Source organism: Pseudomonas sp. lyk4-TYG-107 (genome assembly GCF_030209055.1).
GTDB lineage: Bacteria > Pseudomonadota > Gammaproteobacteria > Pseudomonadales > Pseudomonadaceae > Aquipseudomonas > Aquipseudomonas putida_A.
Genome location: NZ_JARVST010000024.1, coordinates 1 through 56855, shown reverse-complemented (window position 1 = coordinate 56855; position 56855 = coordinate 1). Strand labels below are relative to the sequence as shown.

The following is a 56855-nucleotide window of genomic DNA, read 5'->3' as shown; positions in this document are numbered from 1 at the left end:
GGAATGTTCAGCGACAGCGTGGCCCAGAAGCCGACCATCGCCGTCAGCCCGGCGGCGAAGTAACTGACCACACTGGCGCCCTCAGGACGCTTGGGTGGAATCGCCAGCAGCTCGGTCATTGACACATTGGGCATCGCCCACATCAGCAGGCCGATGCCGACCGCCACCAGCAACGGCGCGGACAGGGTTTCCAGCCACTTGATCGACTCGGCGCCGCGGATCACCACCCACAGATTCAGCGACCAGAAGATCATGAAGCCGATCACCTCGCCGGTTCCGCCGAGGGATTTCCAGCCGTCGAAGATCGAGCCGAGAAACAGGTGAATCGCCAGCCCGCCGAACATGGTCTGAATGCCGAACCAGCCACACGCCACCAGTGCACGAATCAGGCACGGCACGTTGGAACCGAGCACGCCGAACGACGAGCGCAGCAGCACCGGGAATGGAATGCCGTACTTGGTGCCGGGGAAAGCATTGAGGGTCAACGGGATCAGCACGATGACGTTGGCCAGCAGAATCGCCATCAGCGCTTCGCCGACGGTCAGGCCGAAATACGCGGTGAGCACGCCGCCGAGGGTGTAGGTCGGCACGCACACTGACATGCCGACCCACAGCGCGGTGATGTGCCATTTGTTCCAGGTTCGTTCGCGCACCTTGGTCGGTGCCATGTCGTGGTTGTAACGGGGACTGTCGAGGACGTCACTGCCGGCTTCGAGTTCGAACAAGCCGTCGCGCTCGGTCACTTGCGATCTGTTCTGTTGCATGGCCGCTCCACTGTTCTTCTGATTATTTTTTTGCTCATCAGGCGGCTGCACACGGGGTGCGAGCCGGACGATGGCCGGAGGAACTGACAACTTTCGTGTACCGGCCATGGTGTCAGCGGCGGCATCAATAAACGTGCCGGGTGCCCCGCTTAACGGTAGGGCCGTGGTTCAAACACATTGCAACTTTCTGATATTGCTCGGTTTTAATTATTCAACGAAAGAGTCCGCGAAAACTTGTCTGCACGCTCAGGCCAAACGTTTGCCAAGTTGTTCGAACTGTCAGGACTCAATCTGGTGCACTGCACTTTTTTTCATCACGGGCGCTCAACCGCAGCTCAACTTCAAGCGGCTGATTTCACATAGGAAATCTTGCTCATATTTCCATCCTGTCAAGTGCGTCAAAATGGTGAACAGCCTCACCATTTTGGTGATTTATGTTTTTTATCGTTATTTTTCATACACTTAAAACAGTCATAAGCTTATAAAAAATAATCTTGATCAATTGCAAAACTGCGACTAGCTTCTATTCCTGACAGCGCTGACAGGAATACGCCGATCAGCGTTGTACATCAATAAAACATTTAGAACCGGCACAAGTCGGTCATGCCTGCGAGGAACTCGGAATGTCTCTGTTGATCCGTGGCGCCACCGTTGTTACCCATGATGAAAGTTATCGCGCCGACGTCTATTGCGCCGACGGCGTGATCAAAGCCATTGGTCAGAACCTGGATGTTCCCGCCGGCGCCGAAGTGCTCGACGGCAGCGGCCAATACCTGATGCCCGGCGGCATCGACCCACACACTCACATGCAACTGCCTTTCATGGGCACCGTGGCCAGTGAAGACTTTTACAGCGGCACCGCTGCAGGTCTGGCCGGCGGCACCACGTCGATCATCGACTTCGTGATTCCCAATCCGCAGCAGTCGTTGATGGAAGCGTTTCATCAGTGGCGCGGCTGGGCCGAGAAGTCGGCATCGGACTACGGCTTCCACGTCGCGATCACCTGGTGGAGCGAGCAAGTGCGTGAGGAAATGGCCGAGTTGGTCAGCCATCACGGGATCAACAGCTTCAAGCATTTCATGGCCTACAAGAACGCGATCATGGCCGCCGACGACACGCTGGTGGCGAGTTTCGAACGTTGCCTGGAACTCGGCGCGGTGCCGACCGTGCACGCGGAAAACGGCGAGCTGGTCTATCACCTGCAACGCAAGTTGATGGCCCAGGGCATCACCGGACCGGAAGCGCATCCACTGTCGCGGCCATCGCAGGTGGAAGGCGAAGCGGCGAGCCGGGCGATCCGTATTGCCGAGACCATCGGCACGCCGTTGTATCTGGTGCACGTTTCCACCAAGGAAGCGCTGGACGAAATCACCTACGCCCGCAGCAAGGGTCAACCGGTGTACGGCGAGGTGCTGGCCGGGCATCTGCTGCTCGACGACAGCGTCTACCAGCACCCGGACTGGCAGACCGCCGCCGGTTACGTGATGAGCCCGCCGTTCCGCCCGCGCGGCCATCAGGAAGCGCTGTGGCACGGTCTGCAAAGCGGCAATCTGCACACCACCGCCACTGACCACTGCTGCTTCTGCGCGGAGCAGAAAGCCGCCGGGCGCGACGACTTCAGCAAGATCCCCAACGGCACCGCCGGCATTGAAGACCGCATGGCGGTGCTGTGGGATGAAGGGGTCAACAGCGGACGTTTGTCGATGCAGGACTTCGTCGCCCTCACCTCCACCAACACCGCGAAAATCTTCAACCTCTACCCGCGCAAAGGCGCGATCCGCGTCGGCGCCGATGCCGACCTGGTGCTGTGGGACCCGCAAGGCACCCGCACCATCTCCGCCAAGACCCACCATCAGCAGGTGGACTTCAACATCTTCGAAGGCAAGACCGTGCGCGGCGTGCCGAGCCATACCGTCAGCCAGGGCAAAGTGGTCTGGGCCGACGGCGACCTGCGCGCCGAGCGCGGGGCCGGGCGGTATATCGAACGGCCGGCGTATCCGGCGGTGTTTGATTTGCTGAGCAAGCGGGCTGAGAGGCACAAGCCGACGGCTGTGAAACGCTGAAATCCAGGCCTTCGGCCTTCGCGAGCAGGCTCGCTCCCACATTTGAAATGCATTCCCCTGTGGGAGCGAGCCTGCTCGCGAAGAGGCCCTCCCAAACGACACAAAAACCACTGCCCATCAGAGGCAGAGAACCTCAATAACCGTGAGGCAAAAAACCGTGATCGAGACCCTGAACCATCTCCCGCATCCGCACGAAAGCGCGGCCGCCCTCGCCGGTCATTTCACCGATCTGGCGCCACCGCTCAACGCCCGGCAGGCACATCTGGAAGCCTCGCGCTGCCTGTATTGCTACGACGCGCCATGCGTCAACGCGTGCCCAAGCGAGATCGATATTCCGTCGTTCATCCGCAATATCCATCAGGACAACGTGCCCGGTGCGGCGCAGAAAATTCTTTCGGCGAACATCCTCGGCGGCAGTTGCGCCCGGGTCTGCCCGACGGAAATCCTCTGCCAGCAAGCCTGCGTGCGCAACAACGCCCAGGAATGCGCGCCAGTGCTGATCGGCCTGTTGCAACGCTACGCCGTGGACAATGCGAATTTCACCGAGCACCCGTTCCAGCGCGCCGCCGCCACTGGCAAGCGCATCGCCGTGGTCGGCGCCGGGCCAGCGGGGTTGTCCTGCGCCCACCGCAGCGCGATGCACGGGCATGACGTGGTGATTTTCGAAGCACGGGAGAAGGCTGGTGGCCTCAATGAATACGGGATCGCCAAGTACAAACTGGTCGACGACTACGCGCAGAAGGAGCTGGATTTCCTCCTGCAGATCGGCGGCATCGAAATCCGTCACGGACAGAAACTCGGCGAGAATCTGACCCTCAGCGAGCTGCATCAGCAGTTCGACGCGGTGTTCCTCGGCCTCGGCCTCAACGCCAGCAAACAGCTCGGTCTGGCCCACGAAGACGCGCCCGGCCTGCTCGCCGCCACCGACTACATCCGCGAACTGCGCCAGGCCGATGACCTGACGCAACTGCCACTGGCCGAACGCTGCATCGTCCTCGGCGCCGGCAACACCGCGATCGACATGGCCGTGCAAATGGCCCGCCTCGGAGCGCGTGACGTGAATCTGGTGTATCGCCGGGGTGCGGCGGACATGGGCGCCACCGGCCACGAACAAGACATCGCCAAAGCCAATCAGGTGCGCCTGCTGACTTGGGCGCAACCGGAGGAAGTGCTGCTCGACGCGCAAGGCAAGGTGCGCGGCATGCGTTTCGCCCGCACGCAACTGGTCGACGGTCGCCTGCAAACCACTGGCGAAACTTTCGAGCTGGCCGCCGACGCGATCTTCAAAGCCATCGGCCAGGCCTTCGACAGCAGCGCCCTCGCCGACCCGCTGGCCCGTGAACTCAAGCGTCAGGGCGAACGGATTCAGGTCGATGACAACCTGCGCACGAGCATTCCCGGCGTGTATGCCGGCGGCGACTGCACCAGCCTCGATCAGGACCTCACCGTGCAAGCCGTACAGCACGGCAAACTCGCCGCCGAGGCGATCAACGCGCAACTGATGCTCAACGTGGAGGCTGCGTAAATGGCCGATCTCTCGATAGTCTTCGCCGGTATCAAAGCCCCCAACCCGTTCTGGCTGGCCTCTGCGCCGCCGACCGACAAGGCCTACAACGTCGTGCGCGCCTTCGAGGCCGGTTGGGGTGGCGTGGTCTGGAAAACCCTCGGCGAGGACCCGGCAGCGGTCAACGTCTCGTCGCGCTACTCGGCGCACTACGGCAACAACCGCGAGGTGCTGGGCATCAACAACATCGAACTGATCACCGACCGCTCGCTGGAAATCAACCTGCGCGAGATCACACAGGTCAAGAAGGACTGGCCGGACCGTGCGCTGATCGTCTCGCTGATGGTGCCGTGCGTCGAGGAATCGTGGAAACACATCCTGCCGCTGGTGGAAGCCACCGGTGCCGACGGCATCGAGCTGAATTTCGGTTGCCCGCACGGCATGCCCGAGCGCGGCATGGGCGCGGCGGTCGGTCAGGTGCCGGAGTACGTCGAGCAGGTGACGCGCTGGTGCAAGACCTATTGCTCGCTACCGGTGATCGTCAAACTGACACCGAACATCACCGACATCCGCGTCGCCGCCCGCGCTGCGCATCGCGGGGGCGCCGATGCGGTGTCGCTGATCAACACCATCAACTCGATCACCAGCGTCGACCTGGAACACATGGTCGCCCTGCCCACCGTCGGCAGCAAAAGCACCCACGGCGGTTACTGCGGCTCGGCCGTCAAACCGATCGCGCTGAACATGGTCGCCGAAATCGCCCGTGATCCACAGACCCAGGGCCTGCCGATCTGCGGCATTGGCGGCATCGGCAGTTGGCGTGACGCGGCGGAGTTCATGGCGCTGGGCAGTGGCGCGGTGCAGGTGTGCACGGCGGCGATGCTGCATGGCTTCCGGATTGTCGAGGAGATGAAGGACGGGCTGTCGCGCTGGATGGACAGTCAAGGCTACGCCAACATCGCCGAGTTCTCCGGGCGCGCGGTGGGCAATACCACCGACTGGAAATACCTCGACATCAACTATCAGGTGATCGCCAGGATCGACCAGGACGCGTGCATCGGTTGCGGGCGCTGCCACATTGCCTGCGAAGACACTTCACACCAGGCGATCAGCAGCCTGAAACAGGCTGACGGCACGCATAAATATGAAGTGATCGATGATGAGTGTGTCGGCTGCAATCTGTGCCAGATCACCTGCCCGGTGGCGGACTGCATCGCGATGGTGCCGATGGAAACCGGCAAGCCGTTTCTGGACTGGAATCATGATCCGAGGAATCCTTACCACGTTGCCGTCTAGATCGCCGGCTGATCCAACAGCCCCCTCACCCTAACCCTCTCCCAAAGGGAGAGGGGACTGATTGGGGGATATTTCAGAAATCCACCGACTTGAGCGATTTACTTTGAATCCATAATCGATACATGCACAGGCACGGACGGCTTTGAATCCAAAATCGTTGCATGCACATGCTCGGACGGCTTTTTGAGTCCATATTCGACTGGATTTTTCAGGTCGATGTAACTCGCAAGACACCTCGGTCGGCCCCCTCTCCCTCCGGGAGAGGGTTGGGGTGAGGGTCAGCTCTTGCTTCAGGGCTCCAACCCGATCCCGCGCAAAATCACACTGGTCACCGTCTGCACCGCCCGCTCGAACTGCATGTCCGACAGCGGTTGATGCTCGTTGAGAATATTCACCTGATGGTCGAAGTCGGCGTAATGCTGGGTCGAAGCCCAGATCATGTACAGCAGGCTCGACGGCTCCACCGGCAGAATCCGCTTGTCTTCGACCCACTGGCGGATCTTCGCTTCCTTCATTTTCGCCCAGTCGTACAGGCTCAGATCCAGCGCTTCACCCAAGGTCGGGGCGCCGTGGATGATCTCGTTGGCCCAGACTTTCGAGCCGTGCGGCCGGCTGCGCGAATGGTTCATCTTGGCGCGGATGTAGCTGCTGAGCACCACCCGTGGATCATCGAACATCTCGAAGCACAGCGCATCCTGCTTCCACACTTCCAGCAGGTCGAACAGCACCGCGCTGTACAGTTCGCTCTTGGTGGAAAAGTAGTAATGCAGGTTGGAGCGCGGTAATTGCACCTCGGCGGCGATGTCGGCCATGGCGGTGCCGCCGAAACCTTTTTCGGCGAAGACTTTTTCCGCCGCGAGCAGGATTTTCTCGACGTTACTGCGACGGATCTCGATCTTGTGATTGCCCATGAGGGCTCCCTGACAACGACGTTGTTGAAGACTAGCATCCGCTCTGGCCTCGGGGCGACCGCTGCAAACAAAACTTCGTATGAAGGTCGGTGCATGGCTAAACTGGCGCTTCTTTGTCCTGCCTCAGAGGTATCCGCGATGCTGTTCAAGAACGTCCTGACCACCACTGCCCTGCTCGCTTCGCTGTTCGCCGCATCTTCGGTTTTCGCCCACGCCCACCTGAAAAGTGCCACCCCGGCCGCCGACAGCACCGTCGCCACGCCGGCCGATCTGCGCCTGACCTTTTCTGAAGGCGTCGAAGCCAGTTTCACCAAAGTCAGCCTGACCCACGATGGCGCCCCGGTCGCGATCAAACCGCTGACCACCGAAGGCGACAAGAAAACCCTGATCGTCACCCCCGCCGCACCACTCGCCGCCGGTGAATACAAAGTCGAATGGCACGCGGTGTCGGTCGACACACACAAGAGCGAAGGCGCCTACCAGTTCAAGGTTGGCCAGTAATTCATGAGTGAAGCGCTGGTGCTGTGCCGTTTTGTGCATTTCAGCGCGGTGTTGATGTTGTTCGGCGCCTGGTTGTTCCGGCCGTTGCTGCTCAAGGCACCAGTGCCGACATTGGATCGGCATCTGGCGCGACTGGCGCGTTGGCTGACCGCGATTGCCTTGGTCAGCGGCGTGACCTGGGCGCTGTTGATCACCGCGAGCATGGCCGGTTTGGCGGCGGCAGCGTTCGACCCGGACACGATTGGGGTGGTTCTCGGCAACACGTTTTTCGGCCAGGTCTGGCGCTGGCATCTGCTGATCAACGCGCTGTTGCTGGCATTGCTGTTCACGCCGTGGCGTTCGAATGTGCTGCTGCGCCTGGGCTTGAGTGCGCTGCTCTTGGCGACCCTGGCGCCGGTCGGTCACGGCGCGATGCTCGACGGCCTCAGCGGGCAACTGCTGATCCTCAACCAGATCGTTCATCTGACTTGCGTCGCTGCATGGCTGGGCGGCTTGTTGCTGTTGGTGTTGATCCTGCGTCAGCCGAGCACAGCGATGGGGCGGATCCTGCAACGCTTCAGCGGTGTCGGTTATACGATCGTTGGCGGCCTTCTGATCACCGGGTTGATCAACGTGCGCGTGCTGACCGGGCAATGGTGGCCGACGCCGCTGTTTGCAGGGTTTGCCTTGATTCTGCTGATTAAGGCCTTGCTGGTGCTGGGCATGCTTGCACTGGCGCTGTTCAACCGCTTGCGGATTGATGATTGCGAACAGCGGATGGGCGCGCTCAAGCGCAGTGTGGTGCTGGAGTGGTTGTTGGGGATGGGTGCGGTGGCGGCCGTCTCCCTGCTCGGCACCCTGCCGCCGATGATTGCTGCCTGAAGCCTCCCTGTGGGAGCTGGCTTGCCAGCGATGGCGGTGCGTCAGGAACAGATATTTCGGATGTACCGACGTCATCGCTGGCAAGCCAGCTCCCACAAGGTTTTGTGTAGATCAATGCGGTTGTGTGTCGCCCGCTGCGGTGTCGATGCTGACCACCACCGACATCCCCGGACGCAAGCGTTCCGCTTCCTGCTGCCCCTCATCAATGGTGATCCGCACCGGCACGCGCTGGGCGATTTTCACAAAGTTGCCGGTGGCGTTGTCGGCCTGCAACAGGGCGAATTCCGAGCCGGTACCGGGTGAAATGTGCTGCACATGGCCGGTGAACTTGCGGTGGTTCAGCGCATCGACGGTGAAGCGCACCGGCTGCCCGACGCGCACATTGTTCATCTGGGTTTCCTTCATGTTGGCGATCACCCATTTCTGGTTCGGCACCAACGCCATCAACTGCGCCCCGGAGTTGACGTAAGCGCCGAGGCGCACGCCGATCTGCCCGAGTTGGCCGTCACGCGGGGCGACGATGCGCGTGTTCGACAAGTCGATCCGCGCCAGTTGCACCGCTGCTTCAGCGCTGGCCACCGAGGCTTCCAGCGAACCGCGATTGACGATTACCGTCTGCAGATCCTGCCGGGCGATTTCCAGATTGGCCTTGGCCTGCGCCACCGCCGCAATGCTCTGCGCATTGGCCGCGAGCGTCACGTCCATCTCGCGTTTCGACACCGAGCCGTCACCCACCAGCTCCTTGTTACGGCGCAGATCCGCCTCGCTTTTACGCAACTGCGCCTCGCTGTCGGCCACCACGGCCTGCCGCAGCTTGATCGTCGCTTCGGCGCTGTTGCGTTGCTGCACCACGTTGGCCAGCGCGGCTTTCTGCACCGCTAGTTGCGCCAGCGACTGGTCGAGGCGCTGCTGATAAATCCGGTCGTCCAGGCGCACCAGCAGGTCGCCGGCCTTCACGTACTGGAAATCCTGCACCGGCACCTCGAACACGTAACCGCTGAGCTGCGGGCCGATGATCGTCACCTGGCCACGCACCAGGGCGTTTTCAGTGGTTTCGACCGCACTGCTGAACGGCGGCAACTGCCAGGCGTAGAGCACGATCAGCACACCGACGATGGCAATCGCGGCAAAGCCCAGTGACGAGATGATCCGCACCCGCAACGAGCGCGGCTCGGTGTTCGGTGATGACGGCGGTGCCACGCCTTCCGGGGTGGCGGCGATGGCATTGGTGGTTGTGGTGGTCGGTTCGGTCATGAATTGGAAGCACCGTCAGGAGGTACGGAAGGCGCGGGGTCGACGGCTTTGGTGGTGCTCATCAGCCACAGCGCACGAATGGACAGCCAGATCATGGTCAGCACCGCAATCACGGCGATCAGCATGAATACATCGTTATAGGCCAGCACGTTGGCTTCGCGAGTGGCCGCGTTGGACAGGCTGCGAATCCCGGCCAGATTGCGCAGGCTCGGGTCGGCCAGCAACGAGCCATAGGCCGACCCGCCGCTCTGTACGCGGGCGGCCACCAGCGGATCGGACAGCGTCAGGTGCTCGACCAGGTGACTGGAATGGAATTTCTCGCGCACGATCTGGAACGTGCCCAACAACGCCGCGCCGAGCAGGCCGCCAAGGTTGTTGCAGATCCCGAACAACACCGAAAAACTCACCAGATTGCGCGGATTGGTCAGCACGTTGCGGGTGCCGAAAACCATGGTCGGTCCCAGAAAAAACGTGCTGCCGAAGGCCAGCAGAAACTGGCTGAAATACAGGTTTTGCGGGCGGGTCAGGTTATTGGAAAAACTGTCCATCACCGAACCGGTCGCCATCAGCGCCAGCGAGATGATCAGCGGCATCAGCAGGTGCTTGGGGTCGATGGTCAGTGCGCTGGTCGCCAGCCCGGCGACGCTGCCGATCAGCATCACCACATACAGGCTGTGCAACTGCTCATAACCCATGTTGAGGTTCTGCATGAAACCGACGGCGCCGGTGGACTGTTCCGAGGTGACCATGCGGATCAGGGTCACCGCCAGCGCCAGGCGGATCATCGTGCCGCTGCCGAGCCAGCGGGTCATCAGCATCGGGTTGCTGCGATTGTGTTCAATCGCCAGGCCGGCGAGGATCAGGGCAATCGAGGCCGCCAGCGCATAGCCGATCCAGTTGGCCTCCAGCCACCAGTCGATCCGCCCCAGCGACAGCACCGCGCAAAGCAGCGCCACGCCGCTGGCGAGAATGGCGAAGGTCAGAAAGTCCAGCGGCTCGAAGGTTTTGAAGCGATCACCGGGCGGCAACTTGAGCAGCAGCACGCAGCCCAGCGACAGCAAGGCCATGCCCAATTCGAACAGGTACAAGCCGCGCCATTCGGCAATCTGCAGCAAGTCTTCGGAGAACAGGCGCGCCAGCGGCAGCGCCAGTTGCGAGGCACCGAGACCCAGCACCAGCGCCTTCAACCGCCATTTGGCCGGAAACGCCTGAACCATGTAATACAGACCCAGCGAACTCAGCGCCGCACCGACCATGCCGTGCGCCGCCCGCACCGCGATGGCCGAGCTCAAGTCGTTGACGAACAGATGACCGAACGTCACCAGCGCATACAGCACCAGAAACACTTCGGTGAACGCGCGCAGGCCAAACTGCTGGCGAAACTTCACCAACAGCAGGTTCATCGACACGTTGGTCATCACGTACGCAGCTGGCAGCCAGGCCATCTCCGCCGTGGTCGCGCCCAGCGCGCCTTGCAGGTAAGGCAGGTTGGCGACCACCAGCGAGTTACCCAAACCACCGGTCACTGCCACCAGCAGCCCGACCAGCGCATAGGCCAGGCGCTTGGGGTTGGAGTGCAGCGGCGTCGAGGGGGAACCGGGCAGACTGGGCTTCTCGTGAGGCTGCCAGTCGCGCGGGGCGTATCGATCCATTGAAAGGCCTTGTGCTTGTGTTGCCGGGAGTTTGCCGCAAATCCTGCGGCAAACCCACAATCCTGTGGGAGCTGGCTTGCCGGCGATGACGGCAGTCGGCTCGGCAACAGGCTGACTGGCAGACCGTTATCGCGGGCACGCCCGCCCCCACAGGGTTCGTGGTGGATTCGTAAATTCTGTTTAAAGGTCCTCTCGCCCGCAACGGATTTTTCCCGCGCCGGGCAACTGCCACCCTTGCAGCCCTTCTCAACCTGCAAGGTGCCCGTTATGACCACGCCCCACTGGCAACGCTCCCCACGCCTGCTGAAAAACCTTTTGGCCGCCGCCCTGTTGCTGCCCGCCCTCGCCTTCGCCCAGGAACGCCCGTGGCCGGACGGTTCGCAACTGGTGATTTCAGTGTCGATGCAGTTCGAAACCGGCGGCCAGCCCGAGGGTGCGGAAAGTCCGTTCTCCGGCAGTCCATTGCCCAAGGGTTACCCTGATCTGCCGGCGCAGACCTGGTTTGATTATGGCTACAAGGAAGGCTTGTGGCGGATGCTCGACCTGTGGGATCGCACCGGGATCAAGGTCACCTCGCATGTGGTCGGCGAAGCGGCGCTCAAGCACCCGGAACTGGCGAAAGCGATTGCCGAGCGCGGCCACGAACTGGCAGCCCACGGCATGCGCTGGGCCGATTCCTACAACATGAGTTACGACCAGGAAAAACAGTTCATCGGCGACGGTGTCAACGCGGTCGAGAGACTTACCGGCCAGCGCTCGCTGGGCTACAACGCCAACTGGCTGCGGCGCAGCCCCAACACGCTGAAGGTCCTGCAAGACCTGAACTTCACCTACCACATCGATGATGTCAGCCGCGACGAACCGTTCGTGACCATGGTCCGTGGGCGCAAATTCGCCGTGGTGCCGTATACCTTGCGCAACAACGACATCGTGTTGATCGAGGGTCGGCATTTCTCCGCCGAGCAGTTCTATCAGCAATTGGTGCTGGAATTTGATCGCCTGTACGCCGAAGGCGCGAGCAAGCGGCGGATGATGTCAGTGAGTCTGCACGATCGCATCGGCGGCACCCCGGCGATGGTCGAGGCGATGGAACGTTTTATCCGCTATGCGCAGTCCCATCCGAAAGTGACATTCATGCGCAAGGACCAGATCGCCCGGATCGTCCTGACCGAGAAAAACCCGCTGATCGACAACACAGAGGCGCTCTATAACCGGTAAACCCGCCGGAAACAGCCCTCTTCGCAGCATTTGGAGGGCTGCCAAATCGCGCAAAATAATCGTAACAAGCCCTGTTGACTTTTGCGGAAAACCTCGCAACTATCCGCAACCATGTTGTACGACGACGTATGACAAATAATAAAAACAACAACAGGGAGCGTCACAGTGAGCACACTCGTCTGCAATTCCGTTCGCACGTCCCGTATTTCCTTCCCCCGCCCGTGTTCCACCCTGAGTTTGATCGGCTGCAGCAGCCTCGCCCTGGTTTTGCCGATGAGCGCCGACGCCGAAGGCTTCCTCGAAGACAGCAAAGCCACGCTGAACCTGCGCAACGCCTACTTCAATCGCAACTTCGTCAACCCGAACTACCCGCAGGGCAAGGCTGAAGAGTGGACGCAAAACTTCATCCTTGATGCCAAATCCGGCTTCACCCAAGGCACCGTCGGCTTCGGTCTCGATGTGCTGGGGATGTATTCGCAAAAACTCGATGGTGGCAAGGGCACCGGCGGTACGCAACTGTTGCCGATTCACGATGACGGGCGCCCGGCGGACAACTTCGGTCGCCTCGGCGTGGCGTTGAAGGCCAAGGTGTCGAAGACCGAATTGAAGGTTGGCGAATGGATGCCGGTGCTGCCGATCCTGCGCTCGGACGATGGCCGCTCGTTGCCGCAGACCTTTCGCGGTGGCCAGATCACCTCCACCGAAATCAACGGCCTGACCCTCTTCGGTGGGCAGTTCCGTGGCAACAGCCCGCGCAACGATGCCAGCATGGAAGACATGTCGATGAACGGCCGCGGCGCCTTCACCTCCGACCGTTTCAACTTCGGCGGCGGCGAGTACACCTTCAACGACAAGCGCACTCTGGTCGGCGTGTGGTACGCCGAACTCAGCGACATCTACCAGCAGCAGTATTTCAACCTCAGCCACAGCCAACCGCTGGGCGACTGGACGCTGGGCGCCAACCTCGGGTTCTTCACTGGCAAGGAAGACGGCAGCGCCCAGGCCGGCGACCTCGATAACAAGACTGCATTTGCCATGCTGTCGGCCCGCTATGGCGGTAACACCTTCTATGTCGGCCTGCAAAAACTCAGCGGCGATGACGCGTGGATGCGGGTCAACGGCACCAGCGGCGGCACCCTGGCCAACGACAGCTACAACGCCAGTTATGACAACGCCAAAGAGCGCTCCTGGCAGTTGCGGCATGACTACAACTTCGTCGCCCTCGGCATTCCCGGCCTGACCCTGATGAACCGTTACATCAGCGGCGACAACGTGCACACCGGGACGATTACCGACGGCAAGGAATGGGGCCGCGAGTCGGAACTGGGATACACCGTGCAGAGCGGGCCGCTGAAAAACCTCAACGTGAGATGGCGCAACGCGACGATCCGCCGGGACTTCAGCACCAATGAGTTCGACGAGAACCGGGTCTTTATCAGCTATCCGATTTCGTTGTTGTAAAGCCAGTACTCACACCGGGTTTCCCTGTGGGAGCGGGCTTGCTCACGAAGGCGTCGGGTCAGTCAATTCATCTTTCAATGACACACCGCTTTCGCGAGCAAGCCCGCTTCCACAAGGGGATTGCATTGCAACGAAGGCGTCGCGGTGATTGAAAAGTGAATGAGCCCCTTCCGTCATTTACCCCAAAAGTCGCGTTGACAAGTTCCGGAAAGCCTACCGATACTTCAGTGCAGTCATACGACAACCTACAACAAACCTAATAACAACGTGTAAGGGATTGCCATGACGTCTACCTCTACTCCCCGCGCCCCGTTCAACCGTCTGCTGCTGACCGGCGCTGCCGGTGGCCTGGGCAAAGTCCTGCGCGAACGTATGCGCCCTTATGCCCATGTCCTGCGCCTGTCGGACATCGCCGCCCTCGCCCCGGCCGTTGATGATCGCGAAGAAATCGTCCCCTGCGATCTGGCTGATAAACACGCAGTGCACCAACTGGTCGAAGGCGTCGATGCGATCCTGCATTTCGGCGGTGTCTCCGTCGAGCGGCCCTTTGAAGAAATCCTCGGCGCCAACATCTGCGGCGTGTTTCACATCTACGAAGCTGCACGCCGCCATGGTGTGAAGCGAGTGATCTTCGCCAGTTCCAACCACGTCATCGGCTTCTACAAACAAGACGAGCCGCTCGACGCCAGTTGCGCCCGCCGCCCCGATGGCTACTACGGATTGTCCAAGTCCTACGGCGAAGACATGGCCAGTTTCTACTTCGATCGCTACGGCATCGAGACGGTCAGCATCCGCATCGGCTCCTCATTTCCCGAGCCGCAGAACCGCCGAATGATGCACACCTGGCTGAGTTTCGACGACCTCACGCAATTGCTCGAACGCGCGCTGTACACGCCAAACGTGGGCCATACCGTGGTCTATGGAATGTCCGCCAACAAGGACGTCTGGTGGGACAACCGCTTCGCCAGCCACCTCGGTTTTGAAGCCAAGGACAACTCCGAAGTGTTCCGCGAAAAAGTCGAAGCGCAGCCAATGCCCGCCGCCGATGACCCGGCGCGGGTCTATCAGGGCGGCGCGTTCGTCGCGGCCGGCCCCTTCGGCGACTGAACACTCTGCCAACGACGCAAAGGAATGAGTATGCAAGCCGAATTGATCGTCGATGCTCGCAACGCCGTGGGCGAAAGCCCGGTCTGGGTGCCGCAGGAAAACGCGCTGTATTGGGTCGATATTGCCAACGGCGGGCTGCAACGCTGGAGCGCTGACACCGGCCATGTGCATGCCTGGAAAACCCCGCAGATGCTCGCCTGCATCGCCCGTCACAGCGGTGGCGGCTGGGTTGCCGGCATGGAGAGCGGCTTTTTTCATCTGCACCCGCACAGCGATGGCAGCCTCGACAGCGAATGGCTCGCCACCGTCGAGCACAGCCGAGCAGACATGCGCCTCAACGATGGTCGCTGCGACCGCCAGGGCCGTTTCTGGGCTGGCAGCATGGTGCTGAACATGGGCCTGAGTGCGCCTGAAGGCCGGCTCTACCGCTACGGCGCCGGGCAGTCTGGTGTGATCGAAGCGCGACTCGACGGCTTCATCGTGCCCAACGGCCTCGGCTTCAGCCCTGACGGCAAGACGATGTACCTGTCCGATTCACATCCAGACGTGCAATTGATCTGGGCCTTCGATTACGACACCGAGACCGGCACACCATCGAATCGGCGGATCTTCGTTGACATGAACCACTTCCCCGGCCGGCCGGATGGCGCTGCCGTGGATGCCGAAGGCTGCTACTGGATCTGCGCCAACGACGCCGGACTGATTCACCGTTTTGCCCCGGACGGCCGCCTCGATTTCTCGCTGGAAGTGCCGGTGAAGAAACCGACGATGTGTGCCTTCGGCGGCAGCCGCCTAGACACCCTCTTCGTGACCTCGATTCGCCCCGGCGACGACCGCGATCCGCAATCTCTGGCCGGCGGCGTGTTCGCCCTCAACCCCGGGGTCAAAGGCCTGGAAGAACCGCTGTTCGACGATTCCCTGTAACACCCTCCTCTGCTGCACCGCTGCGCCTTGAACACAACAATAACAAGACTGGAGACTCACCCCCATGAACTTCAAACGCACCTTGCTGGCCGCTGCACTCCCGCTGATGTTCACCTTCACTGGCGCCGCCCAGGCCCTGCAACTCAAATTCGCTGACATCCATCCCGCCGGTTATCCCACCGTGGTGGCCGAAGAAAACATGGGCAAGACCCTGACCAAGGAGACCAACGGCGAGCTGACCTTCCAATACTTTCCCGGCGGCGTGCTGGGCTCAGAAAAGGAAGTCATCGAGCAGATGCAAGTCGGCGCGGTACAGCTGTCTCGCGTCAGCCTGGGTATCGTCGGCCCGGTAGTGCCGGACGTGAACGTGTTCAACATGCCGTTCATCTTCCGCGACCATCAACACATGCGTAACGTCATCGACGGCGCAGTGGGCGACGAGATCCTCGACAAAATCACCAACTCCGAATTCGGCCTCGTGGCCCTGGCCTGGATGGACGGAGGCACACGCAACGTCTACACCAAGAAACCGGTACGCAAGCTCGAAGACCTCAAAGGCATGAAGATTCGTGTCCAGGGCAACCCGATGTTCATCGACATGATGAACGCCATGGGCGGAAACGGTATCGCCATGGACACCGGGGAGATCTTCAGCGCCTTGCAGACCGGCGTGATCGACGGCGCGGAAAACAACCCGCCGACCCTGCTCGAACACAACCACTTCCAGAACGCCAAGTTCTACAGCCTGACCGGTCACCTGATCCTGCCAGAGCCGATTGTGATGTCGAAAATCACCTGGGAAAAACTCACCCCGGATCAACAGGCGCTGGTCAAGACCGCCGCCAAGGCTGCCCAGGCTGAAGAGCGCGTGCTATGGGACAAGAAGTCCGCTGCCAGCGAAGAAAAACTCAAGGCCGCTGGGGTCGAGTTCATCGAGGTCGACAAGAAACCCTTCTACGACGCCACCGCACCGGTGCGGGAAAAGTACGGTGCGAAGTACGCCGACCTGATCAAGAAAATCGAAGCCGTGCAGTAACGCCTCCCGCTCCGTCCTCATTAACCAGGCCCGGCGCACCTGATGACACAGGCGCGCCCGGTTACGGTGGAACCCGATGAAGAATCTACTGCTGCGTATCAACGACAAGATCTACATGACGTGCATTTGGGTCGCCGGCCTTTCCGTCCTGGCGATTTCCCTGATGATTCCCTGGGGCGTGTTCGCCCGCTACGTGCTGGGCACCGGTTCGAGCTGGCCCGAGCCCACGGCGATCCTGCTGATGATGGTGTTCACCTTCATCGGTGCCGCCGCCAGTTACCGCGCCGGTGCGCACATGGCCGTGGCCATGCTCACCGACCGTATGCCACCCCGGCTGAGATCTGCGGCGGCGATATTCTCGCAACTGCTCATGGCGGCGATCTGCATTTTCATGACGATCTGGGGCGCCAAGTTGTGCATGTCCACCTGGAACCAGTTCATGGCGGCCCTGCCCGATCTGCGGGTTGGCGTGACCTATCTGCCGATTCCCGTGGGCGGCTTGCTGACGCTGGTTTTCGTCCTGGAAAAACTCTTGCTCGGTGACCAGAGCAAACGGCGGGTCGTGCAGTTCGATCTGGTTGAAGAAAGTGAAGGTGGCGCTTAATGGACGCTCTGATTCTGCTAGGCAGTTTTATCCTGTTGATCCTGATCGGCATGCCAGTAGCCTATGCGCTGGGCGCCGCCGCGCTGATCGGGGCATGGTGGATCGACATCCCGTTCCAGGCGGTGATGATTCAGGTCGCGTCGGGGGTGAACAAGTTCTCGCTGCTGGCCATTCCGTTCTTCGTCCTGGCCGGTGCGATCATGGCCGAGGGCGGCATGTCCCGGCGTTTGGTGGCGTGTGCCGGGGTGCTGGTGGGTTTCGTGCGCGGTGGCCTGTCGCTGGTCAACATTGTTGCTTCGACCTTCTTCGGCGCGATCTCCGGTTCCTCGGTGGCCGACACCGCGTCGGTGGGTTCGGTGCTGATTCCGGAAATGGAACGCAAGGGCTATCCACGGGATTTCTCCACCGCGGTGACCGTCAGCGGCTCGGTGCAAGCCCTGCTCACGCCGCCAAGCCATAACTCGGTGCTCTACTCCCTGGCCGCCGGTGGTACGGTTTCGATTGCCTCGCTGTTCATGGCGGGCATCGTGCCGGGGTTGCTGATGAGCGCCTGCCTGATGGTGCTGTGCCTGATCTTCGCGAAAAAACGCGACTACCCCAAGGGTGAAATCATCCCGATGCGCCAGGCGTTGAAAATCGTCGGCGAAGCCCTCTGGGGCCTGATGGCGATGGTGATCATCCTCGGCGGTATCCTCTCGGGGATCTTCACCGCCACGGAATCGGCGGCCATCGCCGTGTTGTGGTCGTTCTTCGTGACCATGTTCATCTACCGCGACTACAAGTGGCGTGAACTGCCGAAGCTGATGCACCGCACGGTACGCACGATTTCCATCGTGATGATCCTGATCGGCTTCGCCGCGAGCTTCGGCTACATCATGACCCTGATGCAGATTCCGGCGAAAATCACCACGCTGTTCCTGACCCTGTCGGACAACCGCTACGTGATCCTGATGTGCATCAACGTCATGCTGCTATTGCTCGGCACGGTGATGGACATGGCGCCGCTGATCCTGATCCTGACGCCGATCCTGATGCCGGTAATTCTCGGCATCGGTGTCGATCCAGTGCAGTTCGGCATGATCATGCTGGTCAACCTCGGGATCGGGCTGATAACACCGCCGGTGGGTGCGGTGCTGTTTGTCGGTTCGGCGGTGGGCAAGGTCAGTATCGAGAGCACCGTGAAGGCGCTACTACCGTTTTATGCGGTGCTGTTTCTGGTGTTGATGCTGGTCACTTACATCCCCGCCATTTCCCTGTGGCTACCGCATCTGGTGTTGTAACAGCCTGAAAGATCGCAGCCTCGTTTCACTCAACAGCTCCTACATGGGAATGCGATTCCTGTAGGAGCTGCCGAAGGCTGCGATCTTTTGATCTGCCAACATTCAGGCACGCAACAACATATACCCCGCCACCAGCAGACACACGCTGGCAAACCCCACCTGCAACGTCCGCGCTGGCAGCCGCGCGCACAGTTTGCGGCCGATGATCATGCCGACGATGCTGGCCACGATAAACGCCGCACCTTGAGCGTCGATGCGCACTCCGGCATGGAAGGAACCGATCACGCCAATCGCCGAAATCAGGCTGATCACCATCAGCGACGTCGCGACAATCCCGCGCATTTGCACATCGGTCAGTTGCTTGAACGCCGGCACGATCAGGAAGCCACCGCCAACGCCGAGCAAGCCCGAAACCACACCGGTCACCGCACCCAGCGCCGCGAGGGTCGCGGTGCATTTGGCGGTCCAGTCGAAACGCCCGGTCTGCTCATTGAGCATGCAGTTTTTCTGCCCCCAGCTCGCGTGGCCGTGGTCGCTCGGCCCCGTTTGCGCACGCTCACGGCGCAGCATGCGCCAGGCCACCATGACCATCAGCAGGCTGAAGAGGATCATCAGGATCTTCTCCGGCAACTGGTGCGCAAAATAGATGCCCAGCGGCGAAAACACCGCGCCAAGCGCGGCGATCAGCAGCGCCGCGCGGTAGCGCACCAGACCATGGCGCAAACCGTCGATCGCCCCGACTGCCGCCGCACTACCGACGGCGAACAACGCCACGGGCGCGGCCTGGGTCATGCTCCAGCCGAGGCCAAGCACCAGCGCCGGCACCGCGAGAATTCCGCCACCCGCCCCGGTCAGCCCGAGAATCAGCCCCATCAACACGCCAAACAGACTTGCCAGCAACATAGGGAGTTCTCAGTCGACTTTGGACAAAACGGTCAGCCACTCGCGGCCCTTGAGCATGCCGTTCCAGTAGAACCACGGCAGTAGCGTCGCCTTGAGGAACCACGCCGAGCGGCGCGGCACGGTCGCATCGAGGGCGAAAGTCGGCAGCAACTTCCCGCCGTAACCAAACTCGGCGAGGATCACCTTGCCCTTCTCCACCGTGAGCGGGCACGAACCGTAGCCGTCGTACTTCAGTGGCAGCGGTTGTCGCTTGCGCAGGGCCAGCAGGTTTTCCGCGACCACCACGACCTGCTTGCGCACCGCCGCAGCGGTTTTCGCATTGCTGGTGCCGCAGATATCACCGAGGCCGAACACCTCGGGGTAACGCGGATGTTGCAGGCTATGCGGATTGACTTCGCACCAGCCGGCAGCGTCGGCCAGCGCACTTTGCGCAATGAAATCCGGCGAGACTTGCGGCGGGACTACGTGCAGCAGATCGAAGGTTTTCGCCTGTGTGGTGAGGTTGCCGTCGGCGTCCTTGATCTCGAACCACGCGGTTTTCGCCGGGCCGTCGACCTTGACCAGGTTGGAGTTGAAGGCCAGTTGCGCGTTGTACTTTTCGATGTACTTCATCAGTGGCGGGACGAAGGTCGCGACACCGAACAACGCGGCGCCGGCCAGGTTGAATTCGACATTGATGTTGTTCAGCACAGCGGTTTTGCGCCAGTGATCGCACGACAGGTACAACGCCTTCTGCGGCGCGCCGGCGCATTTGATCGGCATCGCCGGCTGGGTGAACAACGCCTTGCCGCCGCGCAGTTTCTGCACCTGATCCCAGGTGTACTGCGAGTGCTGATAGCTGTAGTTGGACGTTACGCCGTGCTGACCGAGGCTTTCCTGCAGGCCTTCGATCTTCTCCCAGGCCAGCCGCAGGCCGGGGCAGACGATCAGGTTCTGGTAAGTGACGCGGCGTTGATCGTTGAGCGTGAGCTGACGTGCGTCGGGATCAACCGCAGTCACCGCCGCCTGAATCCAGGTGGCCTGACGCGGCATCACCTTGCTCATCGGCCGCACGGTGTCCTTGACGTCATAGGCGCCACCGCCGACCAGCGTCCACGCTGGCTGGTAGTAGTGCTGGGCGCTTGGCTCGATCACAGTGACTTTAAGAGTGGGATCACGCTTGAGCAGACTGGCGACGAAGCCGATGCCGGCGGTGCCGCCGCCGATGACCACGATATCGGCACTGATGGATGGGCCCCAGTGTTGATCGTTCATTGCTTGTTCCTTATTGCTGCATGCAAGGATTTCTTTGAATCAAACCACTAAACCTGTGGGAGCTGGCTTGCCAGCGATAGGGACTTGTCAGCCGCGGTTGATGGCGACTGACACTCCGCCATCGCTGGCAAGCCAGCTCCCACAGGTTTTGAATGTGTTGGCTGGCATTCAGGGGTGACCCCAGCTCTTGAGCACCGCTCCGCAATACAACCCGGACAGGGTCTTCATCACCTGAATCACTTCAGGACTGGCCAGACCGTAAAAGATGTATTTGCCTTCACGACGAGTCGCCACCAGCCCTTCATCGCGCAGGATGCCCAGCTGCTGGGACAGGGTCGGCTGGCGCACGCCGGTCATTTTTTCCAGTTCGCCGACATTGCGCTCGCCCTGGGTCAGCTGGCACAGGATCAACAGGCGATCCTCATTGGCCAGCGCCTTGAGCAGCGCGCAGGCCTTGGAGGCGGACGCCCGCAACTGGGCGACTTCACATTCGGTCAGACTGGATTGCATTTGCACGATGCCTTCAACGTCACTTAAGCTGCGAACATTATGTTTTTAGATAAAGTGTTGCAACCCATTTCCCTGGTTCAGGTTGGTGACCATGCCCGCGCAGATTGAAGCTTTCCTCGACCCCGCCTCCTCGACCTACAGCTACGTGGTCTATGAAGCCGATGGCGGGCAGTGTGCAATCGTCGATCCGGTACTCGATTACGACGGCGCCGCCGGACGCACCTGCACCACGCAGGCCGACAAAATCATCACCTTCGTCCGAGAACACCACTTGCAGGTGCAATGGCTGCTGGAAACCCACGCCCACGCCGACCACCTGTCCGCCGCGCCGTACCTGCGCCGCGAGCTGGGCGGCAAAATTGCGATCGGCCAGTCCATCAGCAAGGTGCAGAACGTATTCAAGGCGCTATTCAATCTGGAACCGGAATTCTGCGTCGACGGCTCGCAGTTCGATCACCTGTTCGCGCCGAACGAGTCGTTCATGATCGGTAACCTCAAGGCCACCGCCCTGCACGTCCCCGGCCACACTCCGGCAGACATGGCCTACCTGATCGACGGCGAACAGATTCTGGTCGGCGACACGCTGTTCATGCCCGATGTCGGCACCGCCCGCTGCGACTTCCCCGGCGGCAACGCGCACCAACTGTTCAACTCGATTCACAAACTGCTGGCCTTCCCCGCCAGTGTCAAACTCTACGTCTGCCACGATTACCCGCCCGAAGGCCGCGCCGCGCAGTGCCAGACCACCGTTGGCGAACAGCGCAAGAGCAATATTCATGTGCATGACGGGATTGATGAAGCGGCGTTTGTCGAAATGCGCACAAAGCGTGACGCCGGGTTGGGCATGCCAACGCTGCTGTTGCCGGCGATTCAGGTGAATGTGCGGGCGGGGAACATGCCGCCGGCCGAGGACAATGGTGTGGTTTATTTGAAAGTGCCGATCAACAAGCTCTAGAAGCAAAAGATCGCAGCCTTCGGCAGCTCCTACAGGAACACGGTTTATGCGTGCTCTGCGTAGGAGCTGCCGAAGGCTGCGATCTTTTGATCTTCAAGTCCCGAGGGTCAAACCATTCGCCGGCAACGGCAACGCCGTCTTATACCGCACCTGCTTCAAGGCAAAACTCGAGCGGATATTCGCCACCCCCGGCACCTTGGTCAGAAAGTCCATCATGAACCGCTCCAGCGCCTGAATCGTCGGCACCAGCACCCGGATCAGATAGTCCGGGTCGCCGGCCATCAGGTAGCACTCCATCACTTCGGGGCGATCGGAAATCGCCTCTTCGAAATGCTGCAACGCCTCCTCGACCTGTTTCTCCAGGCTGACGTGAATGAACACGTTCACATGCAGGCCCAGCAGATCGGCATCGAGCAGCGTCACTTGCTCGCGAATCAGGCCTAATTCTTCCATGGCCTTGACCCGGTTGAAACACGGCGTCGGCGACAGATTCACCGAGCGCGCGAGGTCGGCGTTGGTGATGCGCGCATTCTCCTGAAGGCTGTTGAGAATGCCAATGTCGGTACGGTCCAGTTTGCGCATGAGACAAAACCACCTGTTTTTTATGTTTATGCAGAATTTCTATCTGCAAATCGTCTCCAGCGCAACGAAACAGAGAGAAATATTCTTCTGGCCCGGGCCTATGATTGTTGTAGGACAAGATTTCTTTCACCCAAGAATGATTGCCAGCTCACTACAAGAAATTCACAAGATCGAGCGTAGAAGCCATGACCCAAGCGTATGAACCGCTGCGTCTGCACGTCCCTGAACCCTCGGGCCGCCCAGGCTGCAAAACCGACTTCTCCTACCTGCATCTGACCGATGCCGGCACGGTGCGCAAACCTTCCATTGACGTCGAACCCGCCGACACCGCCGACCTGGCGCGCGGGCTGATTCGTGTGCTCGATGATCAGGGCAACGCCCTCGGCCCCTGGGCTGAAAATGTGCCGGTCGAGATCCTGCGCAAGGGCATGCGCGCCATGCTCAAGACGCGGATCTACGACAACCGCATGGTGGTCGCCCAGCGCCAGAAAAAAATGTCGTTCTACATGCAGAGCCTTGGCGAAGAAGCCATCGGCAGCGCCCAGGCCCTGGCCTTGAACATCGACGACATGTGCTTCCCGACCTACCGCCAGCAAAGCATCCTGATGGCCCGCGAAGTGCCGCTGGTCGACCTGATCTGCCAGTTGCTGTCCAACGAGCGCGATCCGCTCAAGGGCCGGCAGTTGCCGATCATGTACTCGGTCAAGGACGCCGGTTTCTTCACCATCTCCGGCAACCTCGCCACCCAGTTCATTCAAGCCGTCGGCTGGGGCATGGCCTCGGCGATCAAGGGCGACATGAAAATCGCCTCGGCCTGGATCGGTGACGGCGCCACCGCCGAATCGGACTTCCACACCGCCCTCACCTTCGCTCACGTTTACCGCGCGCCGGTGATCCTCAACGTGGTCAACAACCAGTGGGCGATCTCGACCTTCCAGGCCATCGCCGGCGGTGAAGCCACCACTTTCGCCGGACGCGGAGTCGGTTGCGGCATCGCCTCGCTGCGCGTCGACGGCAACGACTTCTATGCGGTCTACGCCGCTTCCGCCTGGGCTGCCGAACGCGCCCGGCGCAACCTCGGCCCGACCATGATCGAATGGGTCACCTACCGCGCCGGCCCGCACTCGACCTCCGACGATCCGTCCAAATACCGTCCTGCCGACGACTGGAGCCACTTCCCGCTGGGCGATCCGATTGCCCGCCTCAAGCAGCACCTGATCAAGGTCGGCCACTGGTCGGAAGAAGAGCACGCCGCGGTCAGCGCCGAGCTGGAAGCCGAAGTGATTGCCGCGCAGAAACAGGCCGAACAGTACGGCACCCTCGCTGGCGGGCAGATTCCAAGCGCCGCAACCATGTTCGAAGACGTCTACAAAGAGATGCCGGAGCACTTGAAGCGCCAGCGTCAGCAGTTGGGGATCTGACATGAACGATCACAACAACAATATTCAGTTGGAAACCGCCATGACCACGACCACCATGACCATGATCCAGGCCCTGCGCTCGGCCATGGATGTGATGCTTGAGCGTGACGACAATGTGGTGGTGTTCGGTCAGGACGTCGGCTACTTCGGCGGCGTGTTCCGGTGCACCGAAGGCCTGCAGACCAAGTACGGCACCTCGCGGGTATTCGACGCGCCGATCTCCGAAAGCGGCATCGTCGGCGTGGCGGTGGGCATGGGTGCATACGGTCTGCGTCCGGTCGCCGAGATTCAGTTCGCCGACTACGTCTACCCCGCTTCCGACCAGATCATTTCCGAAGCCGCACGCCTGCGTTATCGCTCGGCCGGCGAGTTCACTGCGCCGATGACCCTGCGCATGCCCTGCGGCGGCGGGATCTACGGCGGCCAGACCCACAGCCAAAGCATCGAGGCAATGTTCACTCAGGTCTGCGGCCTGCGCACCGTGATGCCCTCCAACCCGTATGACGCCAAAGGCCTGCTGATCGCCTCCATCGAAAACGATGACCCGGTGATCTTCCTTGAGCCGAAACGCCTGTACAACGGCCCGTTCGACGGCCACCACGACCGTCCGGTAACCCCGTGGTCGAAACACCCGCAAGCCCAGGTGCCGGACGGTTACTACACCGTGCCGCTGGACGTCGCCGCGATCACTCGTCCGGGCAAGGACGTGACCGTATTGACCTACGGCACCACCGTGTACGTGTCGCAAGTTGCCGCTGAAGAAAGTGGCGTTGACGCCGAAGTCATCGACCTGCGTAGCCTGTGGCCGCTGGATCTGGAGACCATCGTCAAGTCGGTGAAGAAAACCGGCCGCTGCGTGGTGGTGCACGAAGCCACCCGTACCTGCGGTTTCGGCGCCGAGCTGGTGTCGCTGGTGCAAGAGCACTGCTTCCATCACCTGGAAGCGCCGATCGAACGCGTTACCGGTTGGGACACCCCCTACCCGCACGCGCAAGAGTGGGCGTATTTCCCAGGGCCGTCCCGAGTGGGCGCGGCGTTGAAACGGGTCATGGAGGTCTGAATGGGCACGCACGTTATCAAGATGCCGGACATCGGCGAAGGCATCGCAGAAGTCGAACTGTCGCAGTGGCACGTCAAGGTTGGCGATCTGGTGGTTGAAGACCAGGTGTTGGCGGACGTGATGACCGACAAGGCAATGGTCGATATTCCATCGCCGGTGCACGGAAAGGTCATTGCGCTCGGCGGTCAGCCGGGTGAAGTGATGGCGGTCGGCAGTGTGCTGATCAGCATTGAAGTTGAAGGCGCCGGGAATCTGAAAGAGTCCGCCGCGCCAGCACCGGTTGCTGCGCAAGAGCCGCCTGCTGCTCCGAAAGTTGAAACAGTTGCCGAGAGCAAACCTGCCGCTGCTGCTGGGCCGCGCCCGGCACCGGTTTGCCAGGGCCCGATGGTTGCCCGCGAGGCCGATGAACGTCCGCTGGCCTCGCCGGCCGTGCGCAAACATGCGCTGGATCTGGGCATTCAGCTGCGTCTGGTACGCGGCACTGGCCCGGCCGGTCGTGTGCTGCACGAAGACCTCGACGCTTATTTGGCCCAGGGTCAATCAAACGCTTCGGCACCGGCAACCGCCGCGTACGCCCAGCGTCACGATGAAGAACAGATTCAAGTGATCGGCATGCGCCGCAAGATCGCCCAGCGCATGCAGGACGCCACTCGGCGTGCCGCGCACTTCAGCTACGTCGAAGAAATCGACGTCACCGCCATTGAAGAACTGCGCTCGCATCTGAATGAAAAACACGGCGCCAGCCGGGGCAAGTTGACCTTGCTGCCGTTCCTGGTCCGCGCACTGGTCGTCGCCCTGCGTGACTTCCCGCAGATGAACGCCCGTTACGACGACGAAGCCCAGGTCATCACCCGCCTCGGCGCAGTGCATGTCGGTGTCGCCACGCAAAGCGATGTCGGCCTGATGGTGCCGGTGGTGCGTCACGCCGAAGCGCGCAGCCTGTGGGACAGCGCCGCCGAGATCTCGCGTCTGGCCAACGCCGCGCGCAATGGCAAGGCCAGCCGCGATGAATTGTCTGGTTCGACCATCACCCTGACCAGCCTCGGTGCGCTGGGCGGCATCGTCAGCACCCCGGTGCTGAACCTGCCGGAAGTGGCCATCGTCGGCGTGAACAAAATCGTCGAACGGCCGATGGTCATCAAGGGCCAGGTGGTGATCCGCAAGATGATGAACCTCTCCAGCTCCTTCGATCACCGCGTGGTCGACGGCATGGACGCGGCGCTCTTCATCCAGGCCATTCGTGGTCTGCTCGAACAACCCGCGACCCTGTTTGTGGAGTGACGCCATGCAAACCTTGAACACCACGCTGCTGATTATCGGCGGCGGCCCCGGCGGCTACGTCACGGCGATTCGCGCCGGGCAACTGGGCATTTCGACGATTCTGGTCGAAGGCCAATCGCTGGGTGGCACTTGCCTGAACATCGGCTGCATTCCGTCCAAAGCGTTGATTCACGTGGCCGAGCAGTTTCACCAGACACAACATCACAGTCAGCATTCTGCGCTGGGTATCAGCGTCTCGGCACCAACCCTCGACATCAGCAAGAGCGTCGAGTGGAAGGACGGCATCGTTGATCGCCTGACCACCGGCGTCGCCGCACTGCTGAAAAAGAACAAGGTCCAGGTCATCCATGGCTGGGCCAAAGTCATCGACGGCAAAACCGTGGAAGTCGGCGATACGCGGATTCAGTGCGAGCATCTGGTGCTGGCCACCGGTTCGACCAGCGTCAACCTGCCGATCCTGCCAATTGGCGGGCCGATCATCTCCTCCACCGAAGCGCTGGCACCGAAGTCCGTGCCCAAGCGCCTGGTGGTGGTGGGCGGCGGTTACATCGGTCTGGAGCTGGGCATCGCTTACCGCAAGCTCGGCGCCGAAGTCAGCGTGGTCGAGGCGCAGGATCGTATCCTGCCGGCCTACGACGCCGAGCTGACCCAACCGGTCCACGAAGCACTGAAGCAACTGGGCGTGAAGCTCTATCTCAAGCACAGCGTGCTGGGTTTCGACGGCACCTTGCAGGTGCGTGACCCGAACGGCGACACCCTCAATCTGGAAACCGATCAGGTGCTGGTGGCGGTCGGTCGCAAGCCAAATACTCAAGGCTGGAACCTCGAAGCGCTGAACCTGGACATGAACGGCTCGGCGATCAAGATCGACAGCCGCTGCCAGACCAGCATGCGCAACGTCTACGCCATCGGCGACCTCAGCGGCGAGCCGATGCTCGCCCATCGCGCCATGGCTCAGGGCGAAATGGTTGCCGAGCTGATCAGCGGCAAATCCCGCGAATTCAACCCGACCGCCATCGCCGCCGTGTGCTTTACCGACCCGGAACTGGTGGTGGTTGGCCAGACCCCGGACGAAGCCAAGGCTGCCGGGCTGGACTGCATCGTTTCCAGCTTCCCGTTCGCTGCCAATGGCCGGGCGATGACCCTGGAATCAAAAAGCGGCTTCGTGCGGGTGGTCGCGCGGCGCGACAATCATCTGATTGTCGGCTGGCAGGCGGTCGGGGTTGGCGTGTCGGAGTTGTCGACCGCGTTCGCGCAAAGCCTGGAAATGGGTGCGCGCCTCGAAGACATCGGCGGCACCATTCATGCGCATCCGACCCTGGGTGAAGCGGTGCAGGAAGCGGCGTTGCGTGCTTTGGGGCATGCGTTGCACCTGTGATGGTGGGTGGCTGTAATGGCCCCTTCGCGAGCAGGCTCGCTCCCACAATGGGAATGCATTTCAAATGTGGGAGCGAGCCTGCTCGCGAATTCTCAGGCGCAACCGGAATTATCTGTCTGTCATCCGATAGTCCGGGCTGCGAAACCGCTCAAGAATGAAGTATTGTTGTGCCCATCCAAAAAAACGTCAGAAGCCTTGAACCGTTTCGACGGTTGTTCAGTGATAGAGGGTGTCATGGGTAACGAAAGCATCAATTGGGACAAGCTGGGTTTTGACTACATCAAGACCGACAAACGCTATCTGTCGTACTTTCGCAATGGCGAATGGGACAAAGGCACCCTGACCGAAGACAACGTGCTGCACATCAGCGAAGGCTCGACTGCCCTTCACTATGGCCAGCAGTGCTTCGAAGGCCTGAAGGCTTATCGTTGCAAGGACGGCTCGATCAACCTGTTCCGTCCCGACCAGAACGCCGCGCGCATGCAGCGCAGCTGCGCCCGCCTGCTGATGCCGCACGTGTCGACCGAGCAGTTCATCGAAGCGTGCAAGGAAGTGGTTCGCGCCAACGAGCGCTTCATTCCGCCGTACGGCACCGGCGGCGCGTTGTACCTGCGTCCATTCGTGATCGGCGTGGGTGACAACATTGGCGTGCGTACCGCGCCGGAGTTCATCTTCTCGGTATTCGCGATCCCGGTCGGCGCCTACTTCAAGGGCGGCCTGACCCCACACAACTTCCAGATCTCCAGCTTCGACCGCGCCGCCCCACAAGGCACTGGTGCGGCCAAGGTCGGAGGCAACTATGCCGCCAGCCTGATGCCGGGCTCCCAGGCCAAGAAAGCGCACTTCGCTGACGCCATCTACCTGGATCCGCTGACCCACAAGAAGATCGAGGAAGTCGGTTCGGCCAACTTCTTCGGGATCACCCACGACAACAAGTTCATCACCCCGAACTCGCCATCCGTGCTGCCAGGCATCACCCGTCTGTCGCTGATCGAACTGGCGAAAACCCGTCTGGGTCTGGAAGTGATTGAAGGCGACGTGCTGATCGACAAACTGTCGGACTTCAAGGAAGCCGGCGCCTGCGGTACCGCGGCGGTGATCACCCCGATCGGCGGGATCAGTTACAACGACCACCTGCACGTGTTCCACAGCGAAACCGAAGTCGGCCCGGTCACCCAGAAGCTCTACAAAGAGCTGACTGGCGTACAGACCGGCGACATCGAAGCGCCAGCGGGCTGGATCGTCAAGGTTTGATCTGACGGCTGCTGATGCACAAAAGCCCCCATCGAGTGATCGATGGGGGCTTTTTCATGGACGCTGTTGCTGTAGCCAGTCAATGAACACTTCGGTGTGCGCCGACGCTTGCGGGGCAACACCGTAGTAATAGCGTGGCAGCGGCATGCGCAGTTCGGGCAAAGGGCAGATCAGGCGACCACTCGACAAATGCGTGCCGAGCAAAGTGGTTGGACACAGCGCGATGCCCTCGCCCGCCACGGCCGCTTCCAGCACCCGGTGCATGTAATCAAACTGACGGATCACCTGAGTGCTGCTCTGACTCTGGCCAAAATGCCTCGCCCAGTGGTGCCAGTCTTCACGCCGCGCCCTGACGGTCAGCAAGGTATGCGCACTGAGGCCGGCGAGATTTGTCAGCGGCAGTCGCTCAATCAATGCCGGCGCCGCGACCATGACCAATTCATCCTCGAACAACGCGTGCGCCTCCAGCGTCGGCGCCCAATCGTCACGGCCCCGGCGGATGACAATGTCGAAATCATCGCGGGCCGGATCCGGCGACTGGGTCTGCGTGACGACCTGGGTGTCGATGTGCGGATGCTGCACCGAAAAGTCCGCCAAACGAGGCGTCAGCCATAACAGGGCGAAGGACGGCCGGACATTGATCGTGATCGTCGGTCGCGCTGCCTGTCGCCTCAACTCGGCAGCGGCGTCGGCAATCTGCGCCAGACCGGCGCTGACTTGCTGATAAAAAAGCTCACCCGCCGGCGTCAGCAGCGACTGCCTGATGCGCCGTTCAAACAACAAAACGCCCAGATGTTCTTCAAGCAATTTGACGTGGCGGCTGACCGCACTATGGCTGACATGCAGCTCGTCGGCCGCCAGGCTGAAACTCTGATGACGAGCAGCCACAGCGAAGGCGCGAACCGCATTGAGCGGGGGAAGTGAATTTTTCATGGGTCTAATTTAGTCACATATGCACTGCATTTAAAGCGTTTGTCAGCGCGTTGCCGCCACGCCAATCTGCCCGCACGCAGATACGCGATTCGACGGAGCAACATCATGCACAGCTACGGACTCTTTGTATTGTTCGCCGCCCTGACCATTTTGAGCCCCGGCCCGGGCGTGGTGCTGACCCTGTCCAACGCCGTGCGCCTGGGCTGGACCGGCGCAGTACCCGGCATTCTGGGCATCGCCTCGGGCGCTTTCGTGGTGGCTGCCCTCAGCGCCACCAGCGTCGGCTTGATCCTCAGCGCCTCGGCCGAGGCGTTTACCGTGCTGAAATACGCCGGAGCTGCATACCTGTTGTACTTGGGCTTCAAGAGCTGGCGTTCAGATCGTTTCCGTAGCCTGCAGCAGGTTCGCCCTTCTCGTCCGGGCTACCGTTTTCTCGAAGCCGCGTCCCTGCAGTTTCTCAATCCGAAAGCGATCTTCTTCTTTCTGGCCGTATTCCCGCAGTTCATCGACACTGAACAGCTTTTTTACCCGCAGTTCTTCAAACTGGTGGCCTCTTACGCGGTGCTGGTAATTCTGGTGCACGGCAGCTACGCCCTGCTCGCCAATGCGGCCAAAGGCTGGCTGTCGAGCCCGAAAGGATCCTGGCTGGCGGCGAAAGTCTCGGGGGTGACCTTTGCCGGTTTTGGTCTGCTGATGGCGTCGGCAACCCGCTGATCGACCTGCTCAGGCTCATCCTGTTTCAAGGCAATTCGCTTGCCGGCTCGCGCGGCAATCCCGCTGGCCTGTCCGTTCTGCTGCTTGCCCGTGCGCGCCTGGGTAATCAGCCCGGGAATCAACTCCCCTTCCGGCAGATTCTTCCAGAACCGTACCGGCAAGTGCCCTTGCATGACCTTCTCGTTCAATCGCGCCGGGTTGAAGATGTGGCTGTAGTACGTCAGCCATAATTCGCCGTGTGGGTCATCGACGTTCTGCGCCAGTTGCTGCCATTCCACCGGGCACTGGCGCTGATGAATCAACTGTTCGCCATCGTAATAAACCCCGTCACGCGGCGTGGCGATCAACCAGCGATGCCGGCCCATGCGCCTGACGAAATGTTCGCTGGCGCTGCGCAGGATGTCGTGGGCCGGTTCGTGCCACGCGACGTATTGCGGGCCTGGCTGACCTTGCGGGCGCTCGATGAAACGCACGAACGCATGCAAATGGTGGGCTTCGCGCTGCACCTGCTTGATCCGCCGCTGCAACTCGCTGCCGAGCTTGTCGCCGGCCATCATCGCCGTGCGATCGCCATGGCTGACTCGCCACAGCACTTCATACAACAGACTCCAGCGCTGGTCGCCCCGGTAGCGCGCGGCTTGCTCCAGGGTGTCGAGCAGTGCACGGGGGATGCGTGCCTGAAACGGCCCCTGCCCTTCGGGTACCGAGACGTCACTGGCAAACAGATCGCTCACCCCTTCCGACGCCCAGCTCACCAGACTCGGGTCGACTTCATGGCTGAGCAGCCAGCGTGCCTGCTGGCGCCAGGTGTCGAACAGGTCGTCGCAATCGAGATTGATCATCCCCACAACCCCATCTGCTGCGGCTGCGGCCGGTCGCGCAGTTGCTGATAGAGCATGTGGCTGGTGACTTCGGCCTGTTGCGGGTGGTAGTCGCTGGTGATGATGAACGGCTTGGCCTTGGCCAGCACACAACGCATGCGCGCCACATCTTCGTAGCGGATGCGCCGTTGCTGGCGCAATTGCACCAGACGTTCGGTGGTACGCAGACCGATGCCGGGGATTCGTGCGATCAGCGACGGCTCGGCGCGATTCAGGTCCAGCGGAAACACCTCGCGATTCTGCAGCGCCCAAGCCAGTTTCGGGTCGATGTCCAGCGCTAGATTACCCGGGCCCTTGAGCAGCTCATCGGCGCTGTAGCCGTAACTGCGCAAGAGGAAATCGGCCTGATACAACCGGTGTTCGCGCATCAGCGGTGGCGCGGCCAGTGGCACGCTTTTCGGGCTGTCGGGAATCGGGCTGAAGGCCGAATAGTAGACGCGCCGCAAGCGGTAGTTGCCATACAGCGACTGAGCGCTGTGCAGGATCGTGCTGTCGTCGGTGTCATCGGCGCCGACAATCATTTGCGTGCTCTGCCCGGCGGGAGCGAATTTTGCCGAACGCGGTTCGTTGAGCACCGTTTGTACGCCGGTGTAAATGGTGTTCATTGCCTGCTTGATCGAACCAATCTGCTTCTCCGGCGCCAGGGTTTGCAGGCTGGCGTCGGTGGGCAGTTCGATATTGACGCTGAGGCGATCGGCGTAGCGCCCGGCCTCCTCGATCAATGCCGGATCGGCCTCGGGAATGGTCTTGAGGTGAATGTAGCCGCGAAACTCGTGCTCTTCGCGCAACAGCTTTGCCACGCGTACCAGTTGCTCCATGGTGTAATCCGCCGAGCGGATGATCCCGGAGCTTAGAAACAGCCCGCTGACGCAGTTGCGCCGGTAGAAATCCAGAGTCAGCGTGACCACTTCCTCGGGGGTGAAACGTGCACGCGGCACATCGCTGGAGCGGCGGTTGACGCAGTACTGGCAGTCGTAGAGACAGAAATTGGTCAGGAGGATTTTCAGCAGCGACACGCAACGGCCGTCCGGCGTGTAGCTATGGCAGATACCCATGCCATCGGTCGAGCCCAACCCGCTCTTGGCCTCGGAGCTGCGCTTGGGCGCACCGCTGCTGGCGCAGGAGGCGTCGTACTTGGCGGCGTCGGCGAGAATGCTGAGCTTGTCGATGATTTGCATGGCGCGGGCTCTTTACTGTGTGGATATACAGTATAGGTCCGAGCACGGGGTTACAAGGTGGTAGAAGCGCACCTCGTCGGGCAGAAGCTCAAGATCAAAGGATTGCAGCCTTCGCCGGCTCCTACAGAGATTGGGCAGGGTCGAGAATTAGCGGGTGTACGCGATTACTGTAGGAGCTGCCGCAGGCTGCGATCTTTTGATCTTCGCGTCTAAAGGCAACTCAAGACCAAACCGCTTACCCATTTCCTTTCGCCCCGCCACGGTGAGCGCCAACGCCCGACTATCAAGATCCTGCGTCACCCACTTGCGTTTCAACGCCATCTGCAACAACGCCGCGCCCAGCGAACCGCCCAGATGCGGCCGGCGCATGCTCCAGTCCAGGCACGGGCAGGCAAACTTGCGGCGCAAGGTACTCAAGTCCTGCACCTCAATCCCCAAGCTCGCAAACAACGCGTCGCCGGTGCCGCTCAAGCGATAAGCGCGCTCATCGGTTTCCACCAGCCACCCCGCCTCGAGCAAACGGTCGTGGAGCAACACCGCCAGCGTCCCGGCCATGTGGTCGTAGCAGGTGCGGGCGAATTGCAGGCGATCCGGGGTGTGCGGCTTGAAGCTCGGTGCGGCGTTCTGGCCGATCACCATCAACGCTTCCAGCGCCTGAGCCACGCGCTGATCGGCGAGGCTGTAATAACGATGGCGGCCCTGCACATGCAGGCGCACCAGTGCCAGATCCTTGAGCTTGGCCAAATGTGCACTGGCGGTGGAGGCGCTGACTTCCGCCACGGCCGCTAATTCAGTGCTGGTGCGGGCGTGGCCGTCCATCAGCGAGCAGAGAATTTTCGTGCGTGCCGGTTCGGCGATGGCGGCCGCCACCTGCGAAACGCCGATGTCTTGATGTTCTGCGTGCATATTTCGCTCCCCGACGAATCGTCGCCGCTGCGAACTGAAGATACTCGCATCACTTTCCCGACCACAAGGCTGTGCACCATGGACCCGATCATCGCTGCGACGCATGCCGATCCCTACCCCTACTACGCCAAACTGCGCGCCGAGGGCGGACTGACCTTTGATCATGGATTGAAGCTGTGGGTCGCCAGCAGCGCCCGAGCGGTGCGTGGGGTGCTGACGCATGCCGATTGTCGGGTACGACCGCTGCAGGAACCGGTGCCCAAGGCGATTGCCTCGGGGCTGGCCGGCAAGGTGTTCGGGCAGTTGATGCGGATGAACGATGGCGAACATCAGCGCTGTCCGAGTGCGGCAATCGAGCCGTCACTGCAGTTGATAGATGAGGAGCAAGTACGCGCACTGGTGGCCGCGCGTCTGATTACAGCGGACGCCGACGGCTTATATAAGGCGATGTTTCGCGGCCCGGTGTGCGTGGTCGCGGCGCTGCTCGGCTTCACCCCGGCGCAAGGCCGGGCGATCAGTGAACTGACCGCGGATTTCGTCGCCTGCCTGTCGCCGCTGAGCAATGACCTGCAACTGGCGGCGGCGCATGCGGCGGCGGAGCAATTGCACGGCTATTTCATCGAGTTGCTGGCCGAAGCCGATAGCGAGTTGCTCAAGGCTATCGAGCAGCGATTTACAGGAGACGAAGAAACCCTGATCGCCAACCTGATCGGTCTCTGTTCGCAGACGTTCGAGGCCAGTGCGGGACTGATCGGCAATGCACTGATTGCGCTGCGACGTCAGCCCGAATTGCGCCATGCCTCAGTGGACGCACTGCTGGCCGAGGTTCAGCGATTTGATCCATCGGTACAGAACACTCGGCGCTTTGTCGCACAGACTTGCGAGATCGATGGCGTGCGGCTCGAGGCTGGCGAGGTGATTCTGGTGCTGCTGGCCTCGGCCAACCGCGATCCTTCGTTAAATGCAGAGCCCGAGCGGTTTCTGCTGGATCGTCCTGACCGGCGCAGTTTCAGCTTTGGCAGCGGCCGGCATCAGTGTCCGGGGCAGACGCTGGCGTTGAACATTGCCGCTGCGACTGTCAGAGAAACCCTTGATCAGGGTATGAATCTGCAACAACTGACGTGGCATTACCGCCCATCGCTCAATGGGCGGATTCCACTGTTCAGCGCGGCACAGCCTTAGTCGCTGTGGCTCAGCGCTTGGGGTTGAGGCTCATGATGCGCGTGCCCTGCTCTAATCCCCTGTAGGAGCAAACTGGCGATGTCGATACCGAATATCAGATAAAGAAAATCAAGCTTGATTTATATCGGTTTCGATATAGCCTGCTGATAGGTGACCTCTGCCACTCTTTGCAACACACCGCCGCAACGCATTTTCGTCGGAGCCATTACGCTTATCCTTTCAACAAAGGAGAAGTCGATGCCAAGACACAAGGATGTGGTGTTTGTCGCAAGTGCACTCAAGGATCTGAGAGCTTTTCCTTTGGATGCTCGCAGAGCTGCGGGATTTCAATTGGATCTGTTGCAACAGGGCGACGAGCCTTTTGATTGGCGCCCCATGAAAACCGTAGGACGGGGTGTCAATGAAATCAGAATCACCGAAGACTCAGGAGCGTTTCGAGTGTTTTATGTGGTCAATCGGCCTGACGCGATTTATGTGCTGCACGCCATGCAAAAGACCACTCGCAAAACTGAAACGCGAGATATAGAACTGGCACGCGCCAGATACCAGGAAATAGGTTAAGCCATGAAGGATCATCAACACCCTTCCCAGCATTTCTCAAGCATCTGGGACGCGCTGGAAGACACGCCGCAGGACGCGGCCAACATGCGCCTGCGGGCCAAACTCATGCGCACGCTTTGCGAGACGGTTCGTGCCTGGGAGCTTCCTCAGAAGGAAGCCGCCAAGCGCTTGGGGATTACTCAGCCACGCCTCAATGACGTACTCAACGGTAAAATCGACAAATTTTCTCTGGATGCGCTGGTCAATCTGTCGGCCGCAGCGAAACTGGAAGTAGACATCTGTTTCCCCCAGGCCGCACCGCTGCACTGGGCTTGAAGGCAGCTCGGATTCTTAGGCCAAGAGGCGATGTCGTTACTGCATCCGCCTCAATCCTCCCGCGTCAAAACCTCCAACAATTCAATCTCAAACACCAGATTCGAATTCGGCGGAATCTTGCCCATCGTCCGCTCGCCGTACCCCAAATGCGCCGGCACCAGCAGTCTGCGCTTGCCGCCCACTTGCATGCCCATCAGCCCCTGATCCCAACCCTTGATCACCCGGCCCGTGCCAATCACGCACTGGAAAGGTTTGCCACGGCTGTGAGAAGAATCGAACTCGCTGCCGTCTTCCAGCCAGCCGGTGTAATGGGTGGTAATCAGCGCGCCTTTGACGGCAGCCTTGCCCTCGCCCACCTGAAGATCGATTATCTGCAGTTCATCAGTCATGACATTCACTCAATTGCTTTACTGGCGGCCGTTTTCCCAGAAATGGCAGTGATTGGCAAGCCGATTGCGCAGAGCAACGCTATTACTCCGCGGATTGTGGACCTTGCGATGCAGGAGGTCAGACACAGCAGGATTTCGAGGTGGGAAGCCCTGCACGAGTGCATGCGCAGGGCCTTTGAGTCCGGGGATTAACGTTCGACAGGCTGCATCTCGACAATGGTGCCGTTGGTAATCATGACCATCACGTACTTGTCATTGATCTGCACCCACTGCGCCTGATCGACCGGCGCTTTCAAGCCTTTCTGTTTCCAGTTTTTCAACGCTTTGTCGCTGCGCTGATAAATGTCTGGAGCCCGGTCGTTGACCTTCAATTCGCGGTCGCTGGTCGGCGACTGGACCGTGGGTTCGCTTGAGGTTTGCGCCGCTTGAACAAGTGGGCTGATCCCGGCAATGCCGGCGACCAGGGCCAGGCTGGCGATTAGGGTTTTGCTGTTCATCGGTGAACCTCCTTCAGATGTGTGATACCTGAACTCCGACTGCGGAGGACTGGAATCATTCCTTGTTTTTTTGCCTGAGCTGGCTGGGGAATTGTCGTTGGCAGGCAGATCGTCATCGCTGGCAATTCAGCTCCCACAGGTTTGCTTGGTGTTGCAGGGACAGCGGGTACACCGCAAAAACTGTGGGAGCTGGCTTGCCAGCGATGACATCGGTACATGCAGCATCTTCATTACCTGAACCACCGCTTTCGCGAGCAGGCTCGCTCCCACAGGAAGTGGTGTTTCAGAGGATTGATCCGCTTTGCACATCAATCCATGCCAACAATGCAATTAACATCCTGTTACAGCTGCGCGACCATCCGCCGCAATAACAACCGTGCGCCGCTTCCACGTCGCGCACGTCATAAAAGCGGTGGAGATTTTTCTATGACAGCCTCAATCCCACACGGCGGCTCGCGGGCCGGCGCCATTTTCCGGGTCACCTCGGGCAACTTCCTCGAACAGTTCGACTTCTTTCTGTTCGGCTTCTACGCCACGCAGATCGCGGCGGTGTTCTTCCCGGCGAGCAGTGAGTTCGCTTCCCTGATGATGACCTTTGCCGTATTCGGCGCAGGCTTTCTGATGCGTCCACTGGGCGCCATCGTGCTGGGTGCGTACATCGATGACGTCGGTCGGCGCAAAGGGTTGATCGTCACCCTGTCGATCATGGCCAGCGGCACGATCCTGATTGTGCTGGTGCCCGGATACGAGACCATCGGTCTGTTTGCGCCAGCGCTGGTGTTGATCGGACGGCTGTTGCAGGGCTTCTCCGCCGGTGCGGAACTGGGCGGTGTTTCGGTGTACTTGTCGGAAATCGCCACCCCTGGCCGCAAGGGCTTTTTCACCGCTTGGCAGTCCGCCAGTCAGCAAGTGGCGATCATCGTCGCGGCAGCCTTGGGCTATGCGCTGAACGCGTGGATGGCGCCGGATGTGGTTGCCGATTGGGGCTGGCGCATTCCGTTTTTCGTCGGTTGCATGATCGTGCCCTTCATCTTTTTCCTGCGCCGTAATCTGGCAGAAACCGAAGAGTTTGCCGCACGCAAACACCGCCCGAGCATGAAGGAAGTGTTTCGCACGCTTGGTCAGAACTGGGGCGTGGTGCTCGGCGGCATGTTGATGGTCGCGCTGACTACCACCGCGTTCTACCTGATCACCGTGTACGCGCCGACCTTCGGCAAGACTGTGCTGCACCTGAGCACTTCCGATGCGTTGCTGGTGACCTTGCTGGTTGGCATGTCGAACTTCTTCTGGCTGCCGATTGGCGGCATGTTGTCCGACCGTATCGGCCGGCGCCCGGTGCTGATCGCCATGGCGCTGCTGGCACTGGCCACCACCTATCCGGCGCTGTCGTACCTGGTGCAGGCGCCGAGCTTCAGTCATATGTTGCTGTCGCTGCTGTGGCTGTCGTTCATCTACGGCATGTACAACGGCGCAATGATTCCGGCGCTGACCGAGATCATGCCGGTTGAAGTGCGAGTAGCCGGTTTCTCCCTCGCCTACAGCCTGGCAACCGCGATTTTTGGCGGTTTCACCCCGGCGATGTCGACCTTCCTGATCCAGTACACCGGCGACAAAGCGGCGCCGGGTTACTGGATGAGCGTCGGCGCACTGTGTGCGTTGTGCGCCACGTTGTACCTCTATCGCCGCGCAGGCGGCCGTTTGCAACCGGTTGCCGCATAAGGAGCAATCACCTTGAAAAAACTGATCAATCTCAGCGCCATCGCCCTCTTCGCTTTCAGCGCCCTGGCCCATGCTGAACAGCTGAATGTGATGACGTCGGGCGGCTTCACCGCCGCCTACAAAATCCTCGGCCCGAAATTCGCGGCCGCCACCGGCAACACCCTCGACACCCAACTCGGCCCGTCGATGGGCAAGGCGCCGGAAGCCATCCCTAATCGCCTCGCTCGCGGTGAGCACGCCGACGTGGTGATCATGGTCGGCTACGCCCTCGATGACCTGATCAAACAGGGCAAGGTCGACCCGGCCTCGCGGGTCGAACTGGCGGATTCACGGATCGGTCTGGTGGTGCGTGAAGGCGCGCCGAAGCCGGACATCAGCAGCGTCGAAAGCCTGAAGAAAACCCTCCTCGACGCAAAATCGGTGGCCTACTCCGACAGCGCCAGCGGCGTGTACATCGAGAAGGAGTTGTTCAATAAACTCGGTGTCGAGGATCAACTGAAACCGAAAGCGAAGATGATCCCGAAAGTCCCGGTCGGCTCGGTGGTCGCCACCGGCGATTATCAACTGGGCTTCCAGCAAGTCAGCGAATTGCTGCCGGTGCCGGGGGTGACGTTTGTCGGGAAGATTCCGGAGTCGGTGCAGTCGGTGACGCGCTTCGCCGCCGGCATCCCGGTCGGCGCACAGCATCCAAAAGAGGCCAAGGCCCTGCTCGACTATCTTGCCGCGCCTGCCGCCCAGGCTGACGTGCAAGCCACCGGGCTGGATTCGGTCAAGCGCTAAGCGTTGGTGGCTGGACTTTCATTTCCACTACCAGCCGCTCCAGTTCCAATGCCGCCGGGGTCAACGTGCGACCCCGGCGCTTGAGGATGCCGACACTGCGCATCACTTGCGGATCGGTCAACGGCACCCGCGTCAGGATCGGATGATCCGGCCCGGGCATCGCCATCAGCGGCACCGCCGCCACCCCCAGCCCCGCCTCCACCAGACCAATCATCGTGGTCACATGCCGCGTCTCGCAGATGCTCGGGCGCTGCGGCACCACGCTGCTCAAGGCCTGATCGAGCAGAAAACGGTTGCCGGACGTCTTGTCCAGCGAGATGTAATCCTGCTGATAGAACTCGTCCCAGGTCACGCTGCTGCGTCCGGCCAAAGGGTGATCGCGCCGGCAAGCGACGACATAGCACTCCTGCACAAGCGGTTCGAAATCGACTTTGGCATCCTGCGTGCCCAGAAAACTCAACCCGAAATCCGCCTCGCCGTTGACCACTGCGCTCAACACGTCGTGGGCGCTGGAGTCGAGGACTTTGACCTTGATCCGCGGAAACTGCTGGTGATAGCGAGCGACCACCCGCGGCATGAAGTAGTACGCCGCCGAGGGTACGCAAGCCACGGTGACATGACCGAGTCGGGTCGATGCGACTTCACTGATGCCCAGCAGCGCCACGTCCAGATCATCCAGCAAACGCTCGACGCTGGGCATGAAGCCACGCCCGGCCTGGGTCAGGCTGACTTTGCGCGTGGTGCGCTCGAACAGCTTTACGCCGAGGGCGTCTTCAAGCTTCTCGATGCGTCGGCTCAGGGCCGGTTGTGACAGGCGCACGGTGTCGGCGGCCTTGCGGAAACTGCCCTGCTCGACCACGGCGCGAAAGGCTTGCAGGTCGTTGAGGTCGAAGTTGATGGCCATGGCGGACTCGAAAAGATTGATTCGTGAAGGCTATCAATGTAACCAAATGATGCAACTTATTACAGATTTGATGATATCGCCCTAGTGGGAGCGGGCTTGCTCGCGAATGCGTTGGTTCAGTCGCCATTAACATCGACTGAACCAACGCATTCGCGAGCAAGCCCGCTCCCACAGGGTTTTGTGGTGGATTGACGAGCGGCGCAGCCCTTATCCTTGTCACCCCCCGCCGTACCGCTGTCAGGAGTCAACCCATGCCCCATGAAGGCAACCTGTTACAAGCCGCTGTCGTGTTTCTCTTCGCAGCCGTGCTCACCGTACCACTGGCCAAGCGTCTGCAACTGGGCGCGGTGCTCGGTTATCTGTTGGCGGGGGTGATCATCGGCCCGTCGGTGCTCGGCCTGATTGGCAATCCGCAGAGCGTTGCGCATATTTCCGAACTGGGCGTGGTGTTGCTGTTGTTCATCATCGGCCTTGAGCTGTCACCCCGTCGCTTGTGGGTGATGCGCAAGTCGGTGTTCGGCGTAGGTCTGGCGCAGGTGCTGCTGACGGCGGCAGTGATCGGCGTGCTGGCGTTGTACGTGTTCGGTCAGCCGCTGAACAGTGCGATCGTGCTCGGTCTTGGCCTGGCGCTGTCGTCCACCGCATTCGGCCTGCAAAGCCTGGCCGAGCGCAAGGAACTGACCAGCCCCCACGGGCGACTGGCGTTTGCGATTCTGCTGTTTCAGGACATCGCCGCGATCCCGTTGATCGCGCTGGTGCCGATGCTCGCCGGCAGCGCCCACGCCAGCAGCAACGCGGAAAGCCTGAACCACGGTTTGCAAGTGCTCGGCGGGATCGCCGTGGTGGTAGTCGGTGGACGTTATCTGCTACGCCCGGTATTTCGCGTAGTGGCGAAAACCGGTCTGCCGGAGGTCTCCACCGCCACCGCATTGCTGGTGGTGATCGGTACGGCGTGGCTGATGGATCTGGTCGGCGTGTCGATGGCGCTCGGGGCTTTCCTCGCCGGCCTGCTGCTGGCGGACTCGGAGTATCGCCATGAACTGGAAGCGCAGATCGAGCCGTTCAAAGGCCTGCTGCTCGGGCTGTTTTTCATCAGCGTCGGCATGGGCGCCAACCTGAGTCTGCTGCTGAGTGCGCCGATCACTGTGCTGGGCCTGACGCTGCTGCTGATCGGCTTGAAGTTGCCGCTGCTGTTTGTGGTCGGGCGTCTGGCCGGTGGGCTGACCAAAATCAGTGCGATTCGCTTGGGTATCGTGCTCGCCGCCGGCGGTGAATTTGCCTTTGTGGTGTTCAAGATCGGGCGCGATCAGGGCCTGTTCGAACCGCGCCTGTATGACCTGCTGGTACTGACCATCACTCTGTCGATGGCCTTGACGCCGTTGCTGCTGTTGATCTGTGCACGATTGGTCAGCCCGAAAGTGCAGCCAGTGGAGGTGCCGGAGAAATTCCGCGAAATCGACACCGAGGCACCGCGCGTGGTGATTGCCGGCATGGGGCGAATGGGCCAGATCGTGGCGCGGATTCTGCGTGCGCAGAACATCAAGTTCGTGGCGCTGGACACCTCGGTGGAAACCATCGAACTGTCGCGCAGTTTTGGCGGCGTGCCGGTGTTCTACGGCGACCCGATGCGCCCGGAAATCCTCAATGCGGCGAAGGTTGGCGAGGCGGAGTATTTCGTGATTGCCACGGATGATCCGGAGACCAACATCAAGACCGCCGAGATCGTGCGCAAGCTGTATCCGCACATGAAGATCATCGCTCGCGCACGTAACCGTCAGCACGTGCACCGCCTGGTCGATGTGGGCGCCGAAGCGATTCGCGAGACCTATTACTCCAGCCTGGAAATGAGCCGCCGTACCCTGGTCGGCCTCGGTCTGACCCAGGCCCAGGCCGATGCGCGGATCAAGCGTTTCAAACACCATGACGAACAGGTGCTGGAAGCCCAGCACGCGGTCTACGACGACGCCGCCAAAGTCCTGCAGACCGCCCAGGAAGCCCGGGCGGAGCTGGCGCGGTTGTTCGAGTCTGATCAACTGGAAGAGGAAGCTCGCAAAGTCTGATCTCCTTGCACAGATCCAAGCTTCAGGCCTGCTGCACTGACGCCTTCGCGGGCAAGCCCGCTCCCACAGGTTTTGTGAACGACCGAAACCCTGTAGGAGCTGGCTTGCCAGCGAAGAGGCCTGCACATTCAACATCAAAGTCACTGGGATCAGGCCAGCTCTAACTCCCGCTCTTGCTTGACCGGCGCCACCTCAAACCGATCCGCCAGGAACGGTGTGATATCCAGCGGCAGCGCTTCCTGATTGACCAGTTTGTCCAGCAGCACGCCGGTGATCGCTGAGGTCAGAATACCGGTGCGGAAGTGTCCGCAGGCATTCAGGTAACCCTCCACCCCACGCATCGGCCCGAGGATCGGCAGCTCATCCGGCGAGCCCGGACGCAATCCGGCCCAGGTGCGCTTGAGGTTGACGTCCTTGAGTTCCGGCAGGCAGCGCACCGCGCCCTGCACCAGTCCGGCGATTTCCGGGTAGGTGGTGGTGACGTCGAAGCCTTTGTCTTCGGTGGTGCTGCCGATCAGGATTTCGCCGTTGTCCTTCTGCGCCACATAGCAGTCGCTGGTGGTCAGGCAGCCGTTGAGGATCTTCGGCATGCGTTCGGTCAGCAGAATCTGGCCCTTGACCGGTTTCACCGGGATACGAATCCCCGTCGCCCACTCACTCAAGTCCGCCGCCCAGGCACCAGCGGCGTTGATCAGGGTCTTGCAGTGGAACACGCCCTCCTCGGCCGTCTGCACGCCAGTCACACGGCTGCCGTGGTGCAACACACCGGTGACGTTGGTGTTGACGAAGATGTCGACGCCATTCTGCCGCGCGCCTTCCATGTAGGCATCGGCGAGACGGAACGGGCTGACCTGGTGATCGCAAAGAAACTCCAGCGCGCCACGGGCCTCATGGCTGACGCTCGGTTCCGCTTCACGCAGCGCCGCCTGATCGAGCCAGCGCACCTGATCGGCCAGATGCGGAATGCAACTGACGATGTGCTCGGCGTAGAGGCGGTCTTCGTCGTCATAGATGACGAACTTCAGCCCGGTCTTTTCAAACTTGAAATCCATCCCGTGCCGGTCTTTCAGCTCACGATGCAACGCCGGGTACAGCGCGTTGGACTGCAAGGCGAAATCGAAGAACGACTCCGGCAGGATGTGCGGCGTGCTGGCGTCCACCGCGACCGCCGCGCCCTGGGTTTCGCGCTTGCGGTTGGCCGACATCATGCGGAAGAAAATCACCCCGCAGCCCAGCCCCACCGACTCGCCGATGGCCCACAAGCCTCCGGCCGAAGCGCGGGTCGCGTTGCCCGGGCGCTTGGCGTCGATCACCGCCACCTTGAGGCCCTGGCGCTTGGACAATTGATAGGCGCAGGACGCCCCGATCACGCCGCCACCGGCAATGATCACGTCATAGAACTTACTCATGGGATGCGGCCTCCGTGCCGACGGACTGGAACGCGGAAAAAGGGATCGGATCAATCGGGAAGCGCGGACGCAGCCAGCCGACGTCCTTGCGCCCGGTGGCCTGACGCAGACGGTCGCTGCAGTAGCCGACACACATCCGCCCCTGACAATCGCCCATGCTGACGCGGGTGCGCATTTTCAGGCTGGCGATGTCTTGCACGCCCTGCTCCAGCGCCAGATCGATGTCCGCGCGGGTGGCGTGTTCGCAGCGGCAGATCACGGTGTCGGCGGCCGGCAAAGCGGTCTGGCCGACACCGCGTTCGGTGTAACGGTCGACGGCCGCACGGAAGCGCACGATGGATTTGAGTTTGCCCAGATAACGATCGCGGCGAACCCGCGCCAGCTCTTCTTCGATCACCCCGCGTTGCAGGAGGATCGAGGTCGCGGCGATCTTGCCGGCGAGCATCGCCGCTTCACCACCGCGAATCCCGCCCATGTCACCGGCCAGATGCACGTGCGGCTCGTTGCTTTGCTGCCAGTTGTTCGAATTGGCGCGCAGGTAACCGTCGTCGCTGAAACCGTGATCGAGGCCCATCTGCTGACTGAGCTGGGTGCGCGGAATGAAGCCGTAACCGACCGCCAGGGTCTGCGCTTCGAAGCGCTCGATGCGCGTCAGGTCCGGCTCCCAGGTGGCCGAGTAAGGTGCCACGGTGACGCTTTTCAGCTCGCCGTCGCCGTGGGCTTCGACCACGCCCCAGCCGTAGTTCATCGGGATGCCGTGGAGTTTCAGGTAAGCGAGCATGCTCAAACCGTCGAGGAACAGCTGCGGCTTGTTCAGCAACGCCAGGCTTTCGCGGGCGATCTTGCCGAAGGCGCAGGCTTCGTACACGCCCGCGACCTTGACGCCGGACGCGTGCAGCTGCGTTGCCACCAATGGCAGCAACGGCCCGGTACCGGCGATGACCACCGGCCCCTGCGGCTTGACCACGCCACTTTTGATTTGCAGTTGCAGGCCGCCGAGCATGATCACCCCCGGCAGGGTCCAGCCGGGAAACGGCACGCTGCGTTCGTGGCAGCCGGCGGCCAGCAGCAATTGCGGATATTCGATCTCGTGCAGCTGCTCGTCGCCGTCGAGCACCACCAGCGCACGGGTGCCTTCGGCGCCGACCACGCGATGATTGAGGCGCACGTCGATCAACCCGGACTGTTCCTGGAAATCACCGTGCAGTTTGCTCAGGGCTTCGGAATAGCGCGGCCCCAGATAATCCAGTTGCACGCCGTCGCGCAGCGGCCCGCGATAGACCACGCCACCAAGACGCGAGGCCTCTTCGAGCAAGGTGCAGCGCACCCCATGACGCGCCAGCTCGATGGCCGCCGCCATTCCCGCCGGACCACCGCCGACGATCACCGGTTGCAGGCTCATACGACCTCCTGCTCGTTGATGCGGTTGACCTGGGTTTCGATCTGCATGCCGTCGCGCACCACGGTCTGGCAGGCACGGCGCTTGTGGCGGCCGTTGATCTTCACCAGGCAGCACTGGCACACACCCATGCCGCAGTAGGCGCCGCTGATCTGGCCATGGTCGTTGCGTGCGACCTGGCGCACGCCAAGGGACTGGATAACGCTTAGGACGGTTTCGCCAATGGCCGCCGTCACCGGTTGACCATTGATGTGGACGGTCATATCCGCCTGGGTCAGGGGCTGGATATCGAAAGTGCGTTCTAGGCAGTGCATTACGAAGTTCATCCGTGAAAAGGTTCAGGGGGAAGGTATTGCGTCAGCTCCTTGCTGCTCTACACCGTACGGCCCGTTTAATTGTTCGATTACAGGCGGGCTCGCGGGTACTTCGTCAGCGCAGCAAAGTGCGCGTGAAGCACTGTAGTTCAAACCTCAGCGAAGGCCTGGAACATTTACGTTAGGGGAAGTTACAAACGCGAATATTGATCCAGGCCAGTGAAAGCGGTCGGATTGTTCAACGATTCGGTTGAAGAAGACGAATGGTGCACGCCAGAAAGCAAAAAGCCGCTTTCACCGTGAAGTGAAAGCGGCCGAGGCATGGGCCTCAATGGAGCATTGGAATCAGTGTACGAACAGGGCGATCAGGATGATGATCGGGATTGGCACACCGAGGAAAAACAGTAATAGAGAGCGCATGGTGATTCTCCTTGTTAACGGACTGGAGGCAGAGTGGTCGTGGTGGCGTAGGTCTCGACTTCAACGTACTCGACCGCATCCCGGCGACGACCGCCGAAGGTGGCGGCGAGACTGGCGAAGAACGCACCGGCCAGCAACGCGATGAACATCCACAGCGAGGTCCAGGCAGCAACTTTCGCAGCGGTGTCGGCAGCCTGTTGGGCTTTGACTTTGGCGTCGGCGATGGCCTTCTGAGTGCGGGCATACACTTCATCGACACGCTTCTCGGCGTCGGCCTGACTCAGATTGGTTCGTTGTGCGACCAGTTGCGCGAGGTAGGTACGGTCTTCCGGACTGAGTTGGCCGTTGGCCAGGCTCTGGGCGAAGATCCGCGCTACGGCGCCATGGGCGGCATCATCACTGACCGATGCTGGACGGTCATCGCGGAACAGATTGTCGATGTAGTAACCGTACTGATTGCTGTCAGTGTTGGCCGCTGCGCTACCGGCAGCCTGAGTCGCGGCTGCCGCTGCGCCACCGGCGACACTGGCACCGGCCTGCACACCGCCACTGATCACACTGCTGACCGAGCCGACTACCAATACTGCGGTGACCAGCGTGGCCACACACCAGGCGAGGAAGCCATGGGCAGTATCACGAAAATACACTTCATCCCCGTGCATGTTGGCCCACTTCACCCGCAGGCGACCGGCGATGTAGCCACCCAGACCGGAGGCGATGATTTGCGTCGCCGCCAGCCAGACAATCGTCGAAATCCCCAGACCCTTGGCGCTGATGCCCTCCCCGGCCCAAGGTGAAACGGCAGAGAATCCCAAACCGAAGCCAAGCAGCACTAAAATCATCGACAGTGCTGCGGCCGCCGCTGCGCCCGCGAAAATCGCGCCCCAGGACACGCCTGACACGTTGCTCGACTCTCCTTCGAAGGCAGGATAAAACCCATCAGAGGATCTATTCATTGTTGTAGTGCTCCAGGCATGAAAAATGGTGTTACAACTCGTCACGAGATGAATTGCAGCGACCGTGCCAGTCGAGAGCACGAAATAAATCTTTCAATTTCAACGATTTAAAAAGACTGAACTTCTACATTCATTGCAATTTGCAACAATGGACGGAAAGCAGCGGGTTTTATGCATTGACGCCAACGCCGCGAAGCGCCCCGAATTGACGTTTGTGACAGGCTATACATGAAAGTTAATTTAAAGCGCGACGCAAAATACTTGGCAAAATGCAGCCATTCCGTTTGAACCGATCAAGGCCTGCCCTATGACGCGTATTTTGACCATCGAAGACGACGCCGTGACTGCCCGTGAAATCGTCGCCGAACTCAGCAGCCACGGCCTGCAAGTGGATTGGGTCGACAATGGCCGCGAAGGCCTCGACCGTGCCGTCAGCGGCAACTACGACCTGATCACCCTCGACCGCATGCTGCCGGAACTCGATGGCCTGGCGATCGTCACCACTCTGCGCACCATGGGCGTGGCCACGCCGATTCTGATGATCAGCGCGCTCTCCGATGTCGATGAGCGCGTGCGCGGCTTGCGCGCCGGTGGCGATGATTACCTGACCAAACCGTTCGCCACCGACGAGATGGCCGCACGCGTGGAAGTGCTGCTGCGCCGCCAGAACAGCGTTGCCACCCAGGCCACCACGTTGCAGGTCGCCGACCTCGAACTCGATTTGATCAGCCACGAAGCACGCCGCGCCGGGCAGGTGCTGACGCTGCTGCCCACCGAATACAAGCTGCTGGAATTTCTCATGCGCAACAGCGGGCAGATCCTGTCGCGGATGATGATTTTCGAAGAAGTCTGGGGCTATCACTTCGACCCGGGCACCAACCTGATCGACGTACACATCGGTCGTCTGCGCAAGAAGATCGACGCGGCGGGCAATGTTCCGCTGATTCGCACGGTACGGGGCTCGGGTTATGTCATTGCCGAACCCGTCTGACGGCTGGCGCTCCTCCAGCAGTCGACTGCTGGCGCTGTACAGTTCGCTGTTCGTGGCCTGGAGCGCGATCCTCATGGGGGTCATGTATTTCGAGGTCTCCAGCTATCTCGATAACCTCGCCAAGCATTCGTTGATGCAACGTCAGCATCTGTTTTCGCACTTTCGCGGTGAACAACTGGAAGAAGCGCTCGCCGCCAGCATGACCTTCGACATCCGCGGCATCGACGCCTATGGCTTGTTCGACGCTCAGGGCATGTACCTCGGCGGCGCGTTGCAGCAACTGCCCGAAGGCCTGCCGCTGGATGGCAAGATCCACACCCTGGATGACTGCGCCGATTCCGATGACCCGACACTGCCCGCCGATAGCTGCGACGCGGTGGCGACTCAGACCCGCGACGGTCGCTGGCTGGTGTTGTTGCGCGATAACGGTTCGTTGTTCGCTGTGACGCGGATCATTCTGCACGCGTTGTTCTGGGGGGTATCACTGACGATTCTGCCGGGGATTGCCGGTTGGCATCTGCTGCGCCGCCGACCAATGCGCCGCATCCGCGCGATTCAAGACAGCGCCCAGGCGATTGTCGCCGGCGACCTGACTCACCGCTTGCCGCTGTCCAACCGCCGCGATGAACTGGACATGCTCGCCGCCATCGTCAACGCCATGCTCGATCGCATCGAACGGCTGATGCATGAAGTCAAAGGCGTGTGCGACAACATCGCTCACGATCTGCGCACCCCACTGACACGCTTGCGTGCGCAGTTGTATCGCATGCAACAGCAGGCTGGTGAAGGTTCTCAGGAGGCGGCGCAACTGGACCTGGTGCTGGCCGAGGCCGATACGCTGATGGCGCGGTTCCGTGGGTTGCTGCGGATTTCCGAGCTGGAAGACCGTCAGCGGCGCTCAGGTTTTGTCGAGCTCGATCCGGTGCAACTGCTGGAAGAACTGCATGAGTTTTATCTGCCACTAGCCGAGGAAGGCGAACTGCTGTTCGTACTGAACATGCCGGAAACCCTGCCGCCGCTCAATGGCGACCGGGCGTTGTTGTTCGAGGCGCTGGCGAATCTGTTGAGCAACTCGATCAAGTTCACTCCGGCGGGCGGTACGGTGATTTTGCGTGGTGTGAATGACGGCGGGCACACGCGGATTGAAGTCCACGACTCCGGCCCCGGGATTCCCGAAGCCGAGCGTGAGGCGGTGTTCCAGCGTTTCTATCGTGCCGAGGGTGGACAACCACAGAGCGGCTTTGGCCTGGGTCTATCGATTGTCGCAGCGATTGTCAGCCTGCATGGCTTCAATCTTGAGGTGGGCAGCAGTGAGCTGGGCGGTGCAAAACTGGTGCTGGATTGTCGGCAGAGTTTGATCGCCAACTCCTGATCCCCTGTGGGAGCGAGCCTGCTCGCGAATGCGGTGTGACAGTCAATGCAGATGTTGACCGATCCGACGCCTTCGCGAGCAGGCTCGCTCCCACAGTTTTTGCGTTTTGCCTGTCAGGTCGGGTAATTGGCCCGCAGCGCCTCAAGGCCACCCTGATAGATGCCGGTGAACAGCGCCACCACTTCTTCCTCGCTCACGCCTTTGGCGTTGAAGCGTCCCGACCACGTTACCCGGGCGCCCTGCCCCTGAGCTTCAACCTTGATCGTCGCCAGATAGTCAGTCGCCGGGAACGGTGCCTGTTCGATCGAGTAGCTGTAGGTCCTGGCAGCGTTGTCGAACGCTTGCAGGCGCTCGATCACCACCGCGCCGTCGGCGGTTTGCAGGGTGCGCACGCGTCCGCCATCGCTCAGTTCACTCTTGGGAATCAACGGCAGCCAGTCCGGCAGCGTGTTGAAGCCGCCGATCAATTGCCAGACCTGATCGGCCGAAGCCGGGATGTCGATGGTTGCTGATGCAGTTGCCATAAATAAACGTTTCTCCAGAGTCTTCGCGGTTCAGATCGCCATACTGTCGACTACACCGCCATCCACGCGCAAGGCCGCGCCAGTGGTGGCGGAGGAAAACGGCGAAGCGATGTACGTAACCAGATGCGCCACCTCGGCAACATCGGCCACCCGCTGGATGATCGACGTCGGCCGCGCTCTGCGCACAAACGCATCAGCCTCTTCACGCAGATTACGGCCGGACTCGGCCGCAGCATCCTTGAGCATGTGTTCCACGCCACCGGTAAACGTCGGCCCCGGCAGGATCGCATTGACCGTCACACCGGTGCCCGCCAGACGCTTGGCCAAGCCATGGGACACCGCCAGGTTGGCGCTTTTGGTCACGCCGTAATTAAGCATGTCGGCCGGGGTCGCCACACCGGATTCCGAGGACAGGAAAATCACCCGTCCCCAGCCCTGCTCGACCATCGCCGGCACGTAATGCCGCGACAGGCGCACGCCGGAAATCACGTTGACCTCGTAGAAACGCGTCCACTCGCTGTCCGGGGTGTCGAAGAAATCCACGGCGTCGAAAATGCCGAGGTTGTTCACCAGAATGTCTGCGCGCGGTTCAGCGGCGAACAGTTTTTCCGCACCTTCGGCAGTGCCCAGGTCGGCCGTCAGACCGCGAAGTTGCGCACCCGGCACCTGCTGGCGAATGCTCGCCAGCGCTTGCTCGACCTTGGCCGTTTCACGCCCGATCACCACAACCGTGGCTCCGGCCTCGGCCAGTGACTGACTGATGCCCAGACCAATGCCACCCGTGCTGCCGCTGACGATGGCCAGTTTTCCACTCAAGTCGATTTTCATGGGTTCACCTCTTTGATGGGCAATACACGGACAAATAGAAGGAATGGATCAGCGTAGACGCGATGTTGGCCGGATGAAGGCGTTGCCGACCAAAGACTGGTCACGACCGATCCGACGCCTACGCGAGCAAGCCCGCTCCCACTAGGGATTGTCGGTGGATGGAGGCTCTCGGGCTGGCCCGGATCAAGGATGGGAGTGGGCTTGCTCACGACGGGGCCGGGACATCCGGCTTCAAGGTGACTGACCCGCTACCTACGCGGGTTCAGCGGCGTCCTACACTGAAAGGATCAGCCGCTTTTCAAGAGATGATCATGAAAATGTCTGCGCAAATGACCGTGGTTGCGGTGCTCGCCACCCTCGCCTACCTGGGCCTGGCGGTGTGGGGCATTGGTGGGCCGGCGGTGTTCTTTTCGCATGGGGCGCTGGTGCTGGTGGCGCTGGCCACGGTGCTGATGGTGGTGGCGTCGCTGTTCACCGACGTGAACATGAGTTCGGGCGAGCGCGAGGACCGCGCCAATCGCTGGGTGATTCCGGCGTTCGGCGTGATCGGTCTGGTCAGCGGTTTTCTCCCGGCGTACTGCGATCGCATCGACTTCTGGACCTTCGGCGCTGAAGGCGTGCGCTGGCTCGGCGCCTTGCTGTTTATCGTCGGTGGCACGCTGCGGCTGTGGCCGGTGTTTGTGCTGGGCTGGCGGTTCAGCGGTTTGGTGGCGATTCAGCCGGGGCATCGGCTGGTCACCGACGGCATTTACACACGCCTGCGCAATCCGAGCTATCTGGGGCTGGTGGTCAACGCCGTAGGCTGGGCGCTGGCGTTTCGTTCCAGTGTCGGGTTGATTCTGGCGGCGCTGACGCTGATTCCACTGATCGCACGTATTCACTCGGAAGAGGCGCTGCTGCGCGGGCAGTTTGGTGCAGAGTACGAGGCTTATTGCGCGCGTAGCTGGCGATTGTTGCCGGGGGTTTACTGACGCCATCGCCAGCAGACTGAACTGGCTCCTGCAGTGTTGGATAGCGGGCAACATTTACGGCCCGACATTGATCGAATGTGGGAGCGGGCTTGCTCGCGAATGCGCTGAATCAGTCGACATCGCATGCAACTGAAAGACCGCATTCGCGAGCAAGCCCGCTCCCACAGGGGACTTTGTAGTGTCAGGCCTTTTGCAGGTGCAGTTGACCTTGGCTGTCGACGGTGACGCTCAGCGCCTCATAACTGTCGATAGTCGCATGGCGGGTTTCGAGGGGATGCTGGTGCGTCGTGGTGATGATCATCAGCGCTGCACCTGCCGCTTCAGCGGCCTGAATACCGACAGTGGCATCTTCGAAAATCAGGCAATCAGCGGGATCAAGCCCCAGACGTTGCGCGGCCAGAAGATAACCCGCCGGATCAGGCTTGCCAGCCGTCACATCCTCCGCCGTGATCATTACTGCAGGCTCGCAAATCCCCGCCGCAGCCATCCGCCGCAACGCCAGAGCCCGTGGCGCCGAGGTCACCATGGCCCAGCGTTCGACAGGCAGGCTGGCGAGAAACGCCGCGGCCCCAGGTATCTGCACAATCCCTTCGACATCATCGATTTCCGCCTGCGCGATAAACGCCGCTTGCGCCTCGGCGTCCACTCCCGGCAGGTTCAGCCGGCGGATGGTGTCGATGGCGCGAGCACCGTGTATGGTCGGCAGGAAACTCTCGACATCAACCCCGTGACGCTCGGCCCACGCTGCCCAGACTCGCTCGGCAGCAGCGATGGAATTGAGGACGGTACCGTCCATGTCGAACAGGAACGCGCCGAACGCGCGGTCGAAGACGTTATCGTGAGCAGACAAAAGGTCGCATCCTTTGACAAAACTGGGCGGATTGGCCGGGCAATGTAGCATTTTTACCCGGCAGTTCGACCCGCCATCTCAGTGCAGACGTGGCGCCTTGGACTTGAAAGCGCTGTCGACACAGTCAAGCAACTGGCCGATCGCCCAGGGCTTTTTGATGAACGCCACCGGATGCTTGACCCCGGAAGTTTCCGGGGTTTCATAACCGGACATGACCATCACCGGCTTTTCCGGCCAGCGGTCGCCAACCAGATTGGCCAGCCCGGCGCCGTTGATTTCACCGGGCATGGTGATGTCGGTCAGCAGCAACGCGACATCCGACGCGTGCTTTTCCAGATACAGCTTGGCGGCATCCGCGCTGGTTTGCGGCTCGACCTTGAAACCTTCCTCCTGAAGAATTTCGCAGAGAAACTCCAGAATCAACGGGTCGTCCTCAACCACCAGAATCAACCCGCCAGGAAGGAGCGCGCTCGGTGTCGGTGTTGGACTCATGAACTGGCACTCCCTGAATTGCATTAAAGACTTAGCGGCTCGAATCCGCTGCTTATCTGGTATGAGCAGCGCGCCCTGCATAAATTCATTTTTGATACAGGTCTTTTCTTAACAGTGGTCAATTGCCTTGGCTGACCGGCGTTCGCCAAGTGGTTTTTGTGGTTAAAATGCCGGCCCTTTTGCTTGCCGACCGTGACTGATGAACCCTGAAGCCCTCGCCACACTCCGCGCCCATCTGCTGCCTGCACTCGCCACGGCGCCGAGCGAAACCCGCCGCCTGTTCCATGGCCGTGGGCGTTGCTGGCCGGGGCTGGAACAGTTGACGGTGGACTGGCTGCAAGGCGTGGTGCTGGTGTCGCTGTTCAAGGAGCCGCAGCCCGAACAGCTCGAAGCGCTCAAGCAATCGCTGCTCGACCTCAGCACCTCGGCGGAATGGCAAGAGTCCGGTGCCCACACCTTGCTGGTACAACATCGTTACCTGCCGCAGAGCACCGCCGAATGGCTGCTGGGCAATGAAATCGACGAGATGAGCATCGTCGAGGGCGGCTTGCAGTACCGCGTCGACCTGGGCCGCAAGCAAAACGCCGGGCTGTTTCTCGACATGCGCTACGGGCGCAACTGGGTGCGTGAGCAAGCAGCGGGCAAACGCGTACTGAACCTGTTCGCCTACACCTGTGGGTTTTCCGTGGCAGCCATCGAAGGCGGCGCCAGCCATGTGGTCAACCTCGACATGTCCCGCGCCGCACTGAGCCGCGGTCGTGACAATCACCGGCTGAACGGGCATGACCTGAGCAAGGTGAGTTTCCTCGGCCACGACCTGTTCAAGTCGTGGGGCAAGGTGATCAACAGCGGCCCGTACGACTTGGTGATCATCGACCCGCCATCGTTCCAGAAAGGCAGTTTTCTGCTGACCAAGGATTACCAGCGCGTATTGCGTCGTTTACCGGAATTGCTCACGGCTGACGGCACGGTGCTGGCGTGCATGAATGATCCGTCGTTCGGTTCGGTTTTTTTGATCGATGGCGTGACGCAAGAGGCGCCAAGCTTGCGCTTTGAGCAACGGCTGGAGAATCCGCCGGAGTTTCCGGATATTGATCCTGAGAGCGGCTTGAAGGCGCTCGTCTTCAAACGCCTCGGACTGACCCGACATCCCGCGAACCCCGCTCATCCCTGTAGGAGTGAGCCTGCTCGCGAAGACTGACTCACCGGCAACCCATTTCTTCAGAAGGACAAAACCCGCCGCCCCGATCAACCGGGGCGGCGGGTTTTGTCGTTCAGGCCGAGATCAACCGTCCCCACCTACAATGCGTGCTCACTGAGCATGCCGCTGACGACTTTCGCCCTGTCCTGCCCGCGAACAATCACCCCGGCGCCTCGCGACCGTTCATCGCAAATACCTCCTCACCTGTAATTTCTGACAGTAGCCAGAGCCGTTATCTTCAGCGCTGAATAACTCCACGCCCTTTGTCTCCCGACAGTTCGCTTGGAGTTCCGTCCATGCTCGTTCAGCCCAAGATGAAAATCTCTGCCCCCCATTCATTGCTGGACCCGATAGTGCTCGGGCGCCTCCTGCCTTCCGGCCAGTGGGGGATCAACCGGGCGGCGGTGTTCACTTTTCCCGACCTCGGCCTGCTTGTTGTCATCCCCGTCTGGGCCAGCAAGGCCGTTGGAGATACCGCCAAGCTGCTGCTCAATGGCCGTGAGGTCGACGGGCGTCCCATCATTGACGAGACCGAGCTCAAGCAACCGACCCTCTTGTGGGTGGCTCCCCGTCATCTGCAGACTGGTTCTTACGAACTCACCTACGAAATCAAACAGCCCAATCAAAAAGAAGAGCGTCCGGACAAGCCCCTCAACCTCTTCGTCAAACTGGAACTCCCCGGTGGCCAGGACATCGACCCGGGCCCTGGTCACTCCAACCTGTTCATGTACATTCCCCCGGAAATCGTTAACGGCGGGGTGGACAAAGACGTTGCCGAAGCGGGAGTGCCGATTGTCATCAGGTCCGCGTCCGGCAGCGGCTCGCCTTACCCCGACATTGCGGTGGGCGACGTCATTCATCTCAGTTGGGGTGGCTTTTTTGAGTATTCCACACCGGTGACCCTGGAGCAGATCAACGATCCAGCGGCAAACCCGATATTGATCACGGTCTCCAAAGCCACTATTGAACGGGCTGGTGACACCGACCTCTCTGGTCTGGCGGTCACCTTCAAGGTGCGCGACATCGTCGGCAATGAATCGGAAGACTGGTGCAAGGAAATCCGCATCGTCGTCACCACCGGCATCGACCTGCTGGCCGCACCGATTGTTCAGGAGGCCGTCAACAACAAGCTCGACGTCGATAAACAGGGCGACAACGACATCACGGTGCATGTCACGGCCGACCGACCAGACTTCGAGATGGGTGACATCATCCACTTGACCATGCTCGGCACCACCCTGGAGGGCGAAAAAGTCGAAGTCACCGCCCAGCCCCAGACCGTCGACAACATCCCGCATAACTACGAGTTCAAGCTGCCCATTGCCGACGTGCGCAAACTGGTCAATACCCAGGTCAGTTTCTTCTATCGGCTGGAACGCAGCGGCAGCAGTGACCCGTTACGCTCAAAAAGGCAGTTTGTACAAGTCACCGGCGCAGCCCACCGCCTGGCCGCACCGATCATCGAAGAAGCCGAGGGAGAATTCATCGATCCCTCCGAAACTCAAATCAACGTCCGCATTCCGTTCGATCCGGCCATCGAGTACGGCATGGGCATTGAGCTGTTCCTGTTGGGTAAAAGCCCGGATGGCAGCACCTTCCTGCCTGAGTTGAAGTGGCACATTCCGGAGGAGGATGAAGTCGAGAATCCCGAAGGTTTTGTCATCACCGTCGATGACTACAACCTCAAGCTCCTTGACGGCGGAACCCTGAAGGGGTGGTACGACCTGCTGATAGCCGAAGGCGACGAGATCCTCAGACGGGAGTCGCTGCACACGAAATTGCTCAATGTGGGTGAACCGAAATTCGAGCTGGACGTACCCATTGTCCTCGGGGTGCAGAACGGCTTCCTCGACCCGGCCACACTGCCCGGCGGTACCAGTAGACTGACCATCCCCAGGCCCGTGGTGAAGCCATGGGTAGCCAACGACGAGGCCACCTGGAAGTGGGTGGGCGACATCTCCGGCGAGGAACCCGGGTCCCGCACATTCAATGCCGTCACCGCCCAGCAAGACTGGGTCATCAACCTGGACGCCGCCTTCGTCGCCCAACACATCGAACCGAACCGCGGCAGCAAGATCACCGTCCGCTACCAGCTCTGGCGCCATGCCACAGATGAGACCAGCCTTTCGAATCCATTGGTGTTCACCGTGGGCGTCGCGCTGGAACTGCTCGCCCCCTCGATCAAGGAGAACAACGGCGACAGCACACTCAACCCGCTGCTGGTCAGGGACACCTTGACCATCGTGGTGCCGGACAACAGCGCGTTGCTGCCAACTGATGAAATCATCGCCACCTGGACTGGCGCACAAGGTACGCCCGCAGGCGGTTCGCACACCTCTGTTCCTCGGCCGCTGGGCAGCAACCGGGAGTTTGTGATTCCAAATAGCGTGGTCGCGTTCAACCTGAACAAAGATGTGAAGGTGTCCTACGTCGTCATCCGCGACGGCAAGCCGCTGCCGTCCCTCGTCTTTGATTTGACTGTGTTGAGCATGCCGCAGAATGAACTGCTCAAACCGATCATCAAGGACGCGGACAACAGCGGCGAAGGCCCTGAGTTCAACGTAGGGAATCTGACCAGCAATGCCACCTATCGCATGGGCGTCTGGCCGTTGATTGCCACAGGCCAATATGTCTGGCTGCGTCTGAAAGGGACGAACGCTGATGGCAGCGACTACAACCTGCAGATTCATACGGCACCGGGTTCAATGGTCAGCGACAAGTGGCTCGAACAAGGTTATTACGAGCGGAGCATCGCCTTTGCAGGCTTGAGAAACCTTAAGGATGGCAGCCCGCTGACCATGGAATTCAAGGCCGCGTTCGGCAAGAGCACGGATGAGAGCGAGGCGGTGCCCTTCCCCGTGCGTACTTACACGATCAAAGCGTTTGAGGATGTGCGACCAGAAATTACCGAATCGAAAGACTCCAAAGGGAATGAGATTGCCAAAGGCGGATTCACCGTTGATACCCAGATCAAGTTGTCAGGGGCCGGGGCCAAAGGTCAGAAAGTCCAGATCAAGGATGGCACCACCGTCAAAGGTGAAGCCACGGTTAACCTGACGACCGGCCTGTGGGAAC

The 56855-nt window shown here is 60.8% G+C and carries 51 protein-coding genes and 2 pseudogenes (1 of these 53 running past the window's edge); 30 read left to right on the top strand and 23 right to left on the bottom strand.

The window, feature by feature from the left end:
- Positions 1 to 764: the 5' portion of an NCS1 family nucleobase:cation symporter-1 gene (locus tag QRN61_RS20205; protein WP_027613197.1), read on the bottom strand. Its footprint begins 721 nt before the window's first position; only the first 764 of its 1485 coding nucleotides appear in the window; it begins with the start codon at positions 762 to 764; the stop codon falls past the left edge of the window.
- Between the two features lie 623 nt (positions 765 to 1387).
- On the opposite strand from QRN61_RS20205, the gene hydA reads away from it, so the two are divergent.
- The 3 genes from hydA to preA all read left to right on the top strand — a co-directional run bounded on the left by hydA (position 1388) and on the right by preA (position 5627).
- Positions 1388 to 2827 (top strand): dihydropyrimidinase, encoded by a 1440-nt coding sequence (gene hydA, locus QRN61_RS20200; RefSeq protein ID WP_285374987.1) that lies wholly within the window; start codon positions 1388 to 1390, stop codon positions 2825 to 2827.
- 157 nt (positions 2828 to 2984) lie between these two features.
- Positions 2985 to 4352 (top strand): NAD(P)-dependent oxidoreductase, encoded by a 1368-nt coding sequence (locus QRN61_RS20195; protein ID WP_285374985.1) that lies wholly within the window; start codon positions 2985 to 2987, stop codon positions 4350 to 4352.
- Entirely contained in the window at positions 4353 to 5627 is a 1275-nt protein-coding gene (preA, locus tag QRN61_RS20190) for an NAD-dependent dihydropyrimidine dehydrogenase subunit PreA (protein WP_285374982.1), read from the top strand.
- Positions 5628 to 5917: 290 nt separating this feature from the next.
- Here preA and QRN61_RS20185 read toward each other — a convergent pair whose 3' ends face one another.
- Positions 5918 to 6538, bottom strand: a complete 621-nt coding sequence (locus QRN61_RS20185; protein ID WP_096795914.1) for a TetR/AcrR family transcriptional regulator — start codon at positions 6536 to 6538, stop codon at positions 5918 to 5920.
- 138 nt (positions 6539 to 6676) lie between these two features.
- Between QRN61_RS20185 and copC the strand changes: the two genes are divergently transcribed.
- Positions 6677 to 7039, top strand: a complete 363-nt coding sequence (copC, locus tag QRN61_RS20180) for a copper homeostasis periplasmic binding protein CopC (RefSeq protein WP_097087997.1) — start codon at positions 6677 to 6679, stop codon at positions 7037 to 7039.
- Positions 7040 to 7042: 3 nt separating this feature from the next.
- Complete coding sequence (gene copD, locus QRN61_RS20175) at positions 7043 to 7900, top strand: copper homeostasis membrane protein CopD (protein ID WP_285374978.1); 858 nt, start codon at positions 7043 to 7045, stop codon at positions 7898 to 7900.
- A gap of 111 nt (positions 7901 to 8011) precedes the next feature.
- Here copD and QRN61_RS20170 read toward each other — a convergent pair whose 3' ends face one another.
- Both QRN61_RS20170 and QRN61_RS20165 read right to left on the bottom strand, forming a co-directional pair.
- Positions 8012 to 9154 (bottom strand): HlyD family secretion protein, encoded by a 1143-nt coding sequence (locus tag QRN61_RS20170; RefSeq protein ID WP_285374976.1) that lies wholly within the window; start codon positions 9152 to 9154, stop codon positions 8012 to 8014.
- The gene (locus tag QRN61_RS20165) at positions 9151 to 10806 is read right to left on the bottom strand and encodes an MFS transporter (RefSeq protein ID WP_027613205.1); all 1656 of its coding nucleotides are present in this window, start codon (positions 10804 to 10806) and stop codon (positions 9151 to 9153) included. The genes QRN61_RS20170 and QRN61_RS20165 overlap by 4 nt, the downstream gene beginning before the upstream one ends.
- A gap of 267 nt (positions 10807 to 11073) precedes the next feature.
- Between QRN61_RS20165 and QRN61_RS20160 the strand changes: the two genes are divergently transcribed.
- The 7 genes from QRN61_RS20160 to QRN61_RS20130 all read left to right on the top strand — a co-directional run bounded on the left by QRN61_RS20160 (position 11074) and on the right by QRN61_RS20130 (position 18436).
- The gene (locus tag QRN61_RS20160; RefSeq protein ID WP_285374972.1) at positions 11074 to 12024 is read left to right on the top strand and encodes a polysaccharide deacetylase family protein; all 951 of its coding nucleotides are present in this window, start codon (positions 11074 to 11076) and stop codon (positions 12022 to 12024) included.
- Between the two features lie 165 nt (positions 12025 to 12189).
- Positions 12190 to 13485, top strand: a complete 1296-nt coding sequence (locus tag QRN61_RS20155; protein WP_285374970.1) for an OprD family porin — start codon at positions 12190 to 12192, stop codon at positions 13483 to 13485.
- A gap of 282 nt (positions 13486 to 13767) precedes the next feature.
- On the top strand, positions 13768 to 14592 hold the full coding sequence (locus QRN61_RS20150) for an NAD-dependent epimerase/dehydratase family protein (protein ID WP_285374967.1): 825 nt from the start codon (positions 13768 to 13770) through the stop codon (positions 14590 to 14592).
- 30 nt (positions 14593 to 14622) lie between these two features.
- Positions 14623 to 15516, top strand: coding sequence for an SMP-30/gluconolactonase/LRE family protein (locus QRN61_RS20145; protein WP_285374964.1), 894 nt, complete (start codon positions 14623 to 14625; stop codon positions 15514 to 15516).
- A gap of 64 nt (positions 15517 to 15580) precedes the next feature.
- Complete coding sequence (locus tag QRN61_RS20140; protein WP_223027700.1) at positions 15581 to 16552, top strand: TRAP transporter substrate-binding protein; 972 nt, start codon at positions 15581 to 15583, stop codon at positions 16550 to 16552.
- Between the two features lie 76 nt (positions 16553 to 16628).
- Entirely contained in the window at positions 16629 to 17156 is a 528-nt protein-coding gene (locus QRN61_RS20135; protein WP_285374960.1) for a TRAP transporter small permease, read from the top strand.
- On the top strand, positions 17156 to 18436 hold the full coding sequence (locus tag QRN61_RS20130) for a TRAP transporter large permease (protein ID WP_285374957.1): 1281 nt from the start codon (positions 17156 to 17158) through the stop codon (positions 18434 to 18436). The genes QRN61_RS20135 and QRN61_RS20130 overlap by 1 nt, the downstream gene beginning before the upstream one ends.
- A gap of 102 nt (positions 18437 to 18538) precedes the next feature.
- Here QRN61_RS20130 and QRN61_RS20125 read toward each other — a convergent pair whose 3' ends face one another.
- The 3 genes from QRN61_RS20125 to QRN61_RS20115 form a co-directional block, all read right to left on the bottom strand.
- Complete coding sequence (locus tag QRN61_RS20125; RefSeq protein ID WP_115990128.1) at positions 18539 to 19339, bottom strand: sulfite exporter TauE/SafE family protein; 801 nt, start codon at positions 19337 to 19339, stop codon at positions 18539 to 18541.
- A 9-nt stretch (positions 19340 to 19348) separates the two neighbouring features.
- Positions 19349 to 20593, bottom strand: a complete 1245-nt coding sequence (locus QRN61_RS20120) for an NAD(P)/FAD-dependent oxidoreductase (RefSeq protein WP_285374953.1) — start codon at positions 20591 to 20593, stop codon at positions 19349 to 19351.
- Between the two features lie 168 nt (positions 20594 to 20761).
- On the bottom strand, positions 20762 to 21103 hold the full coding sequence (locus QRN61_RS20115) for an ArsR/SmtB family transcription factor (protein WP_003224002.1): 342 nt from the start codon (positions 21101 to 21103) through the stop codon (positions 20762 to 20764).
- A gap of 91 nt (positions 21104 to 21194) precedes the next feature.
- Between QRN61_RS20115 and QRN61_RS20110 the strand changes: the two genes are divergently transcribed.
- Complete coding sequence (locus tag QRN61_RS20110; RefSeq protein WP_210557751.1) at positions 21195 to 22058, top strand: MBL fold metallo-hydrolase; 864 nt, start codon at positions 21195 to 21197, stop codon at positions 22056 to 22058.
- A 93-nt stretch (positions 22059 to 22151) separates the two neighbouring features.
- Here QRN61_RS20110 and bkdR read toward each other — a convergent pair whose 3' ends face one another.
- Entirely contained in the window at positions 22152 to 22640 is a 489-nt protein-coding gene (gene bkdR / locus QRN61_RS20105; protein ID WP_007965286.1) for a Bkd operon transcriptional regulator BkdR, read from the bottom strand.
- A 185-nt stretch (positions 22641 to 22825) separates the two neighbouring features.
- On the opposite strand from bkdR, the gene QRN61_RS20100 reads away from it, so the two are divergent.
- The 5 genes from QRN61_RS20100 to QRN61_RS20080 all read left to right on the top strand — a co-directional run bounded on the left by QRN61_RS20100 (position 22826) and on the right by QRN61_RS20080 (position 29034).
- Positions 22826 to 24061 carry a 3-methyl-2-oxobutanoate dehydrogenase (2-methylpropanoyl-transferring) subunit alpha gene (locus tag QRN61_RS20100; protein ID WP_285374912.1) on the top strand — a complete coding sequence of 412 codons (1236 nt, stop codon included), beginning with the start codon at positions 22826 to 22828 and terminating at the stop codon, positions 24059 to 24061.
- A 1-nt stretch (position 24062) separates the two neighbouring features.
- On the top strand, positions 24063 to 25121 hold the full coding sequence (locus QRN61_RS20095; RefSeq protein WP_003224000.1) for an alpha-ketoacid dehydrogenase subunit beta: 1059 nt from the start codon (positions 24063 to 24065) through the stop codon (positions 25119 to 25121).
- The gene (locus QRN61_RS20090) at positions 25122 to 26402 is read left to right on the top strand and encodes a dihydrolipoamide acetyltransferase family protein (RefSeq protein ID WP_285374911.1); all 1281 of its coding nucleotides are present in this window, start codon (positions 25122 to 25124) and stop codon (positions 26400 to 26402) included.
- A gap of 4 nt (positions 26403 to 26406) precedes the next feature.
- Complete coding sequence (lpdA, locus tag QRN61_RS20085) at positions 26407 to 27780, top strand: dihydrolipoyl dehydrogenase (RefSeq protein WP_285374909.1); 1374 nt, start codon at positions 26407 to 26409, stop codon at positions 27778 to 27780.
- Between the two features lie 234 nt (positions 27781 to 28014).
- Positions 28015 to 29034, top strand: a complete 1020-nt coding sequence (locus tag QRN61_RS20080; RefSeq protein ID WP_027613221.1) for a branched-chain amino acid aminotransferase — start codon at positions 28015 to 28017, stop codon at positions 29032 to 29034.
- A 54-nt stretch (positions 29035 to 29088) separates the two neighbouring features.
- On the opposite strand, the gene QRN61_RS20075 is transcribed toward QRN61_RS20080, so the two are convergent.
- Positions 29089 to 29967, bottom strand: coding sequence for a LysR substrate-binding domain-containing protein (locus QRN61_RS20075; RefSeq protein ID WP_285374905.1), 879 nt, complete (start codon positions 29965 to 29967; stop codon positions 29089 to 29091).
- 105 nt (positions 29968 to 30072) lie between these two features.
- On the opposite strand from QRN61_RS20075, the gene QRN61_RS20070 reads away from it, so the two are divergent.
- Entirely contained in the window at positions 30073 to 30681 is a 609-nt protein-coding gene (locus tag QRN61_RS20070; protein ID WP_285374903.1) for a LysE family translocator, read from the top strand.
- A 23-nt stretch (positions 30682 to 30704) separates the two neighbouring features.
- On the opposite strand, the pseudogene QRN61_RS20065 reads toward QRN61_RS20070, so the two are convergent.
- The 3 genes and pseudogenes from QRN61_RS20065 to QRN61_RS20055 form a co-directional block, all read right to left on the bottom strand.
- A pseudogene (locus QRN61_RS20065) lies at positions 30705 to 31523 on the bottom strand (TIGR03915 family putative DNA repair protein); the annotation flags it as partial.
- Positions 31520 to 32740, bottom strand: a complete 1221-nt coding sequence (locus QRN61_RS20060) for a putative DNA modification/repair radical SAM protein (RefSeq protein ID WP_285374901.1) — start codon at positions 32738 to 32740, stop codon at positions 31520 to 31522. The pseudogene QRN61_RS20065 and the gene QRN61_RS20060, both read right to left, overlap by 4 nt.
- A gap of 147 nt (positions 32741 to 32887) precedes the next feature.
- Positions 32888 to 33646 (bottom strand): ArsR/SmtB family transcription factor, encoded by a 759-nt coding sequence (locus QRN61_RS20055; protein WP_103369171.1) that lies wholly within the window; start codon positions 33644 to 33646, stop codon positions 32888 to 32890.
- A 78-nt stretch (positions 33647 to 33724) separates the two neighbouring features.
- Between QRN61_RS20055 and QRN61_RS20050 the strand changes: the two genes are divergently transcribed.
- The 3 genes from QRN61_RS20050 to QRN61_RS20040 all read left to right on the top strand — a co-directional run bounded on the left by QRN61_RS20050 (position 33725) and on the right by QRN61_RS20040 (position 35704).
- Positions 33725 to 34828 carry a cytochrome P450 gene (locus tag QRN61_RS20050; RefSeq protein WP_285374896.1) on the top strand — a complete coding sequence of 368 codons (1104 nt, stop codon included), beginning with the start codon at positions 33725 to 33727 and terminating at the stop codon, positions 34826 to 34828.
- Between the two features lie 237 nt (positions 34829 to 35065).
- A complete protein-coding gene (locus QRN61_RS20045; RefSeq protein ID WP_027613227.1) occupies positions 35066 to 35389 on the top strand; it encodes a type II toxin-antitoxin system RelE/ParE family toxin in 324 nt (107 codons plus the stop codon).
- 3 nt (positions 35390 to 35392) lie between these two features.
- Complete coding sequence (locus QRN61_RS20040; protein WP_095139682.1) at positions 35393 to 35704, top strand: helix-turn-helix domain-containing protein; 312 nt, start codon at positions 35393 to 35395, stop codon at positions 35702 to 35704.
- Between the two features lie 50 nt (positions 35705 to 35754).
- Here the strand turns inward: QRN61_RS20040 and QRN61_RS20035 are convergent, their stop codons facing one another.
- Positions 35755 to 36093, bottom strand: coding sequence for an FKBP-type peptidyl-prolyl cis-trans isomerase (locus QRN61_RS20035; protein WP_027613229.1), 339 nt, complete (start codon positions 36091 to 36093; stop codon positions 35755 to 35757).
- A 188-nt stretch (positions 36094 to 36281) separates the two neighbouring features.
- Positions 36282 to 36590: an RcnB family protein gene (locus tag QRN61_RS20030; RefSeq protein ID WP_027613230.1), complete on the bottom strand. Its 309-nt coding sequence runs from the start codon at positions 36588 to 36590 to the stop codon at positions 36282 to 36284.
- Between the two features lie 426 nt (positions 36591 to 37016).
- Here QRN61_RS20030 and QRN61_RS20025 point away from each other — a divergent pair, with 426 nt between their 5' ends.
- Both QRN61_RS20025 and QRN61_RS20020 read left to right on the top strand, forming a co-directional pair.
- A complete protein-coding gene (locus QRN61_RS20025) occupies positions 37017 to 38309 on the top strand; it encodes an MFS transporter (RefSeq protein WP_285374891.1) in 1293 nt (430 codons plus the stop codon).
- 12 nt (positions 38310 to 38321) lie between these two features.
- Positions 38322 to 39089 (top strand): substrate-binding domain-containing protein, encoded by a 768-nt coding sequence (locus tag QRN61_RS20020; protein ID WP_027613232.1) that lies wholly within the window; start codon positions 38322 to 38324, stop codon positions 39087 to 39089.
- Here QRN61_RS20020 and QRN61_RS20015 read toward each other — a convergent pair.
- Positions 39079 to 39993 carry a LysR family transcriptional regulator gene (locus QRN61_RS20015; RefSeq protein WP_097088034.1) on the bottom strand — a complete coding sequence of 305 codons (915 nt, stop codon included), beginning with the start codon at positions 39991 to 39993 and terminating at the stop codon, positions 39079 to 39081. The genes QRN61_RS20020 and QRN61_RS20015 overlap by 11 nt on opposite strands.
- A 251-nt stretch (positions 39994 to 40244) precedes the next feature.
- Here QRN61_RS20015 and QRN61_RS20010 point away from each other — a divergent pair, with 251 nt between their 5' ends.
- On the top strand, positions 40245 to 42053 hold the full coding sequence (locus QRN61_RS20010) for a monovalent cation:proton antiporter-2 (CPA2) family protein (RefSeq protein WP_285374889.1): 1809 nt from the start codon (positions 40245 to 40247) through the stop codon (positions 42051 to 42053).
- 149 nt (positions 42054 to 42202) lie between these two features.
- On the opposite strand, the gene hcnC is transcribed toward QRN61_RS20010, so the two are convergent.
- The 4 genes from hcnC to QRN61_RS19990 all read right to left on the bottom strand — a co-directional run bounded on the left by hcnC (position 42203) and on the right by QRN61_RS19990 (position 46551).
- On the bottom strand, positions 42203 to 43462 hold the full coding sequence (gene hcnC, locus QRN61_RS20005; RefSeq protein WP_115990140.1) for a cyanide-forming glycine dehydrogenase subunit HcnC: 1260 nt from the start codon (positions 43460 to 43462) through the stop codon (positions 42203 to 42205).
- A complete protein-coding gene (hcnB, locus tag QRN61_RS20000) occupies positions 43455 to 44864 on the bottom strand; it encodes a cyanide-forming glycine dehydrogenase subunit HcnB (RefSeq protein WP_115990141.1) in 1410 nt (469 codons plus the stop codon). The genes hcnC and hcnB overlap by 8 nt, the downstream gene beginning before the upstream one ends.
- On the bottom strand, positions 44861 to 45175 hold the full coding sequence (gene hcnA / locus QRN61_RS19995) for a cyanide-forming glycine dehydrogenase subunit HcnA (RefSeq protein ID WP_027613237.1): 315 nt from the start codon (positions 45173 to 45175) through the stop codon (positions 44861 to 44863). Before hcnA ends, hcnB begins: the two co-directional genes overlap by 4 nt.
- A gap of 434 nt (positions 45176 to 45609) precedes the next feature.
- Positions 45610 to 46551, bottom strand: coding sequence for a hypothetical protein (locus QRN61_RS19990; protein ID WP_027613238.1), 942 nt, complete (start codon positions 46549 to 46551; stop codon positions 45610 to 45612).
- 307 nt (positions 46552 to 46858) lie between these two features.
- Here QRN61_RS19990 and QRN61_RS19985 point away from each other — a divergent pair, with 307 nt between their 5' ends.
- Both QRN61_RS19985 and QRN61_RS19980 read left to right on the top strand, forming a co-directional pair.
- Positions 46859 to 47542, top strand: a complete 684-nt coding sequence (locus QRN61_RS19985; RefSeq protein WP_027613239.1) for a response regulator transcription factor — start codon at positions 46859 to 46861, stop codon at positions 47540 to 47542.
- Entirely contained in the window at positions 47520 to 48914 is a 1395-nt protein-coding gene (locus QRN61_RS19980) for a sensor histidine kinase (RefSeq protein WP_285374883.1), read from the top strand. Before QRN61_RS19985 ends, QRN61_RS19980 begins: the two co-directional genes overlap by 23 nt.
- A 113-nt stretch (positions 48915 to 49027) precedes the next feature.
- Here QRN61_RS19980 and QRN61_RS19975 read toward each other — a convergent pair whose 3' ends face one another.
- The gene (locus tag QRN61_RS19975; protein WP_285374881.1) at positions 49028 to 49438 is read right to left on the bottom strand and encodes an SRPBCC family protein; all 411 of its coding nucleotides are present in this window, start codon (positions 49436 to 49438) and stop codon (positions 49028 to 49030) included.
- A gap of 30 nt (positions 49439 to 49468) precedes the next feature.
- A complete protein-coding gene (locus QRN61_RS19970) occupies positions 49469 to 50266 on the bottom strand; it encodes an SDR family NAD(P)-dependent oxidoreductase (protein WP_027613242.1) in 798 nt (265 codons plus the stop codon).
- 311 nt (positions 50267 to 50577) lie between these two features.
- On the opposite strand from QRN61_RS19970, the gene QRN61_RS19965 reads away from it, so the two are divergent.
- On the top strand, positions 50578 to 51237 hold the full coding sequence (locus QRN61_RS19965) for a methyltransferase family protein (protein WP_027613243.1): 660 nt from the start codon (positions 50578 to 50580) through the stop codon (positions 51235 to 51237).
- Positions 51238 to 51418: 181 nt separating this feature from the next.
- Here QRN61_RS19965 and QRN61_RS19960 read toward each other — a convergent pair whose 3' ends face one another.
- The gene (locus QRN61_RS19960) at positions 51419 to 52087 is read right to left on the bottom strand and encodes an HAD-IA family hydrolase (RefSeq protein ID WP_285374878.1); all 669 of its coding nucleotides are present in this window, start codon (positions 52085 to 52087) and stop codon (positions 51419 to 51421) included.
- A gap of 78 nt (positions 52088 to 52165) precedes the next feature.
- Positions 52166 to 52579, bottom strand: a complete 414-nt coding sequence (locus QRN61_RS19955) for a response regulator (RefSeq protein ID WP_027613245.1) — start codon at positions 52577 to 52579, stop codon at positions 52166 to 52168.
- Between the two features lie 199 nt (positions 52580 to 52778).
- Here QRN61_RS19955 and QRN61_RS19950 point away from each other — a divergent pair, with 199 nt between their 5' ends.
- Both QRN61_RS19950 and QRN61_RS19945 read left to right on the top strand, forming a co-directional pair.
- A complete protein-coding gene (locus tag QRN61_RS19950; RefSeq protein WP_285374875.1) occupies positions 52779 to 53780 on the top strand; it encodes a class I SAM-dependent methyltransferase in 1002 nt (333 codons plus the stop codon).
- A gap of 296 nt (positions 53781 to 54076) precedes the next feature.
- A pseudogene (locus QRN61_RS19945) lies at positions 54077 to 56855 on the top strand (hypothetical protein); the annotation flags it as partial.

What these genes read in the sequence shown, in the direction of transcription:
- hydA (WP_285374987.1), top strand. Translation starts at nt 1,388, where the DNA reads ATGTCTCTGTTGATCCGTGGCGCCACCGTTGTTACCCATGATGAAAGT.
- preA (WP_285374982.1), top strand. Translation starts at nt 4,353, where the DNA reads ATGGCCGATCTCTCGATAGTCTTCGCCGGTATCAAAGCCCCCAACCCG.
- QRN61_RS20185 (WP_096795914.1), bottom strand. Translation starts at nt 6,538, where the DNA reads ATGGGCAATCACAAGATCGAGATCCGTCGCAGTAACGTCGAGAAAATC.
- copC (WP_097087997.1), top strand. Translation starts at nt 6,677, where the DNA reads ATGCTGTTCAAGAACGTCCTGACCACCACTGCCCTGCTCGCTTCGCTG.
- copD (WP_285374978.1), top strand. Translation starts at nt 7,043, where the DNA reads ATGAGTGAAGCGCTGGTGCTGTGCCGTTTTGTGCATTTCAGCGCGGTG.
- QRN61_RS20170 (WP_285374976.1), bottom strand. Translation starts at nt 9,154, where the DNA reads ATGACCGAACCGACCACCACAACCACCAATGCCATCGCCGCCACCCCG.
- QRN61_RS20165 (WP_027613205.1), bottom strand. Translation starts at nt 10,806, where the DNA reads ATGGATCGATACGCCCCGCGCGACTGGCAGCCTCACGAGAAGCCCAGT.
- QRN61_RS20160 (WP_285374972.1), top strand. Translation starts at nt 11,074, where the DNA reads ATGACCACGCCCCACTGGCAACGCTCCCCACGCCTGCTGAAAAACCTT.
- QRN61_RS20150 (WP_285374967.1), top strand. Translation starts at nt 13,768, where the DNA reads ATGACGTCTACCTCTACTCCCCGCGCCCCGTTCAACCGTCTGCTGCTG.
- QRN61_RS20145 (WP_285374964.1), top strand. Translation starts at nt 14,623, where the DNA reads ATGCAAGCCGAATTGATCGTCGATGCTCGCAACGCCGTGGGCGAAAGC.
- QRN61_RS20140 (WP_223027700.1), top strand. Translation starts at nt 15,581, where the DNA reads ATGAACTTCAAACGCACCTTGCTGGCCGCTGCACTCCCGCTGATGTTC.
- QRN61_RS20135 (WP_285374960.1), top strand. Translation starts at nt 16,629, where the DNA reads ATGAAGAATCTACTGCTGCGTATCAACGACAAGATCTACATGACGTGC.
- QRN61_RS20130 (WP_285374957.1), top strand. Translation starts at nt 17,156, where the DNA reads ATGGACGCTCTGATTCTGCTAGGCAGTTTTATCCTGTTGATCCTGATC.
- QRN61_RS20125 (WP_115990128.1), bottom strand. Translation starts at nt 19,339, where the DNA reads ATGTTGCTGGCAAGTCTGTTTGGCGTGTTGATGGGGCTGATTCTCGGG.
- QRN61_RS20120 (WP_285374953.1), bottom strand. Translation starts at nt 20,593, where the DNA reads ATGAACGATCAACACTGGGGCCCATCCATCAGTGCCGATATCGTGGTC.
- QRN61_RS20115 (WP_003224002.1), bottom strand. Translation starts at nt 21,103, where the DNA reads ATGCAATCCAGTCTGACCGAATGTGAAGTCGCCCAGTTGCGGGCGTCC.
- QRN61_RS20110 (WP_210557751.1), top strand. Translation starts at nt 21,195, where the DNA reads ATGCCCGCGCAGATTGAAGCTTTCCTCGACCCCGCCTCCTCGACCTAC.
- bkdR (WP_007965286.1), bottom strand. Translation starts at nt 22,640, where the DNA reads ATGCGCAAACTGGACCGTACCGACATTGGCATTCTCAACAGCCTTCAG.
- QRN61_RS20100 (WP_285374912.1), top strand. Translation starts at nt 22,826, where the DNA reads ATGACCCAAGCGTATGAACCGCTGCGTCTGCACGTCCCTGAACCCTCG.
- QRN61_RS20095 (WP_003224000.1), top strand. Translation starts at nt 24,063, where the DNA reads ATGAACGATCACAACAACAATATTCAGTTGGAAACCGCCATGACCACG.
- QRN61_RS20090 (WP_285374911.1), top strand. Translation starts at nt 25,122, where the DNA reads ATGGGCACGCACGTTATCAAGATGCCGGACATCGGCGAAGGCATCGCA.
- lpdA (WP_285374909.1), top strand. Translation starts at nt 26,407, where the DNA reads ATGCAAACCTTGAACACCACGCTGCTGATTATCGGCGGCGGCCCCGGC.
- QRN61_RS20080 (WP_027613221.1), top strand. Translation starts at nt 28,015, where the DNA reads ATGGGTAACGAAAGCATCAATTGGGACAAGCTGGGTTTTGACTACATC.
- QRN61_RS20075 (WP_285374905.1), bottom strand. Translation starts at nt 29,967, where the DNA reads ATGAAAAATTCACTTCCCCCGCTCAATGCGGTTCGCGCCTTCGCTGTG.
- QRN61_RS20070 (WP_285374903.1), top strand. Translation starts at nt 30,073, where the DNA reads ATGCACAGCTACGGACTCTTTGTATTGTTCGCCGCCCTGACCATTTTG.
- QRN61_RS20060 (WP_285374901.1), bottom strand. Translation starts at nt 32,740, where the DNA reads ATGCAAATCATCGACAAGCTCAGCATTCTCGCCGACGCCGCCAAGTAC.
- QRN61_RS20055 (WP_103369171.1), bottom strand. Translation starts at nt 33,646, where the DNA reads ATGCACGCAGAACATCAAGACATCGGCGTTTCGCAGGTGGCGGCCGCC.
- QRN61_RS20050 (WP_285374896.1), top strand. Translation starts at nt 33,725, where the DNA reads ATGGACCCGATCATCGCTGCGACGCATGCCGATCCCTACCCCTACTAC.
- QRN61_RS20045 (WP_027613227.1), top strand. Translation starts at nt 35,066, where the DNA reads ATGCCAAGACACAAGGATGTGGTGTTTGTCGCAAGTGCACTCAAGGAT.
- QRN61_RS20040 (WP_095139682.1), top strand. Translation starts at nt 35,393, where the DNA reads ATGAAGGATCATCAACACCCTTCCCAGCATTTCTCAAGCATCTGGGAC.
- QRN61_RS20035 (WP_027613229.1), bottom strand. Translation starts at nt 36,093, where the DNA reads ATGACTGATGAACTGCAGATAATCGATCTTCAGGTGGGCGAGGGCAAG.
- QRN61_RS20030 (WP_027613230.1), bottom strand. Translation starts at nt 36,590, where the DNA reads ATGAACAGCAAAACCCTAATCGCCAGCCTGGCCCTGGTCGCCGGCATT.
- QRN61_RS20025 (WP_285374891.1), top strand. Translation starts at nt 37,017, where the DNA reads ATGACAGCCTCAATCCCACACGGCGGCTCGCGGGCCGGCGCCATTTTC.
- QRN61_RS20015 (WP_097088034.1), bottom strand. Translation starts at nt 39,993, where the DNA reads ATGGCCATCAACTTCGACCTCAACGACCTGCAAGCCTTTCGCGCCGTG.
- QRN61_RS20010 (WP_285374889.1), top strand. Translation starts at nt 40,245, where the DNA reads ATGCCCCATGAAGGCAACCTGTTACAAGCCGCTGTCGTGTTTCTCTTC.
- hcnC (WP_115990140.1), bottom strand. Translation starts at nt 43,462, where the DNA reads ATGAGTAAGTTCTATGACGTGATCATTGCCGGTGGCGGCGTGATCGGG.
- hcnB (WP_115990141.1), bottom strand. Translation starts at nt 44,864, where the DNA reads ATGAGCCTGCAACCGGTGATCGTCGGCGGTGGTCCGGCGGGAATGGCG.
- hcnA (WP_027613237.1), bottom strand. Translation starts at nt 45,175, where the DNA reads ATGCACTGCCTAGAACGCACTTTCGATATCCAGCCCCTGACCCAGGCG.
- QRN61_RS19990 (WP_027613238.1), bottom strand. Translation starts at nt 46,551, where the DNA reads ATGAATAGATCCTCTGATGGGTTTTATCCTGCCTTCGAAGGAGAGTCG.
- QRN61_RS19985 (WP_027613239.1), top strand. Translation starts at nt 46,859, where the DNA reads ATGACGCGTATTTTGACCATCGAAGACGACGCCGTGACTGCCCGTGAA.
- QRN61_RS19980 (WP_285374883.1), top strand. Translation starts at nt 47,520, where the DNA reads ATGTCATTGCCGAACCCGTCTGACGGCTGGCGCTCCTCCAGCAGTCGA.
- QRN61_RS19975 (WP_285374881.1), bottom strand. Translation starts at nt 49,438, where the DNA reads ATGGCAACTGCATCAGCAACCATCGACATCCCGGCTTCGGCCGATCAG.
- QRN61_RS19970 (WP_027613242.1), bottom strand. Translation starts at nt 50,266, where the DNA reads ATGAAAATCGACTTGAGTGGAAAACTGGCCATCGTCAGCGGCAGCACG.
- QRN61_RS19965 (WP_027613243.1), top strand. Translation starts at nt 50,578, where the DNA reads ATGAAAATGTCTGCGCAAATGACCGTGGTTGCGGTGCTCGCCACCCTC.
- QRN61_RS19955 (WP_027613245.1), bottom strand. Translation starts at nt 52,579, where the DNA reads ATGAGTCCAACACCGACACCGAGCGCGCTCCTTCCTGGCGGGTTGATT.
- QRN61_RS19950 (WP_285374875.1), top strand. Translation starts at nt 52,779, where the DNA reads ATGAACCCTGAAGCCCTCGCCACACTCCGCGCCCATCTGCTGCCTGCA.